General features: G+C 48.6%; 57 protein-coding genes (2 of these 57 running past the window's edge). 27 read left to right on the forward strand and 30 right to left on the reverse strand.

Translation table 11 applies throughout. The annotated features are described in order from the left end of the window. A protein-coding gene (locus tag ACF2G4_RS19010) for a GMC family oxidoreductase (protein ID WP_243079346.1) crosses the window boundary here: on the reverse strand, nt 1-1,009 show its 5' portion. 650 nt of this gene lie to the left of the window's left edge; only the first 1,009 of its 1,659 coding nucleotides appear in the window; its start codon is at nt 1,007-1,009; its stop codon lies beyond the left edge, outside the window. A 33-nt stretch (nt 1,010-1,042) separates the two neighbouring features. After that, complete coding sequence (locus ACF2G4_RS19015; protein ID WP_409076149.1) at nt 1,043-1,609, reverse strand: sugar dehydrogenase complex small subunit; 567 nt, start codon at nt 1,607-1,609, stop codon at nt 1,043-1,045. A gap of 327 nt (nt 1,610-1,936) precedes the next feature. Between ACF2G4_RS19015 and ACF2G4_RS19020 the strand changes: the two genes are divergently transcribed. Then, nucleotides 1,937-2,824 carry a siderophore-interacting protein gene (locus ACF2G4_RS19020; protein WP_409076150.1) on the forward strand — a complete coding sequence of 296 codons (888 nt, stop codon included), beginning with the start codon at nt 1,937-1,939 and terminating at the stop codon, nt 2,822-2,824. Nucleotides 2,825-3,000: 176 nt separating this feature from the next. Then, on the forward strand, nt 3,001-3,690 hold the full coding sequence (locus tag ACF2G4_RS19025; protein ID WP_409076151.1) for a hypothetical protein: 690 nt from the start codon (nt 3,001-3,003) through the stop codon (nt 3,688-3,690). Between the two features lie 58 nt (nt 3,691-3,748). On the opposite strand, the gene ACF2G4_RS19030 is transcribed toward ACF2G4_RS19025, so the two are convergent. After that, complete coding sequence (locus ACF2G4_RS19030; protein ID WP_409076152.1) at nt 3,749-4,378, reverse strand: aspartate/glutamate racemase family protein; 630 nt, start codon at nt 4,376-4,378, stop codon at nt 3,749-3,751. A gap of 355 nt (nt 4,379-4,733) precedes the next feature. Between ACF2G4_RS19030 and ACF2G4_RS19035 the strand changes: the two genes are divergently transcribed. Beyond that, nucleotides 4,734-4,937, forward strand: coding sequence for a hypothetical protein (locus ACF2G4_RS19035; protein WP_215848466.1), 204 nt, complete (start codon nt 4,734-4,736; stop codon nt 4,935-4,937). An 81-nt stretch (nt 4,938-5,018) separates the two neighbouring features. Here ACF2G4_RS19035 and ACF2G4_RS19040 read toward each other — a convergent pair whose 3' ends face one another. The 3 genes from ACF2G4_RS19040 to ACF2G4_RS19050 form a co-directional block, all read right to left on the reverse strand. Further along, nucleotides 5,019-5,315 carry a hypothetical protein gene (locus tag ACF2G4_RS19040; protein WP_243079342.1) on the reverse strand — a complete coding sequence of 99 codons (297 nt, stop codon included), beginning with the start codon at nt 5,313-5,315 and terminating at the stop codon, nt 5,019-5,021. 69 nt (nt 5,316-5,384) lie between these two features. Further along, on the reverse strand, nt 5,385-5,609 hold the full coding sequence (locus ACF2G4_RS19045; protein WP_215848468.1) for a hypothetical protein: 225 nt from the start codon (nt 5,607-5,609) through the stop codon (nt 5,385-5,387). Nucleotides 5,610-6,265: 656 nt separating this feature from the next. Continuing rightward, entirely contained in the window at nt 6,266-6,403 is a 138-nt protein-coding gene (locus ACF2G4_RS19050) for a hypothetical protein (protein ID WP_215848469.1), read from the reverse strand. Between the two features lie 367 nt (nt 6,404-6,770). On the opposite strand from ACF2G4_RS19050, the gene ACF2G4_RS19055 reads away from it, so the two are divergent. Both ACF2G4_RS19055 and ACF2G4_RS19060 read left to right on the forward strand, forming a co-directional pair. Then, nucleotides 6,771-7,004: a DUF4060 family protein gene (locus ACF2G4_RS19055; RefSeq protein WP_215848470.1), complete on the forward strand. Its 234-nt coding sequence runs from the start codon at nt 6,771-6,773 to the stop codon at nt 7,002-7,004. A gap of 86 nt (nt 7,005-7,090) precedes the next feature. Next, nucleotides 7,091-7,279, forward strand: coding sequence for a hypothetical protein (locus ACF2G4_RS19060; protein WP_243079340.1), 189 nt, complete (start codon nt 7,091-7,093; stop codon nt 7,277-7,279). 148 nt (nt 7,280-7,427) lie between these two features. Here ACF2G4_RS19060 and ACF2G4_RS19065 read toward each other — a convergent pair whose 3' ends face one another. Next, nucleotides 7,428-8,570, reverse strand: a complete 1,143-nt coding sequence (locus ACF2G4_RS19065; RefSeq protein ID WP_409076153.1) for an MFS transporter — start codon at nt 8,568-8,570, stop codon at nt 7,428-7,430. A gap of 142 nt (nt 8,571-8,712) precedes the next feature. On the opposite strand from ACF2G4_RS19065, the gene ACF2G4_RS19070 reads away from it, so the two are divergent. Next, nucleotides 8,713-9,468 (forward strand): IclR family transcriptional regulator, encoded by a 756-nt coding sequence (locus ACF2G4_RS19070; protein WP_409076154.1) that lies wholly within the window; start codon nt 8,713-8,715, stop codon nt 9,466-9,468. A gap of 143 nt (nt 9,469-9,611) precedes the next feature. On the opposite strand, the gene ACF2G4_RS19075 is transcribed toward ACF2G4_RS19070, so the two are convergent. Next, nucleotides 9,612-10,661 (reverse strand): NAD(P)-dependent alcohol dehydrogenase, encoded by a 1,050-nt coding sequence (locus ACF2G4_RS19075; RefSeq protein WP_409076155.1) that lies wholly within the window; start codon nt 10,659-10,661, stop codon nt 9,612-9,614. 114 nt (nt 10,662-10,775) lie between these two features. On the opposite strand from ACF2G4_RS19075, the gene ACF2G4_RS19080 reads away from it, so the two are divergent. Beyond that, nucleotides 10,776-11,159, forward strand: a complete 384-nt coding sequence (locus ACF2G4_RS19080; RefSeq protein ID WP_215848473.1) for a helix-turn-helix domain-containing protein — start codon at nt 10,776-10,778, stop codon at nt 11,157-11,159. On the opposite strand, the gene ACF2G4_RS19085 is transcribed toward ACF2G4_RS19080, so the two are convergent. Further along, nucleotides 11,156-11,983, reverse strand: coding sequence for a helix-turn-helix transcriptional regulator (locus ACF2G4_RS19085; RefSeq protein WP_409076156.1), 828 nt, complete (start codon nt 11,981-11,983; stop codon nt 11,156-11,158). The two genes, ACF2G4_RS19080 and ACF2G4_RS19085, sit on opposite strands and share 4 nt — an antisense overlap. Nucleotides 11,984-12,083: 100 nt before the next feature. On the opposite strand from ACF2G4_RS19085, the gene ACF2G4_RS19090 reads away from it, so the two are divergent. Next, nucleotides 12,084-12,968 carry an SDR family oxidoreductase gene (locus ACF2G4_RS19090; protein WP_409076157.1) on the forward strand — a complete coding sequence of 295 codons (885 nt, stop codon included), beginning with the start codon at nt 12,084-12,086 and terminating at the stop codon, nt 12,966-12,968. Nucleotides 12,969-13,048: 80 nt separating this feature from the next. Here the strand turns inward: ACF2G4_RS19090 and ACF2G4_RS19095 are convergent, their stop codons facing one another. Next, nucleotides 13,049-13,870, reverse strand: a complete 822-nt coding sequence (locus ACF2G4_RS19095; RefSeq protein ID WP_215848476.1) for a Cof-type HAD-IIB family hydrolase — start codon at nt 13,868-13,870, stop codon at nt 13,049-13,051. A 255-nt stretch (nt 13,871-14,125) separates the two neighbouring features. On the opposite strand from ACF2G4_RS19095, the gene ACF2G4_RS19100 reads away from it, so the two are divergent. Both ACF2G4_RS19100 and ACF2G4_RS19105 read left to right on the forward strand, forming a co-directional pair. Then, nucleotides 14,126-15,388, forward strand: a complete 1,263-nt coding sequence (locus ACF2G4_RS19100) for a DUF1479 domain-containing protein (protein WP_409076158.1) — start codon at nt 14,126-14,128, stop codon at nt 15,386-15,388. A 73-nt stretch (nt 15,389-15,461) separates the two neighbouring features. Continuing rightward, nucleotides 15,462-16,217 carry a DNA-binding transcriptional regulator YciT gene (locus ACF2G4_RS19105; RefSeq protein WP_243079333.1) on the forward strand — a complete coding sequence of 252 codons (756 nt, stop codon included), beginning with the start codon at nt 15,462-15,464 and terminating at the stop codon, nt 16,215-16,217. Between the two features lie 337 nt (nt 16,218-16,554). Here the strand turns inward: ACF2G4_RS19105 and ACF2G4_RS19110 are convergent, their stop codons facing one another. From ACF2G4_RS19110 to ACF2G4_RS19125, 4 genes are all read right to left on the reverse strand, one after another. Then, nucleotides 16,555-17,760: a sugar transporter gene (locus tag ACF2G4_RS19110; protein ID WP_215848479.1), complete on the reverse strand. Its 1,206-nt coding sequence runs from the start codon at nt 17,758-17,760 to the stop codon at nt 16,555-16,557. 288 nt (nt 17,761-18,048) lie between these two features. Next, on the reverse strand, nt 18,049-18,927 hold the full coding sequence (araC, locus tag ACF2G4_RS19115) for an arabinose operon transcriptional regulator AraC (RefSeq protein WP_409076159.1): 879 nt from the start codon (nt 18,925-18,927) through the stop codon (nt 18,049-18,051). A gap of 103 nt (nt 18,928-19,030) precedes the next feature. Then, nucleotides 19,031-20,437, reverse strand: coding sequence for an MFS transporter (locus ACF2G4_RS19120; RefSeq protein ID WP_409076160.1), 1,407 nt, complete (start codon nt 20,435-20,437; stop codon nt 19,031-19,033). After that, complete coding sequence (locus ACF2G4_RS19125; protein WP_409076161.1) at nt 20,434-22,473, reverse strand: beta-galactosidase; 2,040 nt, start codon at nt 22,471-22,473, stop codon at nt 20,434-20,436. Before ACF2G4_RS19125 ends, ACF2G4_RS19120 begins: the two co-directional genes overlap by 4 nt. Nucleotides 22,474-22,832: 359 nt before the next feature. On the opposite strand from ACF2G4_RS19125, the gene ACF2G4_RS19130 reads away from it, so the two are divergent. The 5 genes from ACF2G4_RS19130 to ACF2G4_RS19150 all read left to right on the forward strand — a co-directional run bounded on the left by ACF2G4_RS19130 (nt 22,833) and on the right by ACF2G4_RS19150 (nt 27,666). Then, on the forward strand, nt 22,833-23,165 hold the full coding sequence (locus tag ACF2G4_RS19130; protein ID WP_409076162.1) for a gamma-glutamylcyclotransferase family protein: 333 nt from the start codon (nt 22,833-22,835) through the stop codon (nt 23,163-23,165). 389 nt (nt 23,166-23,554) lie between these two features. Beyond that, nucleotides 23,555-23,860 (forward strand): DUF1471 domain-containing protein, encoded by a 306-nt coding sequence (locus ACF2G4_RS19135; protein ID WP_243079328.1) that lies wholly within the window; start codon nt 23,555-23,557, stop codon nt 23,858-23,860. A 434-nt stretch (nt 23,861-24,294) separates the two neighbouring features. Further along, nucleotides 24,295-25,014 carry a dienelactone hydrolase family protein gene (locus ACF2G4_RS19140; protein ID WP_409076163.1) on the forward strand — a complete coding sequence of 240 codons (720 nt, stop codon included), beginning with the start codon at nt 24,295-24,297 and terminating at the stop codon, nt 25,012-25,014. 242 nt (nt 25,015-25,256) lie between these two features. Continuing rightward, the gene (locus tag ACF2G4_RS19145; protein WP_409076164.1) at nt 25,257-26,528 is read left to right on the forward strand and encodes an OprD family outer membrane porin; all 1,272 of its coding nucleotides are present in this window, start codon (nt 25,257-25,259) and stop codon (nt 26,526-26,528) included. Nucleotides 26,529-26,754: 226 nt separating this feature from the next. Then, a complete protein-coding gene (locus ACF2G4_RS19150) occupies nt 26,755-27,666 on the forward strand; it encodes a LysR family transcriptional regulator (RefSeq protein ID WP_409076165.1) in 912 nt (303 codons plus the stop codon). Nucleotides 27,667-27,755: 89 nt separating this feature from the next. On the opposite strand, the gene umuC is transcribed toward ACF2G4_RS19150, so the two are convergent. Beyond that, nucleotides 27,756-29,018 (reverse strand): translesion error-prone DNA polymerase V subunit UmuC, encoded by a 1,263-nt coding sequence (umuC, locus tag ACF2G4_RS19155; protein WP_332626897.1) that lies wholly within the window; start codon nt 29,016-29,018, stop codon nt 27,756-27,758. Nucleotides 29,019-29,484: 466 nt separating this feature from the next. Next, nucleotides 29,485-30,504, reverse strand: a complete 1,020-nt coding sequence (locus ACF2G4_RS19160) for a LacI family DNA-binding transcriptional regulator (protein ID WP_215848705.1) — start codon at nt 30,502-30,504, stop codon at nt 29,485-29,487. Between the two features lie 315 nt (nt 30,505-30,819). On the opposite strand from ACF2G4_RS19160, the gene ascF reads away from it, so the two are divergent. After that, nucleotides 30,820-32,268, forward strand: a complete 1,449-nt coding sequence (ascF, locus tag ACF2G4_RS19165) for a PTS cellobiose/arbutin/salicin transporter subunit IIBC (RefSeq protein WP_409076166.1) — start codon at nt 30,820-30,822, stop codon at nt 32,266-32,268. A gap of 32 nt (nt 32,269-32,300) precedes the next feature. Then, entirely contained in the window at nt 32,301-33,731 is a 1,431-nt protein-coding gene (locus ACF2G4_RS19170) for a 6-phospho-beta-glucosidase (RefSeq protein WP_409076167.1), read from the forward strand. An 82-nt stretch (nt 33,732-33,813) separates the two neighbouring features. Here ACF2G4_RS19170 and ACF2G4_RS19175 read toward each other — a convergent pair whose 3' ends face one another. The 3 genes from ACF2G4_RS19175 to ACF2G4_RS19185 form a co-directional block, all read right to left on the reverse strand. Beyond that, the gene (locus ACF2G4_RS19175; RefSeq protein WP_243079321.1) at nt 33,814-34,392 is read right to left on the reverse strand and encodes a C40 family peptidase; all 579 of its coding nucleotides are present in this window, start codon (nt 34,390-34,392) and stop codon (nt 33,814-33,816) included. 335 nt (nt 34,393-34,727) lie between these two features. Then, nucleotides 34,728-35,987: a Gfo/Idh/MocA family protein gene (locus ACF2G4_RS19180; RefSeq protein ID WP_243079320.1), complete on the reverse strand. Its 1,260-nt coding sequence runs from the start codon at nt 35,985-35,987 to the stop codon at nt 34,728-34,730. A gap of 303 nt (nt 35,988-36,290) precedes the next feature. Further along, nucleotides 36,291-36,710: a translesion error-prone DNA polymerase V autoproteolytic subunit gene (locus ACF2G4_RS19185; protein WP_215848484.1), complete on the reverse strand. Its 420-nt coding sequence runs from the start codon at nt 36,708-36,710 to the stop codon at nt 36,291-36,293. A gap of 525 nt (nt 36,711-37,235) precedes the next feature. Between ACF2G4_RS19185 and ACF2G4_RS19190 the strand changes: the two genes are divergently transcribed. The 4 genes from ACF2G4_RS19190 to ACF2G4_RS19205 all read left to right on the forward strand — a co-directional run bounded on the left by ACF2G4_RS19190 (nt 37,236) and on the right by ACF2G4_RS19205 (nt 38,953). Then, nucleotides 37,236-37,544: a hypothetical protein gene (locus ACF2G4_RS19190; protein WP_409076168.1), complete on the forward strand. Its 309-nt coding sequence runs from the start codon at nt 37,236-37,238 to the stop codon at nt 37,542-37,544. Nucleotides 37,545-37,807: 263 nt separating this feature from the next. Further along, the gene (ycgZ, locus tag ACF2G4_RS19195) at nt 37,808-38,053 is read left to right on the forward strand and encodes a regulatory protein YcgZ (RefSeq protein ID WP_215848486.1); all 246 of its coding nucleotides are present in this window, start codon (nt 37,808-37,810) and stop codon (nt 38,051-38,053) included. 188 nt (nt 38,054-38,241) lie between these two features. Then, nucleotides 38,242-38,535: a hypothetical protein gene (locus tag ACF2G4_RS19200; RefSeq protein WP_243079318.1), complete on the forward strand. Its 294-nt coding sequence runs from the start codon at nt 38,242-38,244 to the stop codon at nt 38,533-38,535. Between the two features lie 163 nt (nt 38,536-38,698). After that, nucleotides 38,699-38,953, forward strand: a complete 255-nt coding sequence (locus tag ACF2G4_RS19205; RefSeq protein WP_215848487.1) for a biofilm/acid-resistance regulator YmgB/AriR — start codon at nt 38,699-38,701, stop codon at nt 38,951-38,953. 72 nt (nt 38,954-39,025) lie between these two features. Here ACF2G4_RS19205 and ACF2G4_RS19210 read toward each other — a convergent pair whose 3' ends face one another. The 3 genes from ACF2G4_RS19210 to ACF2G4_RS19220 all read right to left on the reverse strand — a co-directional run bounded on the left by ACF2G4_RS19210 (nt 39,026) and on the right by ACF2G4_RS19220 (nt 41,827). Next, a complete protein-coding gene (locus tag ACF2G4_RS19210; protein WP_215848488.1) occupies nt 39,026-39,163 on the reverse strand; it encodes a hypothetical protein in 138 nt (45 codons plus the stop codon). A gap of 140 nt (nt 39,164-39,303) precedes the next feature. Further along, nucleotides 39,304-39,507, reverse strand: coding sequence for a hypothetical protein (locus ACF2G4_RS19215; protein ID WP_243079317.1), 204 nt, complete (start codon nt 39,505-39,507; stop codon nt 39,304-39,306). Between the two features lie 166 nt (nt 39,508-39,673). Continuing rightward, nucleotides 39,674-41,827 (reverse strand): beta-glucosidase, encoded by a 2,154-nt coding sequence (locus tag ACF2G4_RS19220; RefSeq protein ID WP_409076169.1) that lies wholly within the window; start codon nt 41,825-41,827, stop codon nt 39,674-39,676. Nucleotides 41,828-42,132: 305 nt separating this feature from the next. Between ACF2G4_RS19220 and ACF2G4_RS19225 the strand changes: the two genes are divergently transcribed. Further along, on the forward strand, nt 42,133-43,149 hold the full coding sequence (locus ACF2G4_RS19225) for a LacI family DNA-binding transcriptional regulator (protein ID WP_409076170.1): 1,017 nt from the start codon (nt 42,133-42,135) through the stop codon (nt 43,147-43,149). Nucleotides 43,150-43,208: 59 nt separating this feature from the next. On the opposite strand, the gene ACF2G4_RS19230 is transcribed toward ACF2G4_RS19225, so the two are convergent. Beyond that, nucleotides 43,209-44,720, reverse strand: coding sequence for an MDR family MFS transporter (locus ACF2G4_RS19230; protein ID WP_409076171.1), 1,512 nt, complete (start codon nt 44,718-44,720; stop codon nt 43,209-43,211). A 77-nt stretch (nt 44,721-44,797) separates the two neighbouring features. Between ACF2G4_RS19230 and ACF2G4_RS19235 the strand changes: the two genes are divergently transcribed. Next, nucleotides 44,798-45,472, forward strand: coding sequence for a TetR/AcrR family transcriptional regulator (locus ACF2G4_RS19235; protein WP_409076172.1), 675 nt, complete (start codon nt 44,798-44,800; stop codon nt 45,470-45,472). A 22-nt stretch (nt 45,473-45,494) separates the two neighbouring features. On the opposite strand, the gene ACF2G4_RS19240 is transcribed toward ACF2G4_RS19235, so the two are convergent. The 5 genes from ACF2G4_RS19240 to ACF2G4_RS19260 form a co-directional block, all read right to left on the reverse strand. Continuing rightward, nucleotides 45,495-46,475, reverse strand: coding sequence for a LacI family DNA-binding transcriptional regulator (locus tag ACF2G4_RS19240; protein ID WP_215848495.1), 981 nt, complete (start codon nt 46,473-46,475; stop codon nt 45,495-45,497). Between the two features lie 90 nt (nt 46,476-46,565). Further along, the gene (locus tag ACF2G4_RS19245) at nt 46,566-47,711 is read right to left on the reverse strand and encodes a Gfo/Idh/MocA family protein (RefSeq protein WP_409076173.1); all 1,146 of its coding nucleotides are present in this window, start codon (nt 47,709-47,711) and stop codon (nt 46,566-46,568) included. Nucleotide 47,712: 1 nt separating this feature from the next. Further along, the gene (locus ACF2G4_RS19250) at nt 47,713-48,777 is read right to left on the reverse strand and encodes a sugar phosphate isomerase/epimerase family protein (protein WP_409076174.1); all 1,065 of its coding nucleotides are present in this window, start codon (nt 48,775-48,777) and stop codon (nt 47,713-47,715) included. Between the two features lie 23 nt (nt 48,778-48,800). Next, nucleotides 48,801-50,030 (reverse strand): MFS transporter, encoded by a 1,230-nt coding sequence (locus tag ACF2G4_RS19255; protein WP_215848498.1) that lies wholly within the window; start codon nt 50,028-50,030, stop codon nt 48,801-48,803. Nucleotides 50,031-50,306: 276 nt separating this feature from the next. Beyond that, nucleotides 50,307-51,200 carry a LysR family transcriptional regulator gene (locus tag ACF2G4_RS19260; RefSeq protein ID WP_409076175.1) on the reverse strand — a complete coding sequence of 298 codons (894 nt, stop codon included), beginning with the start codon at nt 51,198-51,200 and terminating at the stop codon, nt 50,307-50,309. A 276-nt stretch (nt 51,201-51,476) separates the two neighbouring features. On the opposite strand from ACF2G4_RS19260, the gene ACF2G4_RS19265 reads away from it, so the two are divergent. After that, complete coding sequence (locus ACF2G4_RS19265) at nt 51,477-51,731, forward strand: YdgH/BhsA/McbA-like domain containing protein (RefSeq protein WP_409076176.1); 255 nt, start codon at nt 51,477-51,479, stop codon at nt 51,729-51,731. A 478-nt stretch (nt 51,732-52,209) separates the two neighbouring features. Beyond that, entirely contained in the window at nt 52,210-52,605 is a 396-nt protein-coding gene (locus tag ACF2G4_RS19270) for a cupin domain-containing protein (RefSeq protein ID WP_215848501.1), read from the forward strand. Between the two features lie 97 nt (nt 52,606-52,702). On the opposite strand, the gene ACF2G4_RS19275 is transcribed toward ACF2G4_RS19270, so the two are convergent. Next, nucleotides 52,703-53,587 (reverse strand): LysR family transcriptional regulator, encoded by an 885-nt coding sequence (locus tag ACF2G4_RS19275; protein ID WP_409076177.1) that lies wholly within the window; start codon nt 53,585-53,587, stop codon nt 52,703-52,705. Between the two features lie 96 nt (nt 53,588-53,683). Here ACF2G4_RS19275 and ACF2G4_RS19280 point away from each other — a divergent pair, with 96 nt between their 5' ends. After that, nucleotides 53,684-54,409, forward strand: a complete 726-nt coding sequence (locus tag ACF2G4_RS19280; RefSeq protein WP_409076178.1) for an SDR family oxidoreductase — start codon at nt 53,684-53,686, stop codon at nt 54,407-54,409. A 78-nt stretch (nt 54,410-54,487) separates the two neighbouring features. Here the strand turns inward: ACF2G4_RS19280 and ACF2G4_RS19285 are convergent, their stop codons facing one another. After that, nucleotides 54,488-54,883 (reverse strand): VOC family protein, encoded by a 396-nt coding sequence (locus tag ACF2G4_RS19285; protein ID WP_215848503.1) that lies wholly within the window; start codon nt 54,881-54,883, stop codon nt 54,488-54,490. A 344-nt stretch (nt 54,884-55,227) separates the two neighbouring features. On the opposite strand from ACF2G4_RS19285, the gene ACF2G4_RS19290 reads away from it, so the two are divergent. Next, nucleotides 55,228-56,402, forward strand: partial view of a diguanylate phosphodiesterase gene (locus ACF2G4_RS19290; RefSeq protein WP_409076179.1) — the 5' portion only. The gene runs 43 nt beyond the window's last position; 1,175 of the gene's 1,218 nt are visible here — the first part of the coding sequence; its start codon is at nt 55,228-55,230; its stop codon lies off the right edge, out of view.

Here is a 56,402-nt window from a genome sequence, read left to right on the forward strand (position 1 = left end):
AGCAGTGGAAGCCGGAGTGATCCATCATGTTTCGACCAACCATGTCAGAACCATTGGCAATCCCGTTGGGATTAGCGTCATTAGCCGCCATGAGCAGTAAACGCGGCGTCTCAATGCCATTGCAGGCTAATGCAAAAGCGTTAGCCGTAACTTTATGAGAGGCGCCGGTGTTATCCAGCCAGTGAACAGCAGTGATACGGTTGTTATTATCGGTATCCATTTTGTAGACCACCGCTTCTGCCAATACCACCGCTCCTGCTCGCTCAGCACGTTCTACATGGTGAATACCGTTGTACATCGCTCCGATGGGGCAGATGGGTTGGCAATTGTTGTTGCCGCAACAGGTGGGACGCCCTTCCCAAGGGCGCGTGCTGCGGCCTTGCGGTATCGGCACCAGATTGTACCCATGAGGATTGACCACGCTGGCGAAATAATTATCACCATGAGCAAAGGGCACCATATCCATCGGATAAGGCTGACTACGTTCTACCGGCGATTGTTTGGCAGGATCATTCGGGCCAGCCACCCCAATTTCATTTTCCGCTTTGCAATACCAGGGTTCCAGTTCGTCATAACTGATAGGCCAGTCGCGGCCCACCCCATATTTTGACTGCATGACAAAGTCACTTGGGTGATGGCGCCAGCAGGATGCGGCCCAGTGCCACGTTGTTCCACCCACGGTGCGCAAATAGCCTTGTTGGAAGCTCGACGCATTTGGGCCTGTGACATTGACGTAGTTGTTACGCGGAAAATAGAGTGGCGCCGGGGCAAATTTTGACTGCGGATAAAGCCCCTGAAAATCTGATCCTGCACGATTTGCAAAGGGCATGTTGCGCCAGTTCTCTACCGCTTGAGCACGATCAATTCGCAAGCCAGCTTCCAGCACCAGCACAGAGTATCCTTGACTGACTAACTCATTAGCCATCATGCCGCCAACGATACCTGAGCCCACAATAACAATATCTGCTGAGGCGTCGCCTTGAGCAGTAAATACCGGTTGTTTATTCATTTTTTATATTTTCTAAATACGTTTCTAAGGGAGTTAAAGGCTGGCGATCAAACCGTCATTTTCAACGGGAACAGGCGCAGTCCACCACATCGGACCCTTGCTACAATAGGTTGGTACAACCAATCCATCGCGCACGGTTTGGTACATCAGGGCCTGTTTATAGGCGACCAACGTGCCGTGATAATCATCACCTACCGTTCCGGTATACCAGGCTGTAACAATCTGATAGAGAAATTCGTTTAAGCCTGCTTGCGTGGCTTTAGTCATGAACTGCCTGGCATCGATTCCCGCTATCGCTAATCGTTCTAGTTGGGAAATACGGGCGACAAATTGCGGATCGCGTTGAGTAAATACTTCAAGGAAACGTGCTGCCAATGCACTATCGATTTGCTTATGTTCAGTAATCGTTTGTGACACGGTAATGAAGGCTTTCACCGGATCACTGGCGCTGGCGATTGTGGCGGCAAAAGAGACACCCGGTATCGCAGCAATAGCGCCGGTAAGGGTTAATCCAGCAACCGCACAGAGGAATTCTCGACGAGTGGAACCGGTTCCATTTTTATTTAAAGCTGCACTTTTTGTAGCTGATTCGTGCTTCATGGGTTTTCCTGGTTAGAAGGACAAGCTTTGAAAGGTGATGCAGATCACGGATATTACCGCTTCGTTCCTGTTTTTGTTAATGAGATATAGCGAAAAGATGTCGCCATGTTAATAAATTCGCTCTAAATGATAATTTTGTTTCTTAAACAACCGTCTTATGCGGATGTGCATCGAAGCTTGTTCACTTTCTGTTGCGGATATAACACGCTGGCCTAAGCCGTCATCCTGAAATTCGATTGGACAGTGCAAGTAATGGATGATAATAATTCTCGTTTATGACGGGATCAGGCTAGCCCGCCCTTATCTGACGTTTTGGAGAATCACTGCATGGCAGCCGGGTATCGTCTATTTAACGTTCACTTAGAAAGCAAAACTCTGCTTTCACCTTCAATGCTGCGCTGCGTGTTTGCCGGTTCCGAAATCAGTGAGATGAAACTTGATGGCCCCGATCAACGCATAAAGTTGCTGTTTGCCGCTGAGAACGGTGAATGGACGCGCATGTCTGTGAGCGATACCTGGTACGAAGATTATCTGGCGCTGCCGAGACATTGCCGACCTCTGTTACGCACCTATACCCTGCGCGCCGTATCGCGCGAAAGGCAGCAGGCGGTGGTTGATTTTGTTATGCATGGTGAAACGGGTCCGGCTTCTCGCTGGGCTTATAATGCCCGGCCCGGTGATGAATTGCAGATCGTCGCACCGAATGCGTTGGCCGAAACAGACAGCGGCGGCTATGAATGGCTTCCTCATGAACAGGTTCAGCAAGCTTTACTGATCGCCGATGAAACGGCGCTGCCTGCAGCCATGGGTATTCTGGAGGCGCTTGCACAGCAAACAAGCCCCCCGACAGTTCGGGCATTTTTTGAAGTGCCTTTAAGGGCAGATTGCGTGATGCAGGGCGATTTCCCCTTCGCGGAAATTACGTGGTTACCGCGTGAGGAAACCGGCAGTACCGTTTGGGGAGAACGCTTGCTGGCAGCGATCAGGCAAGACGTGCCGGTTCCTGCGCTTGCCTGCAAACCACAGAATGGCGAGTTGCCTGAAACAGGCGAGGATGAGTTATTGTGGGAACGAGCTGAAGGTAATCAGCCTTTTTACGCCTGGGTTGCTGCTGAATCTTCAGCCGTGAAGCGCCTGCGCCGTTATCTTCTTGATGAGTGCTGTCTTGATCGCAGCACCCTCAACTTTATGGCTTACTGGTCATATCGTGCGTGATAGCCGTTATTGACAGGGCTATAAGCCACGTGATTTTAAGCCAGAGCGGGTGAACTGTCGGTTGTTCCACAAAAATTCAGGAACAAATAACCCTGCTCTCTTTAATACAATTAATTACCTGTTAATTCCTCTGGGGCCGATTAAAATAAGGGAAATTTTTTATTGAGAAATTCATAATGCCAAATATTGATGTGCACAAAGACGATGCGCAATTTATGCGTGATTTACTGGATGAGGACGTGGTGAAAATTGATTCAGCCTCCATTCATGCCGACAGAATTCAGCAATCTCTTCACATCGCTATAGCGCAGAAGAATATTGAAATTGAGACAGACTGGAAGCGTTCAACCACCTTTCTGGCTCTTTTTCTGTTTCTTTATGCCGCACTTGGCGCCTCACTTACCCTCGATTTATCTGCAAGCGAAGCGGGTCATAAAAGTATTGAATATGCTTTGCAGGCTATCCCCGTATTGATTGCTTTTTCAGGTTTCTTTATCTCTATTCTTTTCCTGTTTATTAGTCGAGCCAGCGCCCGTAAACAGGTTGACTGGGAAAAAACCATTCATACCTTAGAAAAATACTCTGTGGGAAATTTGTTCAAATTAACCCATTCTCAGGGTGCGGGAACCAGCAACTATTCCCTTCCTTCCATTTATATCTCGCTCGCGTTATTTATCTGCTTAACCTGGATGATCATTTATAACTACCTGACTTTCACCACCAGTGGCGTCTTTGGTAGCGTAATATCTCTGTTCATCAGCACAATGACCTACGTTATTTTGGATATTCAGTTACTGAAGCCTTTTAAGCACGCGGCAGAAACGACGCAGATTGACGCCAAAAAAGAAGATGAAAACCAAGGCTGATCAGATTTGAGTACCTTGCAGAATCGTCAGGCATCACGCTGGCGATTCTGCCACGCTATTAGCGCCCTAACTGGCTGGCAAATAATCCGGCAGCGCGTACCGCATCCACTGAAATCTGGCCAAGTTGCTGATTAATCGCATCAGCAAGACCAATAGTTGAGAAACCGGTGCAAGAGAATGCAATGACTTCAATGCCCTGTCGGTAAAGCTCATCCGCGCAGGCCAGCGCGATCTGTCGTCCCTGAGGTGACAGGAGATCGGTAGTATTTAATACCCCTTCAGGCCGTGCATAGATAACCGACTCGCCGAGCAGCGCTTTGAACGGACGCGGTGCTTCCGCCCCAATTCCCATTACCGCAACGGGGCGTTGTAGCATCGCCGCAATACTGGCGGAGGCGCTACCGGCGCTAATAACCGGTATCGTTACTGTTTTGCGCAGCGCCTCTAATCCCGGATCGGCAGCACAGCTCAGGAAAATGGCATCACATCCTTCCGCCTGAAACTGCTGGCCTAGCGCAATGATTTTCGGCACGGCAATCGCTTCGCTGGTGTCGTCAAAAATGCCTTTTGGCTGATCGGGTATGCAACGACTTATCGAATCCAGTCCATATTGCTGGTGAATCAGCCGCCCATGCTCTTCAACAAAATTCTGATCATGGTGGGTAAGTACCCGAATAATTCCTAACATTTTACAATCCCGTTAAAGCCAATGAGAGAAGGTTGTTAGCAGAACACTGCCGCGATACATATTTAACAAGAGGATATAACGCGTAAAAAAAATACCGTCTACCGACAGTCAAGCACGGGAAATAATAAGCGTTGTTACTCAATGATAAATTCCGATTACCATCTTGGCCTTGACCATTCCGTTGATGTTTTCCTTATTACCGCGTCGGGTTTGCGTGGTTACCACGCTTTTATTCTCTGGCGCAAACTTGAGATGCTGAGCTGCACTGATAAATGTCTGCCATTGGTCTTTGTCTGAATGCGTGTGCTGAAAACCCAGGCTACGCTCAATGGATACCGAGACAGAGGAGAAACTCATGAAATTTGATAATCAAGATGCGTTTGAACTTACGATGGCATTCATGAACCGCAAAGAGAACATTTCTAGTGCCACAGGTTATTTCAAATCATTCGTTGAAACCTACCAAAAATTTGATCGATGGTTAACGTCGCCCGATCCGATAAAAGCATTAGCGGATGAAAAAACAGCGGCAAAAGCCAAAGAAGAGACGCTGTTCTAGGTCTTGGTTCCTGTTATTTGTTTCAGGTAATGATTGAGTCGTGCAGTTACGCGAAACGCTTAATGCACGGCTAATCTCACACTAACTTTTACTGAGAGAATAGCTGAAGACTTTGCCGTTTTTCATCTGCACTGTTAGCGTTTTCCCTTCGGTAGTATCCATTGCTCTGGCTTCGCTGTAAGTCCATTTCAGAAGTTGTTGTCCATCAGGATAAGGCGTTTCTGCATTGGGTTGGCCGAACAACGCAATCAACTCTGGTTTAGTCGTCACCCCTTTTTGGATTTTCTGAAAGCCGGCGTTATCAATATTTCGCCCAACAGAGTTAGAGCAACCGCAGAGCAACAGAATGATGCCAGCAACGACTAAAGCTTTGTTCACACTCTGATTCCTGTAAGAAAGTCTGACTCGGGTCTTAACGAATAAAAAACCGCCCGTAGGCGGCTCTCTTTATTTTGTTTCTTCTAGCTCAAGCGCATCCTGAATAGCATCCGCAAGGTTTGCAATTTCATTCGCTACAGCCTGTAAATCCCAGGCTGCTTTAGAACCGTTAGCGGATGTTGCTGCACTGACAGATTTTTCCGCTACCGCTAACGCAGCCGCTACGGCGACCGTACGCTTGTGCTGCTCTTGCGTAACGCCTGCTGATGGCAGTCCAAAATAATCGTTAACCATTGCCTTTCCCTTTTTAATCCTTTGAAGCTACACCTTAACTTTTGAGCCCTGCTTCGTGAAGCTAATTATTGCGTTTGTTTAGCACATCAGACAAATCTCTCAGGCGCTTCGTCTGTATTCTGTACCAGTGCATACCTTCACCCATAAAAAAACCGCCCTTAGGCGGTGAAAATTATTAAGCTTTTTATATTCAGTTATTTAACTGAATCTGGCAGTTCTGTTTTTGTATAGTTATACAGTTTTCCGTTGCAATGCAAAGGCCCAACCCGACCGGCTTCTAGTAGCATTTGCTCAAGGACATTTTCAAAGACGGATGTACCATGATGGGCGCGCAAAATGCACATCTGTCTTAAAACTGATTCTTTCGGCATATTACCGCGCAATGCGGACGTGAGCATTAAAGATGCCCACCTTCTGACTTCAGGGTCTGTAAGCACAATTACCTCCTTCATCCGATGTGGGTAACATGTAGTTTAGCCAGGTTACATTTATCACACTAAGTAATTATCAGAAGTGTGAGCTAAGCGGAATTTTTACTACAAGCGTCGCTTTACTTCGCTCGCTAAGCGGGATCTTAATCGACGATCAAACGCTGAAAAATGGCTGAAGAAACATTGTTTAAGTGAAAGAGCCGCCCGAAGACGGCTCAGCTGAACTTAACGTTCGGGAAGGTCATCCTCAGGAAACTCAGAGTCTTCCGGCGCTTCTTCATCATCACCGGGTATATAGTCGTCGTCGCCAGGAACCTGATTACCTCCAGGAAGCGGGTCAATATCATCGGGTCTTTCTGACATATATTCCTCCTGTTACCCATGTGGGTAAAAGAAGTTTAGCTTCAGGATAAACGGTCTATTTAAGGAAATTGCTGACTTGTGATTCAAGCGTAAATCTGCAAAATTTTAAGCAGCATCCGCTTGGCTCTATAGCGATCTTACGTTCTCTGCCTCATTAATTTCAGGTACTGATCGCGCGCCTTAGGGCTTAACATTTTGCTCAATCTGGCACGCTTTTTTATGCCGTCATTGCGTTGTCATAAAACACGTGCAACGTTTTACACTATTATAATGTTGTTGTTAGCAGTCAGATGTTCAGTGTTTATAAACCCCGTCGTAGCAGGCTTTCCGTACAGCTTGCATTCTGGTAAAGCATTTGAGGAACTGAATGAAGCAAATCATCCGCGGTGATAAAGAACCTTCCCATATTCTTGCAGCAACTCGAGCGCTAGAAGCGCACTACTCCCGCTACGGAGAAGGCAATAAGTATCATCCTGTCATCTATTCCATCGCCTACCGGGCCAGATATTATCAGATAGAGGTTATAACCCGACGTGAAACGATGGTTGCTTCCGTGATCACGGGCGTGCGTAAACTTACCCATCTCTCTGGCGCTGCCTGAGATCGTGTTAAAGAGCGCTGGCTCAACTTGAGCTCTCGCCGATTTAACGCTAAAGATAGACGTATCGGTTTTAAAAGAGGGACAGCATGATGCAGAAAAAGAAATGGTTCGTTTCCTATGCGGTAAAACCCAAAGAGCAGGAAACAAAAACATTCCATACCTTCATCGAGGGCCTGGATGTTGAGGAAGAGTTGGAAAAGCACATCTTTGAAATCAAAGAGTTGATGGAACTGGAAACAGAAGAAATCACCGTAATTTCTGTTAGCTTGGTTTAATGTGATTAGCCGTTCAGTTGGACGTTTTTGTCAGCCAGCCAATTCAGGCTAACGAAACCTTCCCTGGCGAAGAAAGGCGACCTTTGCTCAGGGTCGCCTTTTTAATGTCATCCGCAGATTTATTCTATCTACCCATAGTGATTAAACATCAGGTGGATGGCATGTTTTCGCTGCTTTGTTTACGTTGGGTAAACCAGAGAAATGCGCATGAAAGCCCGGCTAGCAACGCAGCGCCAGAGAATATCCATGAAACATTGCCGGGAATGAACACCATGAATGAAGACAAAAACTGCCCAGAAAATATCGCCATGGCAAGATAAGCCAGGTTTCGTCCGCGCACCGCTTCTTCGCTGTGATCCACCGTCATATGGTTTACCAAGGGAATTGACAGGCCGAATCCGCATCCGAGCAAAACACCCCCAAGCATGAAAATAGGCAACGCCGCAGCGAATGAAAACATCAAATGTGCGGCAAGGTAACAGACAAAAGCGATGATCAGCGTACGATGGCCACCAAGTTGTTTCATAACTTCAGGCATGACCGCAGCGGCAATCACCGCAATCAGTGAAATGAAAGAGAGGAAATAGCCCGTTTCAGCTGCGCCAATACCCTGTTGATGGAAATATTCTGGAATCAAAATGATCGCAGTGAAAAAACTCACCATGGATAACAGCGCAGCCATATAAACCGGTTTAAGTACCCCTGAAACGGGGGTTTTGGCGACCTCACTTTTCTGAGGTGCAACAGGATGCGGCACGAAACGCAGCTGCATCAGCAGCAATACCCAGCCCATCAAATAGAGCAAAAAGGGCCAACGCCAGCTCAGTGTTGCAAGAATGCCGCCGATAAACAGAAAGATGACTCCGCCGAGTTCAATCGACATGCCCTGACGGGCAATCATTTTCAAGCGAGCATCGTCTTGATAGAAGCTGGAAATTAAGCCCGTACCTGCCGACATGACAATGGCAGTCGCGCCGCCAAGCAGCAAGCGATCAAGCATAATGGCATAAAAACCATGAAGGAAAACGCCACCTGCGCCCAATACACCATACAAAAATAGGCCCCACGCTAAACTGTGCCAGGCGCCGAAGCGATCGATCAGGCGGCCAGCCAAGGGGCCAAATACCACAACACCAAGAGAAGGTACCGTAACTAACCAACTGGCGGCATGACTTACGCCTAATGCGGGCGCGATTTCACTTAATCCAGGGACAATGACGCAACCCACCATAATAGTAAGGCATGCCACGCCGAGTAACGTAAACGCCCCTGCATTTCGAAGTTCAGCCACAGAATCACCCTTGCCATTTATCCGCATATTGGTTTGTTTATCCATTATACGGATAGCGTGCACAATGACGAGTGTTGCCGCTGAATAAAACATTCATGGTATATTCTCCGCCTGCTGTAGGCGAAACGGTAAGGAGAGCGGAATGAGTGAAGCAAACGAAAATCAGGGTTCACAGGTGATTATACGTGCGGCTCAGATTCTGCGTGCGCTTGAAAACCAACCGCTAGGGTTATCGATTACTGCGTTAGCAAAAGAGACGGGATTGCCACGCACGACAGTGCATCGTTTGGTGATGTCGCTGGAATCTCAACAACTTCTGATCAACGGCGTTAACGGCGTGCAGCTGGGCCCGGCTTTAGCTCGCCTCGCGGCTTCTGCCCATACCGATCTCGTGACCCTCTCTCGCCCCGCTATGGAAATGTTAAGCCGGCGTACCCATGAAACGGTTAATCTCAGTGTTTATCGCGGCATGCATGTCGTGCTGGTCAGCCAGTATGCTTCGGATCAAGAGCTACGGGTGATCTCTCCATTGGGAACAGCGTTTCCTTGCCATTCCTCTGCCCATGGCAAGGCACTTTGGGCTTCTCAACCACCAGCCAATATCGATACATTCCTTAAATCAGGTCTGGACGCACGAACAAAAAGTACAATCACTCACAAACAGGCGTTACTCACGGAACTGGAAACAGTACGCAATGCAGGGTTTGCCATCGATCGCGAAGAGCACGCACGCGGGGTATGCGCCATTGGCGTGGTATTGAATACGCATCTCAGCGAACAATATGCACTTTCTATTGCTGTCCCAGCCCTGCGCTTTGAAGAGAAATATGATTCTCTTTTATCGATGTTGATGCAGTGCAAAGCAGAAATTGAAACATTGCTTGATGTCGCAAATTGAGCCTGCTAGACGAAACAGTATGCCGAAATCAATGTTTTCACCTGTTACGAGAACGCGTAACAGGATGTTGTAACTATGAACTAAAAAGATTTGATGATGTCACTGTCTGGTAATGACCTGCCATAACAGCAGGCCTTTAATTATCACCAGTGGGTTTTTTGCATATCAATAACGAAGCGATATTTCACATCACTCTTTAACATGCGTGCAAACGCAGCTTCAGTTTCATCACCCTTAATCATTTCGACATCGGCGGTAATGTTGTGTTGCCCACAGAAATCCAACATCTCCTGCGTCTCACGAATGCTGCCGATCGAGGTGCCGGTAATGCTTAAGCGACGAAAGACCATCGGCGTCACGTTGGGTGATGGATGCGGCTGATCGGGAATCCCTACCAACACCAGATGACCATTGGTTTTTAGCGTGGCGAGATAAGGATCGAGGTCGTGAGGCGCTGCGACACAATCCAAAATGATATCCAGCGAAGTTTGGCACGCTGCCATTTGTTCAGCATCACGTGAAACCACAACGCGTTTTGCGCCCAAGCGCAGAGCATCTTCACCTTTGTTCGGCGAAGTGGTGAACAAGGTGACTTCCGCGCCCAATGCGCTAGCCAGCTTAACCGCCATATGACCCAAGCCGCCTAAACCAATCACACCCACGCGATCACCGGCTTTTACATTGAAGTGGCGCAGCGGCGACCAAACGGTAACGCCCGCGCACAACAGCGGCGCAACCGCGTTTAATGGCAAGTTATCTGGAATAGAAACGACGAAACGATGATCGGCCACCACATGCTGTGCATAACCGCCAAATGTCGTGCCGCCAGTATATTTATCGGTACCGTTATAGGTTGGTGTGAAGCCTTCAGCACAGTATTGCTCTTCCTGCTGCTGACAGAAATGGCAGTTGCCGCAAGAATCGACCATGACGCCAACGCCGACAATGTCACCCGTGTTGAAGTTAGCGACGCTCTCACCCGTTTCCACGATGCGTCCCACGATTTCATGTCCCGGAACCAACGGATAGCGGCTTACGCCCCACTCGTTACGGGCCATATGCAAGTCAGAATGACACACGCCGCAATAGAGAATTTCAATCTTAACGTCATCAGCTTGCATGTCGCGCAGTTCAACTTGACCCGCTTTTAGTGGCTGTGATGCATCATCGGCAATCAGTGCATTAATTTTCATTGTGGCCTCCTGAATCTCTGCCGTTCTGGCAGAAAAGAAAGCGACACACTATAGACATGAGGCCCCCAAGTTGATAGTAGTTACCTTTTAGTTACCGTCTATTAAGGAGAGGATATGCCTGCCTGGATCGAAGGGAAATTATGCTTTTTTGCCGATTCGCCACCGCGTAGATTGCTTGAACTGTTCGCAGTGAAATGGAGCACCATGGTGTTGCATGCGCTCTATCACTGGCCGAAAAATTGCGCGCGTACCGGCGAGCTTGAGCGAAGCCTGCAGGGCATTTCAAAAAAGATGTTGATTCAAACCTTACGTGAGCTTGAGCAGCGCGGATTAGTTTCGCGTTATGTGTATGAAGTGGTTCCACCCAAAGTGGAATACAGTTTGACGCCGTTAGGAAAAACATTCGCCGAGCCCATTGAGGTGATGTATCAATGGGGGCTTGATAATCAGGCGGCGCTGGATGAAATGGAAGCGAATGCTCGCACCGCGAAGCATTAAGCTGATTTACGGGCCATCAGGCGCGCAAGCTTGTCACGATCGACGTCACTGGCAGGATTGAATACCACCAGACTCAAGCCGGGTTTACCCTCAACGGTAAAAGTACTGTATTCAAGATCAATCAAGCCCTCCTCAGCGATGAAAAGTTGTTTAAAGCCTTCGCCGTAATGACTGACATCTTGCGATTGCCACATTTCAGAGAAGGTAGGGCTGAACGATGAGAGTTCTTCGATGAGCGCCTGAGCATGCGAACTGGCACCGGTGCGAGTGATATCGGCACGAAAGTTTGCCACTAAACGACGGGCCGCCGCTTCCCAGTTAGGCAGTGCAAGACGTTTCTTTGCCTCATCTTTAAACAACATTTTCATTACGTTACGCTGTTCCGGTGGCAATGCGGCGTAATCGACAAAGAGTGTTGCAGCAGATCGGTTCCAGGCAACGACCTGCCATTCGGCGGTTTTAACCAATGCCGGCGTCATCGTCATGCTGTCCAAAACGCGTTGAAGTTGTGGGGAAACGCAGATACCACTCTGATATTCGACGCCAGGCAATCGATTTTGCGCCAGCAAAAACAGATGTTCGCGTTCGGCGGCTGACAGATCCAGCGCCTGAGCCAGACGCTCTAAAACCTCTGTCGAGGGTGCGCCACCACGGCCTTGCTCCAGCCAGGTATACCAGGTTGCGCTTACGCAGGCCCGCATCGCAACCTCTTCTCGCCGCAAGCCTGGCGTGCGGCGACGTTGCATTGAATAACCCAGTTGTGCGGCATCCAGACGAGTTCGTCGGTCACGTAGGAAATTCCCAAATCGGTTATCTTCGCTCATCACGCATCCTGTTAGTTTCAATACCGGTATAACGTCACGTCTTTTCGCATTTTATTGACGCTCTATCATAGGTTAACACCAAACCCTGAGGAGCAGGATTATGCGAATTTTTGTGACGGGCGCGAGCGGTTTTATCGGTTCAGCCGTAGTCGACACGTTATTAAAACGGGGCCATCACGTCGTGGGTTTAGCCCGCAGTGATGCGGCCGCTGAGCAACTCAACGCGCTGGGTGCCGAAGTGACGCGTGGCTCGCTAGAAGATATCGCGAGTTTGCAGTCAGCCGCTGAACAGGCTGATGGCGTTATCCATACAGCATTCATACATGATTTCAGCCGCTTTCAGCATTCTGTTGAGGTCGATCAACGGGCGATCAATGGATTAGGCGATGCGCTGGCAGGCAGCAACAAACCCTTGATTGTGACATCCGGCACCATGTTATTGCCGCTTAACCATCTGGCGACCGAACAGAGCCCTACTGAAATGGGACGCAACCCGCGCGCGATGTCCGATATGGCCGCGCTGGCATTGGTCGGACGCGGGATCCGCAGCGCATTGGTGCGGCTACCGCCAACCGTTCATGGCGCGGGCGATCATGGTTTCATCCCGATGCTAATTGCGCTGGCGAAGCAAAACGGTGTTGTTGTCTATATCGACGAGGGCGAGAACCTTTGGCCGGCGGTTCACCGCTACGATGCGGCAAAACTGTTTTGTTTGGCGGTGGAGCACGCGGCGGCGGGCACATCACTGCATGCTGTTCAGGAACAGGGTATTTCTTTCAAACAGATAGCAAAAGTGATTGGAACCGGACTTAACCTGCCCGTAAAGTCAGTGACGCTGGAGGAAGCACCGCATTATCTTAGTTGGATGACACACTTTGTGGCGGCCAATAACCCCACCTCAAGTCGCTGGACGCAAGAAACGTTGGGTTGGCTACCTTCAGGACCGGATCTGCTCAGCGACTTACGCAACACAGATTATTTTTGATTGTTATAACGGCATGTATTGTCAGTGTTAAACAGCAAAAGGGCCGCATCTGCGGCCTTTTTGCTGTGTGGTTAACGCCGTTAATCAAATGGGAATTCACGCGCCAAAACGCGAGAAATAACGTTCAATGCACCTTCATCATTATTGTTTTCCGTTTTGTAACGGGCCACAGCGCTGACCGAGTCCACCGCATTTGCCATCGCAAAGCTAAAATAAGCCTGACGCAACATCTCGATGTCATTCGCGCTATCGCCAATAGCCAGAACTTCGCAATCGCTGATGCCCCATTTTTCTTGCAGCAAGGCGATACCGTGCGCTTTATGGCAACCCGGAATAATTAAATCGATAAAACCAAAGCCGCTGGAAACGGGATGCATGATGTTTTCAACTTCGCCGAGTTGCGTATGTAGGCGTTCCAGCAGTGCATCAACGCCTTCGTGGGCAAGATTGAGCGAGAATTTAAAAATGGTGTCATCAATGTCGTAAAGATCGTCGCGCTTTTCCAGTCGATAGTAGTGATTCGTCAACATGGCAACGACGTCATCCGATATCGATGAATGCACATAGGCTCCTTTTTTACCGCATACGACGGTGCTGATTTCAGGCTCTTTCGCCAAAATATCCAACACCTGATGCACTTTTTCTTTGGCTAACTCACCGCAAAAGATCTCTTCATTGCTGTCAGAAACCCACGCGCCATTTTCAGCAACAAAGGCGATTTCATCTTTGAGTTCGGGAAAATAGCGCTGCAATTGATAATATTGATTACCACTGGCTACAACAAAACGGATGCCCTTCTCTTTCAATAACGCATATTGGCGCGAAAACCGTTGGACGTTGTACTGCTTGTTTTCATCCAAAAACGTACCATCCATATCAACTGCAATCATTTTTACTGCCATTTCGCCCACCCCTTTGCTGACGCCGTGTTGTCCTTTCGGCTTGTTAACGTGATGCCTAAAGCTTAATCGCTGTGTGGATTAATGAGAATTCAAATAATGAGTTTGTGAAGCGGTTTAGGAGCGTTCCTTAATGAATCCTGTGTTATCGCTCACGCTTTTTGTCGTTGCATTAATGTTAATCTCTCCTCTATTATTACGAACGAAGACTACAAAACTTACGTTCGAAACTCAACCCTGTATCTGGCGGAGCGATATATGACAGTAAAATCACAGGCAACACCTTTACCTCAAGATATCAAAATGGCCATTCGACAACTGAAGCAGCAGCTCCGCCAGCAAATTGGCGATGTTGATGCGCTGTTTGCCAAGATTTGCAGCCGTATTGAAAAGTCGATTGAAGATGCAAAAGCGGATGAATTAAAAACCGGTAGTGCCTGGCCGAGCATCACGTTGCAGCAAATCGCAAACAATGCGGTTTCGAATGAAACCCGCGATCATATCAAACAACGCGGCTGTTTAGTGGTGAAACAGCAGTTTTCTCATGAGCAGGCGCTTGCCTGGGACAAGTCGATGCTCGACTATCTGGACGCCAATGATTTCGACAAACAGTATCGTGGCCCCGGCGATAACTTTTTCGGGAGCCTTGATGCTTCACGTCCAGAAATCTACCCGATTTACTGGTCTCAGGCGCAGATGCAGGCGCGACAAAGCGATGCGATGAATCAGGTTCAGTCGTTTCTTAATCGCTTATGGAGATTCGAATCCGAGGGCAAACAATGGTTTGATCCCGATGTGAGCGTTATTTATCCCGATCGCATTCGCCGACGTTTGCCTGGCACCACCTCCAAAGGATTAGGTGCGCACACCGATTCCGGTGCGCTGGAACGCTGGTTGCTTCCCGCCTATCAAAAAGTTTTTGCCTCTGTTTTCAGTGGCGATATTGATGCTTACGATCCCTGGAATGCGGCTTATCGTACCGAAGTGAATGAGTACGATGTGCCGGATACCACGAAATGCTCGGTGTTCCGTACTTTCCAGGGTTGGACAGCGTTATCCGATATGATTCCAGGTCAAGGCTTGCTGCATGTGGTTCCCGTGCCAGAAGCTATGGCATACGTGCTGCTGCGGCCACTTCTGTCTGATGTTCCTGATGATGAACTGTGCGGCGTTGCGCCGGGCAAAGTCCTGCCCATCAGTGAGAAATGGCATCCACATCTGATAAAAGGATTAAGTTCCATTCCAGCGCTTGAAGCGGGTGATTCCGTATGGTGGCATTGCGATGTCATTCACTCAGTGGCACCGGTGGAAAATCAGCAAGGTTGGGGCAATGTGATGTATATACCCGCTGCGCCGCTGTGTGAAAAGAATCTGGCTTATGCACATTTGGTGGCGAAAGCGCTGGAGCAAGGCCGCTCACCGGGAGACTTCCCGCCAGAGAATTATGAAGCTGAATGGAAAGGTCGTTTCACGCTGGCAGATTTAAACCTCAACGGCAAACGTGCGCTGGGCTTAGCCTGATGACGATCCGCGTCGCCAGGCGGCGCGGATTCTCTGTTAAACTGTGCCCCTTATTTTCTAGCGAATAGCCGACATGAACGCACGTCATCAACAGATTATTCAATTGGTTAACACGCGAGGCAGCATCGCCGTCAGTGAACTGGCGCAGATCACCGGTGTTTCTGAAGTCACGGTACGTCAGGATCTCAACATGCTGGAGCGCGACCAGTTTCTTCGTCGCGTTCACGGGTCGGCCCTTGCGCTGGACAGCGATGACGTAGGCATGCGCATGAATACGCGTTACGGCATCAAGCAGGCGATTGCCAGCCACGCCGCCAGCCTGATCAACGAAGGTGAATCGGTTTTTATCGAAGGTGGCAGCACCAATGCTTTGCTGGCACGCACATTATCCGATCGTCGCGATGTTACCGTTATTACTGTCAGCCACTACATTGCTCACTTACTCAAAGAGGCGGCTTGTGAAGTGATTGTATTGGGTGGCATGTTGCAGAAAAGCAGTGAATCGATGGTCGGCCCGCTGACGCGTTACTGCGTACAGCAGGTTCATTTCCATAAAGCCTTTGTCGGTGTTGATGGCTGGCATGCTGAAACCGGCTTCACAGGCCGTAATATGCTGCGCTGCGACGTCGTTGATGCCGTGCTGGCGAAGGGTGTTGAAACGTTCGTTCTGACCGACTCTTCCAAGTTTGGGCAAATCCATCCTTATCCACTGTCGCCGGGTTTTCAGGTTCGTCGGGTGATAACCGACAGCGCCCTTCATCCCACCCTCCTGACACAACTTCAGGAACAGAACGTGGCGGTTATTCAGGTTAATGAGAAGGTCGTCTGAAATGTGGGTGCTTTAACCTTGCCCCTGTTTTAGGTGTAATGTATGGGTGAACAGAGAGAAGATTCCGTTCGCCCTCATCAACACGTTTTTTAATACATAAACCCTGCGTGCTAAAAACAAGGCCGCCCCTTGCCATTCTGGGACAGATTAAATCGTGTATTTAGTCAATAATAACAGCGCTGAAAGGGATTTAATTTGGGAATTAAACGCGTAAAGCAGGAAAGTTTTATAACTAATAAAAGCTAAAAAGTAACTAACGTATATTACAGGCCGCGAAGGTTATTTTAATTAAATAAGCCGGTATTCTTTGCAGAATTACCGGCTCTCTTCAACACGATTACGCGACCAAATCTTGTTCTTGCTGACGCGCCCTGCCAGGCCATTTTTTGAATGCGACTATTGCAATCAACATCGCTGACAGGCCAAACAGCGCCCCAACATAACCCACTGAGGAGAGTGAAAGATCAATGCTGACGGTTTGACCAACCAGCGCGCCTAAGCCAATACCAATGTTGAAAATACCTGAGAACATTGCCATACCGATGTCGGTGGCTTCTGGGGCCAGCGTCAATACTTTCATCTGCATTCCCATACCGATGATCATGAATGCGATGCCCCAAAGCGCACAGATAGCGATCAAACCGCTCATGCTGTGGGCAACGCTTACCATTGTCATCAAACACAGGGTGAGTAGAGCTATCGCGCCAATCAGCAGGTTCGACAGATGTTTTTCACCATATTTGCTGAAAATAATGCTGCCACTGATCCCAGCCACACCGAAGATAAGCAGCAGTAAAGTGGCGAAGTTATGGCTCATTCCTGCCACTTGTTGCACAAACGGCTCGATATAGGTAAACGCGCTGAAATGCGCCGTCACAACGATGACCGCCAACGCATACAGGCTTAACAGCGCTGGATTCGTCAGTAATCCCGGCAGGCTTTTCAGTGATCCACTCTGTTCAGAGGTGACACGCGGCATAATTTTGATAATCATCGCCAACAGAATCATGGCGGCAACACCAATAACTAAAAAGGTGACGCGCCAGCCAAAACTTTGCCCAATGATACGGCCAAGTGGCAAGCCCAGCACGGATGCCAACGCCGTTGCCGTTGCCAATAAACCCAACGCCTGAGCGCGCTTCCCTGCAGGAGCAAGGCGAATAGCCAGCGAAGCTGTAATGGACCAGAACAGCGCATGTGCAAGCGCCACGCCAGCGCGGCTCACCAGCAAAACGTCAAAATTCCAGGCGAAAAATGAGAGCAGATGGCTGCCCGCAAACAAACTGAACAGGCTCAGCAGCAGCACGCGCCGATCAATTTTGCTGGTCATCAACATGAGTGGCAGCGACATAAGCGCCACTATCCAGGCATAAATTGTCAGCATGACGCCTGCCTGCGCACTCTCCATGCCAAAGCTCAATCCAATATCGGATAAAAGCCCAACAGGAATATATTCTGTGGTGTTAAAAATGAATGCTGCAACGGCAAGTGTTAAAACACGCAGCCATGCAACTTTACGGGACACCGTTTGCAAGTCAGACATAATTAATCAACCCTGGAACCTGAAATAAGAAAGCGCGCAATGGTAATGGCGCGAGCTTCCTTCATTCAAGCTTAATGTGATCAATGTCGCATTTTTCGCAAATCTGGCGCGTTGGGATTAGATATATTCAGCCATATGATTAGTATTCTCTATCCGAATCAAAATAAGTCTTATCATAAAAAATAAATGAGCCGTTTTTTATTCTTGATATCGATATAATTTTTAATTGGGATTATTAAATAATATAAGCTTCCTTTCATCTCATTTCACATCGCATTAACAGAACCCCTAAGCACGGCTACATTTGTCCTGTTTTTTCCGATACTCGCGTGGGCTAACGCCCATGTGGTGGCGGAATATGCGCGAGAAATAGAGCGGATCGTTATAGCCCACGGTCAGGGCGACCTGCGTTATCGCAAAGTTGGTTTTTTGCAGCAGCTCGCAGGCACGGGCGACACGCTGTTTTTCGCGCCAGGCCGATATCGTTTGGCCCGTCTCTTTCTTAAACAGGTGCGCTAAACGCGAAGGTGAAAGGCAGGCGAGTCGAGCCAACTGGTCGATATGGGTTTCTTGCGTCATGTGCTCATTAAGAAACTGGCAGAGTTTTTTAATACGCGGATCGATTCTGGGTTGCCGAAAGTCTGGCTGAGCGCGAAAGCACTCCAGAATCACCTTTTCGACAGCGTTCATTGCTAGCGCTTCCGCTAACGGCTCATCGCTGACGCTAAGCTGAATAGCCTCCATAAAGCGCGATCGCATTTCTTCGGCTTCTTCAGGTGCCGTTAATACAAGCCGCCCGATTCCTTCCACACATTGATTCCATTGCAGCCACTCAAGCCAGTAAGTGCGCGGAATGAAATAAATCCACAAATGATCCCAATATTCACTCTGTTCATCACGGCCGTAATGATGCGGCACGCCCGCCGGAAACAGTAAAACCTCGCCGGGCTGGCACTGAAAACTACCTTTGGAGGTATAGATTTTGCCACTGCCACGCAGGGTTAAATTGAGGATCACTCCCTTCATGCCGCCTGCGCGGTGGATAAAAAAGTCGAGTTTGCTGCCACGTGTAATGGGCGTAAAACCGGCTACCATCCAGGCGTTAAAAGTAAAACGCCGGACCAGCGGGGAAAAACCGACCATGCCTGCTTCTTCAACCTGTGCCATTTTTTATGTTCTGCCGGGCTTGATAAGGTCAGGCAGCATAGCGCAACGGAATATTTCCGCTGCGCTGCTGCTCCGATCTTGAAGCTTTTCAGAATGTTGGTCGTTATGGATGCACCTGTAGCGTGATTGAGGACGCAACAATTGGCGCCTCAAATTTGCCCTGCGCAAGGTCGGCGGCGACCTGCGGATAGATGTCATCAAGCCGATAAAAATAGAGCAACGCCATGTTTAACAGCGCGAGTACCAACGGGAATGCGATAAACAGAAACTGGATCATCTGTAATGCGCTGGCGGGTTGAACGCCGCCGCCACTGACAAATCCCGCAGCGCTTAGCATCCAGCCAACCGTCGCTGTACCGAATCCCATACCGACTGTCTGACCAAGCGTACCGGCGCTAAACAGAATACCTTCAATACGCAGCCCGGTTTTCCACTCGCCGTAATCAATAGTGTCAGCCAGAAAGGCGAACATCGTTGCCCCAATGCCACAGAACCCAATACTGCGCACCACCGTGGCGATAATCACAAACAGTGCATCTTGCCGGTTAAATAAAGGGATCAAATAAGCGATACAGCATATCGATAAGCCAAGCAGCGCCAGATTTCTTTTGCCTAGCTTCTTGATGAGAAAAGGAATGATAAGCAGCGTAAGCAGTCCCGGCAGATACTGCGCCACGCTAATCCACGACATCATCGAGATGTCTTTCAAAATATATTTTGAGTAGTAAACGCTGATGGTGCTCAACATCGTCAGGCTGGTAAAAGTGATCATCAAATAAAAAAAGATCATCATCCAATACTTGTTCGCCAGCATTGAGCGCCGCACGCGGTGAAAAGAGATGTGCTTACGATTATCATCGCGTACCGGTTTTATGCGCTCACGCGTTCCAAGGGCGGTAATCGTCAGAAAAACAGCGGTAAATGTGCCGTATAGAGCAAAAACCACCAGCCAGGCGCGGCTATCGTTGCCCAGCCAGGCGATGAGCGGCAACGTAATTACGCCAACGGTCAGCGAGCCGCAAGTAGAAAGCCCTTTGCGAAATACGCTAAGAATGCCGCGTTCTACGGTATCGCGGGTGATCAGCGCCAGTAGAGAACCGTAGGCGATGTTATTAGCCGTAAAAAGAATGTTTGCCAGCAAATAGGTTACGCAAACCCAGGTGACTTTCACCGTATAACTGGCGTCCGGCACGCACGCGAGGAGAAAAGTTGAGAGACCAAACGGGATGGCAGTCCACAACACCCATGGCCTCGCTTTGCCGTAACGTGTTTGCGTTTTATCGATGCGGATGCCGACCCAGATGCACAGCAAGCCATCCAGAACACGGGCAATAAACATCAACGATCCAATCAAAAACGCAGGCACACCGACCACATCAGTGTAGTAATACGCCAGAAAAGTCACCATCAAGGTGTAAGTCAGATTCGTGCCGTAATCGCCAAAACCAAATGATAAACGTTCACGCAGACCTACCGGCGGATGGGTTGTAATTTGTGGATTCGCTTTCATAACGCCTCCTCGCCACACAGGATGCAGAGATCCCAACTCGCAATGTCCAGCGTTTCTCCCTGTTCAACGGCGTGGTTGTTCAATAATGAAGTGGCCCGTAGCAAAGGGTTTTTCGCCTGTTGCGGTGTAGAAGAGTAATTGAGCAGGAAAATCACTGTTTGCTGCATCTTGGTTTTCGCTTTCCGTACGATCAGGGGAAAGGCGTAATCTGAGCGTAGCGGCGTCAATGCTGGCGTGGCCAGAAGCCCGCTAAAGATGTGCTCCATGCCTTCGCTCGACAGGTTACAACCAATATAGGTCGCCGAACCTTCGCCATACGTGTTACGGGTGATAGCCGCATATTTACCCCAGTAAGGATGCTCATAGCGCGCCAGCACTTCTGTTTCTGCTGAGGTGGGCTGCAATAATTCCATCCAGTCTGTTACGCAACCGACATCACCTTCTAACCGAAAAGTCTCTTGCGACAACCGCACATCATCAGGCTCAACAAACAGCTGATAGGAAACGCCACACGCTTCGCCAATAATGCCCGGCTGCAAGGCGGTGCGCACCTGCAGATTTTCATCTGCGAATCCCGATTTAAAAGAATAAATGATATGCCCGCCGCGCTCGACAAAAGTATTCAGGCGTATCAGCAGTTCATCCGATGCGGCATACAGCAACGGCACAATTAATACGTCATAACGCAGCGCGCGAGGATCATCAGCATCAAGAATATCCAGCTCGATATTCAACCGATACAGTGCGTCATACCAGCTACGGAAAAAGTCGTTGTATTGATGCGCCTTGTCACCGCCAAATTGATGCCCGCGCCACGGATGCCAGTCCACCGCCGTCAGACAACGGTTACTGACCAGCATCGCCACGCGATTGCTCTTGGTCAGGCCCGCTAATACGGGGGATAACCTTTCAAGGCTGTTGCCAATGCCGCACGCTTCATCATAAACAGGATTCGGCAGCAGATCGTGGCTGAGTAAACCTTTCCAGTAGGTTTCCCAGGCATTATGAATTGAGTGCCAATGCCAGTAGCCGACCATTGACGCACCGTTAGCGATGTGGCTAAACGCTTGTAATCTCAGTTGCCCCGGATAAGGCGTCCAGTCTTTAAACGCTTGCGCCTGGGTTTCCAATACAAAGTAGTTTTGATCTTTAGTTGTGCGGGCAATATCACCCGTAAACGCGATTTCCGCGCCAGTAAGGCGTGATTGCCCGGGATGATAGACATCTACACCGGTCACATCCAGCAGGCGTGACGTGGCAAAGTGGTCAACTTCAGCGCGCAGGCCAAATGACCAGTTGCGCCAGTCAAAATCGAAATTGTGAGTGATAAATTGCGACGCTGAACGATACTGTTTCACCAACTCGACCTGCCACGACAGGAAATCGGTCACTAACTGGCGCTGAAAAGCTTTGAACTCCGCGCCAAGGCTGGCATTGATAGTGCCTTCCACTGACGGGAAATCTTCCCAGGCATCCACGCGGTTGCTCCAGTAATCCAGCCCAAAAGCGCGGTTAAGCGAAGCCAGATCATCATTAAATTTTTTGCGTAGCGACTTAACAAAGGCCACCTGAATGTGATGGCCACTGGTTTCATAATATTTGGTTTCGTTATCAACCTGAAAACCGATGACAGCAGGATGTGCAGCCGTGGCCTCTAATAACTGACGAATAATACGTTCGGCGTAATAGCGATAAACCGGGCTAGCGATATCCATTTTTTGCCGTGGCCCATATTTATTCTGACCCTGCGGCGTTGTCGCCAACACTTCTGGATAACGTTTTGCCAGCCAGGCGGGCACCGCGTAGGTAGGTGTACCGATAATCACGCTAATGTCATTTGCATGCATGCGATCAAGAACCGTTATTACCGAAGAAAAATCAAACTCGCCTTCTTGCGGTTCATAGGTGCTCCAGGTGCTTTCAGCGATGCGTACATAATTGATGCCCGCTGCTTTCATCATGGCGATATCTTTTTCCAGACGCTCTTCTGGCAGATATTCACGATAATAAGCAGTACCAAACCAAATCTTCTCCATTCGCATTCCCGCTTTGTTTGCCGCTCAGGCTGCTAACTTAGCGGAAAGCTTCGATGCGAAGCTGTAGACGGCTGTCGCCAACATACAGAAATCTGCTATCGCCTTAAGAGTCTGATCGCGATCACATAACCGCGGTTAAGCCGATTGACCCACGCTTGAGCGCCTTTAGCGCGCGCTGTAATGAGATGACGCGCAGGTTATAACCCCCCTTTTATCTCGGTTTGCTGTGTATCGATTTATGCCGGGAACGCTTTGCACTGATTAAAATAATTTGGCATATTTTTTGACCCGGTGATGAGTCTGATAGCGTTACCGGACAACGCCAACGTGAGTTTTATTTAGGGAATGCTTGAAGGAAAATGAAGAAATTATTTGTCTACGGCACATTATGTCCGGGCCGCTCTAATGCACATATTCTGGAAAATATTGGCGGTGAATGGCAACAAGGTTATGTAACGGGGACCTTTTATGAGCGGGGCTGGGGAGCAGCAGCAGACTTCCCAGGCGTTGTGCTGGATAAGAACGGCCAACGCGTCAATGGTTACCTTTTTTTCTCTGACAAGCTTGAGCCGCATTGGCCGATGCTGGATGAATTCGAAGAGGGTTATGATCGCGTTGAAGTAAGTGTCACAACAGCAGCAGATCAACAGATTACGGCTTGGGTATATCAACTTCAGCCACAAATCAGCTGATAATCTACTGAACTGGCCCTTCCAAACCAGCGCGGCCTCACTGACATTTTCGTTGTTTCGCTGGTTCCACTCATCACCTCATCCGCGTATTTAATCCTCTCTGTAACTGTTTCTGAAACCCCCAACTTGTAAACAGATGAAAATATTCTCCTGAAACATTAATTCAAATGTGGCTGAAGTTTTCATAAGCAATTAATTAGCAGCAAAAGCTAAAACAGATAACACAAAAGGGTATTTGATAACATCCATCACAACTTGTTAACAAGATTCGTGATCATCAACGTTGTCGAAGTTGATCAGCGCTAACAGTGCAACAACGTCTAACAATCAATCGTGTTTACGCTTTCCTAATGGCCGGCTTTACCTTCCGTTTTCTGAGGAGTTCGATAATGAAAGCATTAGTTCAGGATGTTTTATCTATATTTTCCCATCCGACCGTTAAACCCGTATTTATCCGTTCAGGGTTATCTTTTCGTGAAAAAAACTCCATTCAGCCTATGGGAGTTACATCGGTAAGTTGGGCGACATCCATGGAGGAATTAAATGACGCCTTGTTACATAAAGCCCTGGATGCGGGTGCCGTGGGATATCACATCACCGAAGTCGAATCTCACAAACAAGGTAAAGATGAGCAGTATCTGCTAGCCGCGACGGCGACGCTGTATACTCTCAATGAAAAAGTCGCTTATGGCTAACCCGTGACGTTTAATTATTCATCGACATCAAAGGCATTCATTAACTGCTCAACAGCACATTGTCTTATTTTTATTGCCGAGACAATGTGTTTTTTTACACCACTTTAAACTTTCCCTCTTTTGTATAGCCTATTTTTTAATAAGTTTCAGTTACGGAATTTCAATACTCTTACATTAATAAAGGAATCTACTCTTTTCTTTCTGTTACGTGCAGAGTTTTCTTCGGCAGCTTTGATTTTGTTATCACAACCTTCAGTTAAATCACGCTGTTTACTGTAGTATCCCCGTTTTGTTTATTATTCGTACTCAACTGAACAACGCCATCTTTTAGCATTCCCTGCGCTGGTACTTTTCTTCGGTTGATAAACAGAGTCTATTTAGTCAATGTAAAACATTCGTCCCCTCATCCCATTACTTTTCACTTAAGAGAACTTATGTCTACTGTGATTACTTCCAGCTGTGTTTATCGTGTCGGCCAAGACAGTTTCGAAGGCAAACTGGTTTATACCGATAACAATTCCTCTCCGCGCCCCGGTGTGGTCATGGCACCAAACTGGATGGGTGTGACATCCACTGCCATTGAGCAGGCAGAAAAAATAGCCGCCGAGGGCTATGTGGTTTTGATTGCTGACCTCTATGGTCAGGGGAAGCGACCTGCATCAGGTGATGACGCAGGTAAATATATGATGGAAGTTAAAGATACTCCCGCTGAAGTTGAACGCATGAATGCCGCGCTGGTTGCCTTGGTGAATCAAAAAGAAGTGGCAGTTTCAGCCAGTAAAATTGCCGCTATCGGTTTTTGCTTCGGTGGCCATTGTGCACTTGAATTAGCGCGTAGCGGTGCTGATATTAAGGCTGCTGTTTCTTTCCACGGTACGCTGGATACCAGTGGCTTATATGAAGATAAAGAACTCAAAAGCGCCGTATTAGTCCTGGACGGTGCTGCCGATCCACTCGTGCCGAGAGAGCAGCTTGCCGCGTTTTCTCATGAAATGACGTCTAAGAATATTGACTGGCAATTAATCAGTTATGCAGGTGCGGTGCACTCGTTCACCGATCCAACGGCGAATGTTGAAGGCGTTTCCCAATATAATGCTGACGTTTCACGTCGCGCATTTAAATCTATGTTCGCACTGTTTACCGAAGTCCTTTAATCCTTTTAGTTTACTGCCGTGGTGTCTGGATATTCAGGCACCACGCTTTCCACCAGCGCGTGAGTTATGTCATTGCTTATTATTTATCCCACCTGACATTTATAATCAGAATCCGCACTATTCGATAAAAGCTTTTCCCTGCTCTTTTTTGAAACAGTGATAAATTGCTCGCCCTCAGGCGTCTGCTCTGCCTGAGAAAAGGGTATCTACTGAATAAAATAAAATAGACAGGGTAATTGAACGTGAACAAATCTTTGCCGTTAGCCATATTCGTGACACTCAGCGCGAATTCGGCCTTTGCCAGTACTGGGCAGCAAAATAATGGATTCATCGAAGACAGCCATCTTGATGTATTACTTCGCAACGCTTATATCAAGCGCGATTATAAAGATGAAGGCGTACGCGATCGTGCGGAATGGGGCCAAGCCGTTATTGCTACCTATTCATCCGGTTTTACGCAAGGCCCGGTAGGATTTGGTGTTGATGGTATTGCTCAATATGCTGTGCGTTTGGATGGCGGACGCGGTCGTAGTGGTGCTGGCGGCATCGACTTTTTTGCTCAGGACCAGGATGGAAAAGCAAAATCCGACCTCGCTAAATTCGGTGCTACTGCGAAGATGCGCTTCTCAAATACCGTGCTGAGCTACGGGACACAGCGCCCTGCTCTGCCCATTTTGAACAGCGATGATTCCCGCCTGCTGGCCGAAACCTATACCGGTTTTATGCTCGACTCTCAGGAGATCGAAGGCCTGGATGTCAGCGCGGGTTACTTTACCGATGAACAACAGAAAAGTGATGACAGCCATGATACCGGCCTCAGTAGCCTGGCTTTTGCTGGCGCCCACTATCAGTTTAACGATCAGTTCAGCGGTGGGTTTTACGCTTCGCACGTTCAGGATGTTCTGAACAAGCAATATCTGAATCTGAATTATCGCCAGCCTTTAGTGGCTAACCAGGCACTAATACTCGATTTCAATGGTTATAACTCACGGCTTGATCAGTCTTATGCAGACAGCCAAAATACCGGACGCAGTAATTCCATCTGGAGCCTGGCGGCAAGTTACGTGTGGGATATTCACACGTTTAAACTGGCTTATCAGCAGAGCAGTGGCAGCACGGGATACCATTATGGTGGGTATCGCAATCAGGGCGGCACTGGCGATGGCGGCAATACCATTTGGCTGGCGAACTCCTATTGGTCAGATTTCAATGGTGAAGATGAACGATCCTGGCAGGTCGCTTACTCGGTTGATCTGGCGGGATTAGGTGTTTCTGGGTTGAGCTATGATGCAGCGTATGTCCGCGGTGACAATATCAAAACCTCGGCATCCAGCAATGGACATGAGCATGAATTCTTTAACCAGATCCAATACAAAGTTCAGGATGGATTCGCTAAAGATCTAAAACTGAAATTGCGTTATTCGATTCTACGCGTTTCGTCAGATGCAGCCGATTATAATATCGGTGGTAATGAAGTTCGTGTCTTTGTTGAGTATCCTTTCTCACTGTTATAATCCGATTTGATGTAAATTTCTCATTAAAGCAGTGGCAACGCACCCAGCCACTGCTCCTTTCAATGTGAAGTGAAAAATGCTCACAGAAAAAACATTATTGTTTGTTCTGCACGTCACCAACCTTCCGATTAAATTAGAGTGAAAGGCTGTTGCATGTAGGATCGGTTTTACTACAGCTTCGGTTAGCCGTGAGGTTAGTGAGATTTAACGTGTTCAATGAGGATATATGGAAAGAATTGAGTGTGATCGCATGTTCATTGCCGTCATGGAAACAGGGAGTTTTACCGCCGCTGCCCAGCGTTTGAATACCAGCCACGGACAGGCATCAAAACTTATTTCTCGTCTTGAGCGTGAACTTGGCGTGAATTTACTCCGACGCAGCACCCGTTCTTTGACGCCCACCGAAGTGGGCCGTGCCTATTATGAACAAATTAGGCAGCTTATCGCCGACTATGATGCACTCAATGATTCCGTGCGTAATACGTCAAATTCGCCCTCAGGTACATTGCGAATTTCTGCCCCCGTCACTTTTGGAACATTGAAATTACCGCATCTTTTGATCGAATTTGCGCGTCAGTATCCTGATATTGAGCTGGATGTTCATTTTGCCGATCGCGCAGTGAATGTGGTTGATGAAGGTTTTGATCTGGCATTACGCATTGGCAATCTGGAAGACAGTAATCTGATCGCCAGAAAGCTCAGCGATATCCGCATTGTTCTGGTTGCCTCTCAGGAATATCTTTCACGCAGGGGAGTACCGATGCATTGGCAACAACTTATTGAGCATGACTGCATTGTAGATACTAACTTTCGCGATCCGTATCAGTGGCCATTCAGGGATGAAAATCAGGGCATCTCTACGCAGCCAGTACAAGGTAGAATGAAATTATCCAATGCTGAAGTGTGTCTGAATGCAGCTATTGCCGGGCTGGGAATCTCTCGTCTCCCCACTTTCGTCGTGAGCGAAGCCCTTAAAAGAGGCGAGATTCAGTCTGTGCTCACCTCTTTTGAAGCGCCGCCAATGGGGCTTTACGCCGTCTATCCCCCAGCCAAATATCTGGCGCATAAATCCCGTGTATTAATAGACTTTTTGGCTGCCGCATTCTCTGGAAAACCAACATGGGACACATCGCTGTAATATCATTAAAAGAGAAACAACCCCTCTTTTCGATGATTAATGTGTGTGTAAGAAAGCGGATACGTTTAAACAATCCCGTTTTCCGTTGACTACTTTGCCACCGGCAAATCTGAGAAACGGGTGGTGTACGCCGGAGAAAGCATTTCGCGTTTCATCGCCCATGACTTCACTGTTCCCTGTCCAGCAAACCCAATACGGCCGCGCTCTTTTTCATTGATCTGATCCATAACCTGCATCAACGCTGCGCTGTTGGCCTGCGGCTGGAATTCATCAAAAAGGTTAAGCTGGGCAACGCCCTGACTGAAAAAGTCGCTGAGAATAACCCCCGCTTTCATGTAGCGATGACCCTCTTTCCACATCGCATCAAGTGCACGAACGGCGACGCGAATAATATCGCGCGTATCATTTGAAGGAATTGGCAGGTTACCGCTCACCTGATTTGTATAGAACACTTCGCCTTCCGCATGGGGACTGGTGCGAATAAACACGCTGATCAAACGACAGTGCTGCCTTTGCTGACGTAACTTTTCTGCGGCACGTTCAGCATAGGTGCAAATCGCCTGATGCATTTCTTCATATTCAGTGATGCGATAACCAAAAGAGCGGCTGCACATGATTTGTTGCTTGCTGGGGGAATATTCGTCCAGTTCCAGACAGGGCTCGCCGCGTAATTCGCGCACGGTGCGCTCCAATACCACGTTGAAGTGTTTTCTGATGATCCAGGTACTTTGTTCGGAAAGATCTTTGGCGGTAATAATGCCCATAGCGTTGAGCTTTTTGCTGATACGTCGTCCGACGCCCCACACCTCTTCAACCGGCACCAGCGCCATCAATTTTTTCTGTCGTTCACTATTAGAGAGGTCAAGCACGCCGCGGGTTTTAGTCCATTTCTTTGCCGCGTAATTTGCCAGCTTCGCCAGGGTTTTGGTTGGTGCAATGCCGATGCCCACGCGCAAATGTGTCTCTCGCCAGATACGCTGCTGAATCTCGTAGCCAAATTCCTCCAGCACGCGACAATTACGGATGCCCGCCATACTCATAAAAGCTTCATCAATTGAATAAAACTCTACTGCGGGTGCCATCTCTTCCAGCGTGCTCATTACACGATGAGACATATCAGCATACAAGGCATAATTTGAGCTAAATACTTTTACCTTATGATGAAGTAATTCATCTCTGATTTTGAAATACGGCGCACCCATTTTTATGCCCATTTTTTTCGCTTCCGCTGAACGCGAAATAATGCAGCCATCGTTATTTGAAACCACGACAACCGGCTTTCCCCGCAGGTCGGGCCTGAATACGGTTTCACATGAGGTATAAAAATTATTAACGTCGACTAATGCAAACATAGTAACCCAGGGAATGAAAGCATCGGCAAATCAGCGTGAATGCATCACCTGACGTGATAAAAAGCGGACTGTTTTTAATTAATTGATGACTCAGCAAGCTTTTCATCGTAGCGTTACCGATAAACTGTATATCCATACAGTATTGCTGATGCAGAGAATTGATCAAGTCTAATCTGGCCTTAATGAACAACTTGCTCATTATTCATGCTTTTTTCGACTAATTTTACAAAACCATGCTAAACGGGATGACATCTCGGGTGCTTTTATGCGGAAGCGGCATCGTCCGGGCCCGCTCTGAGGCATAACGCTTGGTGACAGGCTTTTTTAATTAAAAAGGAGTTGAACCTGGCGAGATAATGAACAAATCTATTTCACTAAAACAGTGATAAAAGGGGATTTCTTTGATGGACAGACAACCGCGTAATAAAGGTGGATTACCGCCAGACGCTATTTGGTTGACAATTTTCTAAGGATGGAAATAAGGACCCGTCGTAATAGAATCACGCGCGATCAGGCTGGCCGTAAACACTTTTTGTTGTTCAAATTCTCCACCATCCAACATGGAAAGCAGGCGATTGATTGTCTCTTTGATCATTTCAGTGACGGGCATTTTCATGCTAGAGAGGGAAGGAATAGTGTAGGGCGCCAGTGGAATGTCATCAAAGCCAATCACCGACACAGCAGAAGGCACCGAAATATGGCATTCAGCCAGCCTCTTTAGAGCCCCGACGGCCATCTCATCATTGCTGGCAACAAGCGCGCTAAATGTCTGGCCTCGCTTAAGCAATATATCAACCGCATCCACGCCGCTTTGCGCCGTCCATTTTCCTTCCACAATATGCGCGTTATTTATCTCGATATTCTGTTCAGCGAGTGCAGATTTATAACCTGAAAGGCGTTCCATTCCGGTTGGGGAATCCAGTGAGCCGGTAATAAACGCGATATCGCGATGGCCTAATTTAATGAGATGTTTTACCGCCGCCGCGCTGGTTAATTTTTGATCAGAAAAAATGCAGTAACTGTCGTTGCGTCTCAATCGCCGGTTGATGACCAGGATGGGCTGTTTGTGGAGCGAAATGATCTCATCCATCTCAGCAATAGAGAGAAAACGCGGATAGATAATGATGCCGTCGCAGCGAAGATCCAGCAAAAACTGAATTGCTGCCCTTTCATCTTCAGCCGTATGTTTGCCATCGGCGAGTATCAGTTGACGGCCTTGTTCTTCCATCATGCGGGCTGAGTGAAGCATCAACTCGCTGAAGATATTGCCGCTATACAAGGTGTTAGTGACCACCAGCCCGATAGTTTGCGTGCTTTTTATCGCAAGATTACGCGCCAGTAAATTAGGACGATAGCCTGTTTCCGCAATGGCCTGCAGCACGTGCTCACGCTTTTCCTGACTGACGTAGCCGTTTCCAGACAGAACGCGGGAAACTGTCGCTTTTGAAACACCGGCTTTTTTAGCCACTTCAAGTATTGTTGCCATCATTGCGCCGTCTTAATCGCCCTCTTTTTGGCAGTCTACCTAAGCCACTCTTTGTTTTGAAATATTTTCCAATTTGTACTGCATGCTCCGGTGATCCTTCAGGTTGATCATCGTCACATAATCAAAAATTCACAAATTTTATCTCTTGTTCATATCGATAAACATCTTCATGATTTTATGAAACCGGTTTCCTACAGAGGTTTCATAAGCGATGCCCAGGCTGAAAAAAGCGCTGAATTATTCAAATGACATTGGCATCGTTGATGTAACACACCGGTCAGAACACTTACCGATTTCTCTACAGAGATAAAACCTATGCCGAAGAACTACGCTGAGGTCTCACACGCTATCGTTGATGCGCTAGGTGGCCTGAATAATATTGAGGCGGTCACGCACTGTATGACTCGCCTGAGATTTGTGGTGAAAGACCCCTCGTTGATCAACAGCCCGACACTGAAATCTATTGATGGCGTCATGGGCGTGGTTCACAACGACACGCAGTGCCAGGTTATCATTGGCAACAACGTGTCGAAGGCTTACCAGGAAGTATTAAAACTGGGGACGCCGAATGCCGCACCGTCTTCAACCGCACCCCGTAAAATAACCTTGAAAGGGATTGGCGCAGGCATTCTTGATGCACTCGTCGGAACAATGTCACCTTTGATCCCCGCCATTATCGGCGGCTCCATGGTAAAACTGCTGGCCATGATCCTGGATATGGCCGGTGTTTTTGAAAAAGGCTCCTCAACGCTGATCATTTTGAATGTTATTGGCGATGGCGCATTTTTCTTCTTGCCGGTGATGGTGGCTGCTTCTGCTGCGCTTAAATTCAAAACCAACATGTCGCTGGCCATTGCGATTGCTGGCGTGCTGGTTCATCCCAATTTTGTTGACCTGATGGCGAAAGCGGCACAAGGACAGGTTGTCGAATTTGCCGCTATTCCAGTGACAGCAGTGAAATATACTTACACCGTGATCCCCGCGCTGGTGATGACCTGGATTTTGTCTCACATTGAAAGGGGCGTTGATCACATCACGCCGGCGGTAACCAAAAACTTCCTCAAACCCATGCTGATTGTGTTGATCGCTGCCCCGATTGCGATTGTCTTCATCGGGCCGCTGGGCATCTGGATTGGTAGCGGCATTTCGGCAATCGTCTACACCGTTCACGGTTATCTGGGCTGGCTTTCTGTCGCTATTATGGGCGCAATATGGCCATTGTTGGTGATGACCGGCATGCATCGTGTTTTTACCCCAACCATCATTCAAACCATCGCAGAGACCGGTAAAGAAGGCATGGTTATGCCTTCTGAAATTGGTGCCAATTTGTCACTTGGTGGCTCATCTTTGGCGGTCGCTTTCAGGACTAAAAATCGTGAGTTGCGTCAAACTGCCTTGGCCGCAGCGGCTTCGGCGATTATTGCCGGGATTTCTGAGCCAGCGCTTTATGGCGTGGCGGTGCGCTTAAAGCGCCCTTTGATCGCCTGCTTAATCAGTGGCTTTATTTGCGGCGCGGTTGCCGGTATTGGTGGGCTCGCCAGCCATTCGATGGCCTCTCCCGGCCTGTTTACCAGCGTGCAATTTTTCGATCCCACGAATCCTATGAGCATCGTCTGGGTCGCTGCCGTGATGGTGCTTTCCGTGGTGCTCTCCTTTATTCTCACGCTCATTTTAGGGTTTGAAGACATCCCGGAAAGTGAAGCAGCGCCGACATCAGCGAGTCCCCTTTCCGCTGACACCGTTAAAACTGTTAATGCTAATTGACTGGCGATCGTTGCCAGATACTGAGGTTTTTTATGTCTGAATCGACATTTCCTGAAGGTTTTTTATGGGGTGGCGCATTAGCCGCTAATCAGTCAGAAGGCGGCTATCTTGAAGGTGGTAAAGGACTGACTACAGTAGACATGATCCCACATGGATCCAACCGCATGAAGGTCAAGCTGGGTCTGGAAAAGCGATTTACCCTGCATCAGGATGAGTTCTATCCAAGCCATGAGGCGATCGATTTTTATCATCGCTATCACGACGATATTGCCTTAATGGCTGAGATGGGATTCACCGTTTTTCGCACCTCAATTGCCTGGAGCCGCATTTACCCCAATGGGGATGAGCCAACGCCTAATCCGCAAGGTATTGCGTTTTATCGCGATCTGTTTGAAACCTGCCGTCAATATGGCATCGAACCGCTGGTGACGCTGTGCCATTTTGACGTTCCCATGCATTTGGTCACCGAATATGGTTCATGGCGTAATCGCAAAATGATCGACTTTTTTGCGCGCTATGCACGTACCTGCTTTGAAGCGTTTGATGGCCTGGTGAAATACTGGTTAACCTTTAATGAGATTAACATTCTGCTGCACAGTCCCTTTTCTGGTGCAGGCTTGGTTTTTGAAGAGGGTGAAAATCCAGAGCAGGTGAAATATCAGGCGGCGCATCATGAACTGGTGGCCAGCGCACAAGTAACCCGTATTGCGCATGAAATCAATCCTGAAAATCAGGTTGGCTGCATGCTAGCAGGCGGGAATTTCTACCCTTGGTCAAGCAAACCCGAAGACGTGTGGGCAGCATTAGAAAAAGATCGTGAAAATCTGTTCTTTATTGATGTGCAGGCTCGAGGTGCTTACCCCTCTTATTCCGCACGGGTGTTCCGCGAAAAAGATGTCAAGATTGTCATGGCGGATGAAGATGCTGAAATCCTGAAAAATACCGTCGATTTTGTTTCATTCAGCTACTACGCGTCACGCTGCGCGTCGGCAGATATGAATGAGAACAACAGCAGCGCCGCCAATGTGGTGAAGTCATTAACCAACCCGCATCTCAAGCGCAGCGACTGGGGCTGGGGAATCGATCCGTTGGGCCTGCGTATTACCATGAACATGATGTATGACCGTTATCAAAAACCGCTGTTTCTGGTGGAGAATGGTCTTGGCGCGCGTGATGAATTTAATGCCGATGGCGAGATCGTTGACGACTATCGCATCAGCTATTTACGCGAGCACATTCGCGCCATGGCAGACGCGATTGCCGACGGTATTCCGGTAATGGGTTATACCACGTGGGGTTGCATCGATTTGGTTGCAGCATCAACCGGAGAGATGAGTAAACGCTACGGATTTGTCCACGTTGATCGCGATGATCACGGAAACGGAACGTTGCTGCGCACCCGTAAAAAATCATTTTGGTGGTATAAAAAAGTGATTGCCAGTAACGGCAAAGATTTAGACTGAGTCCTTTCTCGGACAATGGCCTGAGAAACGTTAATTTTTACGCATCTCAGGTCACGTCTTCGCGCCAAAATAAACAGCACAATTAGTTTTTCGCCAAGGTGACTGCGTTCGGTTCAGCATTAAAGGTTATTTCAGCGTTATATTCTTTTGGTAAACGCCTTGCCTGATAAAAAACGCGTTTCCAGTAAGGATTGTGGAGCGAAGAGCGCATAACGCCTTTACTGGAAGAGGCGTGTAAGAATTGATGGTCAGTGTCATAGAAGCCAACATGCATTTCATGATTAATGCGGAAAAAGACTAAATCCCCCGGTTGAAGATGCTCGGCATCGACACGTTTTCCCATTTGAATAAGCTGGGTGGTCGTCACGCGATCCATGGGAAGATTGAAACGGTCTTTCAGCGTTCGCCAGACAAAACCTGAGCAATCAACCCCGGTTAACGTGGTTCCACCCCAATGATAAGGTGTGCCTTGCCAGGAATGCATTTGGTCATGCAGTGCTGCGACGACGGGAATCAGATCAGGTTGCTGATCAGAACGGCTATAGGTATCAGTTGTATCCGCAGGCAGATTTTTATGGCCAGTAGCAGAATGAGATGAGCACCCCGCCAAAGTAACAAACGACAGACAGAATAAGACTTTGACTCTTTTAGATAACGTCATGATGGCGGATACCGGGTGTTTTAGCACATTAACTGTGCGTGGATTTATACAGCACCGGTTTAATTGAAAAAATGACCTATCTACTTGAATTACACACACTTAACTTCATTGACGCAAATTTACAATTGTAAAATCTATTAACGCCTCTCTTTATTAAACACTTTACATAAAAAATTTTATAAGCATGGGAAATAGATTTAACCGCGTTATTATTTTCTTGATTAATAATGACATGTATCTATAAGCGTTAATTAGCTCGTGAACCCCTTCGCGGATGAGCGAGTAAAACCTGACATAACCCGCGTCTAAGGGGTATGCCCGGCTTTCTGTCTGTTTTAACGTTGCGTTACAGCCAGTGGCGAATGTTCAGACGGATAATCTATCCTCACTGGCAATCCTTCCCGTGCAGAACGATAAATTGCTTCCATCAGCAGGTGATCCTGCAATCCCTCTTCGCCCGGCGAATGGAAGGGCCGATTGTGCAATATGCCGTAAGCGAAGTGATCAATTTCAAGCGTGAACTGATCTTGGGGCGAAAGCCGGATTTCATTTACCTGCTCAGCATCACCGCACCGCTGCGCTACATACAAGCGCTGGCCTTGATAAGCATAAGCATTTTCCAACGACACCCAACCTTTCTCTAACCGGATGTTCATATCCTTGCATTCATGCGCGCCGTAGCTGGTGATACAGTGAGCAATAACGCCCGACGGAAAACGCAGCGTAAAAGTGACCGACTCTTCGACTTCCTGGTAGCGCGCATCCTGCTCTGGATTAATGATTTGCGCATAGACCTCAATGGGATCCTCGGCCAGCATGGTACGAACACCGTTCAGGCAATATAAACCGATATCTGGTAATGCCCCGCCACCTGCTAATGCGGCACGCATACGCCATTGCTCGCCCGGGCCTTGCACCTGAGTGGTAATAGCCTGAATAAAGCGTGGTCGGCCCAGCTCACCGGACTGCGTCAGCCGCGCCGCTTCGAGATTGAACACGTCATATTGGCAACGATAAGCGATCATCAGTTTGACACCCGCCTCATTACAGGCGGCGATCATTTCACGCGCCTCCTCAGACGTGTTTGCCATCGGCTTTTCACACAGCACATGCTTGCCCGCTTTCGCCGCAGCTACCGCATGATCGCGATGCAGGCCATTTGGCGTCACGATATAGACCGCATCAATGGCTTTGTTCTCCGCCATGCGCGCCATTTCGTCGTAGCTATAAATAGCATCTGCATCGATACCGTATTGCGCCGCAACCACTTGCGCTTTGTCACGTCGACCAGAAACCAACGCTACCGGGCGGGCATATTGGCTTTGGCGAAGAGCAGGCAAAATTTGATTCAGCGTTAAACGCCCAAGCCCAACGATAGCAATGCCAAGACGTTTTTCCGGCGGCAGCACCACTGGCGGTTCAGGCTCGGGACGATCGGCTTGCCCTTTCCAGTTCTCGAAGCTTACTTTTTCATGCTCCACGCTACCTACATCTATCTTTGCGGGTTGTCCAAAGTGGGCTGGAACCGGTAAAGGTTGTCCAGTGGGCGTCCCCGGCCCTGTCTGGGCGTATGAGGCTTTGCGCTTATGGGTCATGCTTCCTCCGTTTGCATAGCACGATGTATACCGCGTCAGAAATAAGGCTGCGGAGTAATGCGCTGAGCGAAATATTTATTTCATGGATTATAAAAGATAGGAAAATATTTCACTTATCGCCAGCGAGAGGGCTTTAGAAAGGTAGGAAAAGCGCAGAAAAACAAAGCGTAACGGCTAGTTATGCCGCGCGCTTTGTTTTTTCCCATGCGGTATATCTGATTGAACTCAAATAACAGATAAAGAGGAATAAAGCCGTTCTACGCGGTAAAACCTCTTCAATTCGATCATCTGTTATCTTTTAATTTAGTGTGTCGATTTAATCACAAACGTTACTACACCAAAAATCTCCAGCCCTTCTTCGCTGTTGATATTAATGGGTGAGTAAGCACTGTTCATGGGGATAAGTTGAATAAAGGGGCGCAGCTGGAGGCGTTTTACGGTGAATTCGCCTTCTATTGCAGCGACGACAATATTTCCGTGCTCGGCTTTCATGGCGCTGTCGACGACCAACATATCGCCGTCACTGATACCGGCTTCAATCATGGAGTCACCGCTCACGCGAATAAAATAGGTGGCGCTGGGCCGCTGAACCAGCAGCTCATTAAGATCCAGTCGCTGCTCGACATAATCCTGAGCGGGCGAGGGAAAGCCACAAGGTACACGCTCAATATAAAGCGGCAATTGCATAACGGCGCGGATCTCCGCAGGTTTAATGAACTCCATAACATTTTCCTCCTCAAATCAAATAACTGTATATATTTACAGTAATGGGTAACGGGGGATTCAGGCAAGTTAAGTCATGGGCTTTTTTGTAAAGGGACTGACAGAGAAAGGAATTTAATTTTTTGGCGCAGTCCGTGAAGATTGAAACGCGGTCATTTACGCAGCAAAAAGGATGAAATATCAGCAGGTAATCGCACAGATTTTTTAGACAGAATTCAATTTGAGTTAAGTGAATTATTAAGCGTGAAGTGCTGATGTTTTTTTTGCGATCAAGCAGATTTTTTAATCTGAAGCAGTAAAAAATGTTGAGTGATTAAAAGGCATTTTATGAATAATAATAGCGCTACCATTCCCTTCATCGTATTAACCCCATGCAAACGCATAGCATGAGACTACCGGTAACGTTGATTAATAATACCTATTAATTAAATAATCACGCCTGAAAACAGATTAACAAAAATGCATTTGTACTCTGCTAAAATGAAATGTTACGGTAAAGAATAATAAATAGCTTCGGAGGTAATTATGTTTTTTTCTGAAAAAGAAAAAGCGAATGTCATTATTGGCGAAGCTGCATTTGCTCTCATCCTTGCCCGCCAGGAAGTCAGTGTTGAATCGTTGATTCAGCAATTAAAAGTTATGGCAGGAACGGAAGCCGACGAATCGCGCTTGTTAAAAATAGAAAAGGCAAAGGTCTGGCTAACGGATTTCAGGAGTGTGAGCAATCGTAAGCCCGCGCAAATTGAATGGCTTGTAGGGCAACGTAATGTTGAAGAGTCAGCCGATCATTCGTCCAATGACATTCAACTGAATAAGAACGATAAAGATGCCTAAGTTTATCGTGAACGTGCCACCGTCTTGTGGCACCTTCGTAAAGACGCTATTCTTCCCTTATACAAAATCCTGGACAAGAATCAGCGCAACAGGTGAGTAAAAACCGCTTTTAGACCTCTCTCTAACCCTCTGTTTTATAACGCTTAGCATTTTTTGCACAAAAATCCCGCCAGTAAAAAACCAAAATCCTGTACAAGTTTTTGAAAGATGTATAACTTCCGCTCAATAAACAGGGTATATTTTTAACCACTGAGGACTTGAACATGCGCCAGAACGGTCATGCACCTGATACAACCAGCGACATTGCCCGTTACTTCAACCAAGCCAACTTGCCTTCGCAGCAAGAGACGTTAGGCGCAATCGTGGTTGAAATCCTTCGTGCCGGTAACACGCTTAGCCGTAAAGCGATTTGCGGCAAGCTGCTTCGTCGTCTTGATCAAGCTACCAGCACTGAAGAAGAGAACCATTACCAGGAACTGATCGGCATGCTATTCGGACGTGAAGGATAATCGTTCTGCAGCAATATCCGGGTTTCAAAGAGTTAACTTGCTTTATTTTAGCAAAATTCTGATCGGACTTTATCCGGAAGACTGAGGGCCGCTTTACCCGATAAGGTCAACAGATGTCAGGCGCATGGCATCTGTTGACGCAATCACGCCCTGAAAGTGGTCATAAAATCGTAATCAGAGAAGCCAGTATGTACAGAAGTGATGAAGAAAAACTGACGGATGTGGTGATCGGCGAAGCAGTGCTGACATTGCTAAAGTCAGACAGCCCTGTTTCGAGTACTGCGCTTATCGCGCAGCTTGAAGTCATGGCTGCGGCTGCAGAAGACGCAAAAATGGTGCGTGCTATCAAAGGCGCGGTAACTGAAGTGCGTAAAGGAATGGCTGCTGCCAGCAAGCGAAGCAAACTCGATTTCCCTGATCGAGAAAATATAACGCATCGATTTAACAGTGAAGGCCCACCAGAAGGTTCAAAAAAGCACTGAACCCTTGTGACGCCATCATGGTAAAGCTGGAAAAAAAATCAGGCGCGGCAGGAGATTAAGAAATGTTTGTAGCTGACTCCGGGCAAAAGACAAACATGTACTACACTCCTTTCTGTTTACACCGGAATGCGTTTATTTAAATTTTCCTCAGAGAAATATGACCATGCAACAAGACACTTCAAACTCAGCAATTATCGAGTATTTTCGTAGCGCAGGCGATCAGTTGGCTTCAGAAACTGAGCTGTTGGGTACGGTGATCAAAAACATCGTCACCGATCAGGGGTATGTGACTAACAAAGCCATCATCCTGTATCTTATTGCCGAACTGGAAAGCACCTCAGACGTGGTAAAACTGGATGTATTGCGTAAGACGCTGGAAATCGTTGTTGGCCGTACGCCAGACGACGCCGGTATCTGATAACACGCCTGCGTTAAGGTTTGGCTGATAACGCAGGCTGCACTTTTTTGAATCCCTTCAGTAACAGTTCGCCTATTTTTCTACCGTTTCGATAGCACCATGAGTATCAGGTTTTACACCTTGATGACTTGCTGTTTCGAACCCACCTTTTGCTGCCACCACTGAACAGGACAGCGCCGCAAGTACTGCCAGCGTTATCTGTAATTTCATCGCCTTTCTCCCTTTAAAGCCCGCTTTTACGTTCACAACAGCATATAAAGATTAGCCTGGCAGATAATCGCCTCAGGCGAGAAGCCAGAGGGATATTTGAATGGTTTTCAGGAAATTTCTTAAACAAAAACGTTCGAGGATCAGTGCATTTTACGAGCGAAAAAACCAATCGCTTGCTTACAGAGTTCCTGTACTTTGGAATCGCCGCTCTCTTCGCTCATGCGAAACAGGGCATCTGTGATTTCGTGGAAATGGACAGGTCGGCCCGTTTCAATCAATTTAGTCACCGCCGCGCCCACAATGGCGCGTATATCTACAGAAATATACTCTTCATCGTTGTTCACACAACCTCCAACCGATGTATGCATATACAGCCTAACAATTTGGCGCGAGAAAAACAAAATCGGCAAGCACTGATCAGATGAGCAGTGCTTACGTCGCATCGTAAATTATCGCTGTCTGCCTACTCACTATGCTATGAGGTTGATTTCCCACCCGCCTTGCTAGCCTTTACACCTGATAACCGAATGTGCGGCCCGGCAAATCGACATGCGTGCTCAAAACTGTTTCGGAGGCGTTTTTGCCCAACAAAACCTGATAACGTCCTTGCTCAATCAGCCATTGCGATTGTTCTTCATCCCAGCAAGCGATCACCCGCGGCTCAAACGTTAAGCGAACCTGACGGCTTTCTGCAGGCTGTAGCTCCACACGCCGGAAGGCCGCCAGGCGTGATACATAACGTTGATCTACTGGATGAAGATAGATTTGCAGCACGTCAGCACCCTTTCGCTGGCCGCTATTGGTTACAGTCAGCGTCACGTTGATGTCTGAGCCTTCTGCCGTGACATTGAGATCAGAATAATCAAAGGACGTATAAGAAAGGCCGTAACCAAAAGGGAACAGCGGCGTTTGCTGTGTGCGCATAAACCAGCGATAGCCAACGTCTGAACCTTCTACATCGTAATCCACAGGGATAATTCCGCCTTTAACGGGCATCCCCGGCAGCGAAGTGGTGCTTTCAGGATCAATTTGCTCAGGATGTGGCAGTTGTGCTTCTGAGGCTGGGAACGTAATCGGTAAACGTCCTGATGGATTAACCCGCCCAAACAGAACGCCGGCGATAGCTTCGCCCCCGCCCGAGCCGGGATACCAGGCTGCAACGACCGCCGCTACCGCATCTAACCACGGCATCGTCACTGGACCGCCCGTTTCCAGCACCACGATGGTTTGCTGGTTTTGCGCCGCAATCGCCTGAATCAACAGGTTCTGCTCATCGCTGAGCGAAAGGCCCTGCGCATCCAGCGCTTCCGATCGCCACTCTTCCGCAAAGACAATCACTGCGTCAGCTGTGCGCGCCTGTTCAGTGGCTTCTGCAATATTTTCACCGCTGAGATAAGTGACTTCTGCCGCGCCTGATTCTGCACGAATCCCCCAAAACGGCGAAGAGGGATGAAACACTTTCTCGGTCTCGATGCCCATAAAATCCACACCCGGTAAGCGCAAGCTGCCCACCGGCGTGACCGCAGAAGAACCGCCTCCGGACAATACGCCATGATCGGCATGGGCCCCCACCACCAACAGTTTGGCCGCGCCCCGTTTTAACGGCAGCGTTTGATGACTATTTTTTAATAGCACAATGCCCTGCTCAGCTTCGCGCTGGGCGATAAGACGATGGGCCATATAATCAATATCGCCGTGCGGTTGTGCCGGATGTTCGATGGCACCCACGGTAAACAAGCTGCGTAAGATGCGCCGCACCATGTCATCAATACGGCTTTGTGGTACCTCACCTGCCGTCACAGCATCCTTAAGCGGCTGATCAAACCAAACCTGCTGATCGAGATTGGCCCCCGATTGTACATCCAGCCCAGCAAGCGCAGCTTTAGCGGCTGAATGCGTGGCGCCCCAATCTGACATCACCCAGCCGGGATAATGCCAATCCCCTTTCAGCACGTCATTCAGCAAAAAGGTGTTCTCTGTGGCCCATTCGCCATTCACCAGGTTGTAACCTGGCATCACCGATCCGGGTTGACCGATCTCATTGGCAATCTCGAAAGCCAGCAAATCTGATTCACGCATTGCGGATTCACTCAGATTAGAGCTGACCACCACGCGCCCGGTTTCCTGAGGATTAACAGCAAAATGTTTGACGGTAGAAACCACATGCTGCGACTGAATGCCGCGCACCGAATGACCAGCCATGACACCGGTAAGCACGGGATCTTCAGAAAGATATTCGAAGTTGCGCCCGCCGCGCGGCTCGCGAATCAGATTGGCGCCACCCGCCAACTGCACATTGAAACCCTTAGCAAAAGCTTCACGCCCCACCATTTCGCCAGTGCGTTCCGCCATTTCAGGGTTAAACGTAGCGGCGAGCAACAAACCCGACGCCAGCGCGGTCGCGTTATCACCAGGTCGCACGTCGCCTAACGCCGTGATGCCAAGGCTGGCGTCACTTTGCTGCATGGCCGGAATGCCCAAGCGGGGAATGCCGGGATAGTAAGCCGCTGAACCAATCGCACCGTCGGGTAGCGTCTCATCATCTAAGGGGATCGCCATAGGTCCCGAAAGCCAGGCGAACTTCTCCTCTTCCGTCATGGCTTTCAGTACTTTGTCAGCTTTTTCGTCCGCCGACAGTCCAGCTTCTTGCCAATCGAATCTCATTGTCTCTCCTTGCTGCGATCCCCTGAGCGTTAAGAAATCACCCGTAAAAAATGGGCAGTTGCCTAAAAACATGGTTCAAAAAGGGAATTTAATCAAACAGATGCGCATTAATGGTCAACGTACGCAGCGTCAAAATTCGTTGAAAAAGGAGACAAACGCGTTAATACGCAGCGTTAAAGTCACATGCCGCTTTGGGATCGATCAAGATAAATTGTGCGACGTGAACAGTGATTGCACCTGACGAAAGCACAGGCTACATTGCGATTCTCTAACCTCAAATAAACCTCAAAAAAGCCCTGCAATTTATGCCTAAATTTACCCTGAAACAGATCGCCGCGCAGTCGGGTCTGAGTCTCGCCACCATTGATCGCGCATTGCATAATCGCGGCAAAGTGCATCCACAAACTCAACATCGCATCCAGCAAGCTATTGCTGATTTAGAACTGCTGCAAAAAGCGGGACTCGCGAAAGGCAGAACGCTTTATTTTGATGTGATCATGCATACGCCTGATCGCTTTCGCGAACTGGTGCGAGAAGCCTTTAGCAGCCAAATTGCCGGTTTTTCATCTTTCAAAATTCAGCTGCGCTTTCATTGCAGCGAAAACATGACGATTGATGAGATCAACACAGTATTGAAGAAATGCGCGGTCCACAGCCACGGCGTAATTTTAAAAGCCACCAATTCAGAACAACTCATTCCAACTATTGATGCCCTGATGAAACAGCGAGTCCCGCTGGTAACAGTGATGTCCGATATTCCGTCCAGCGCACGATTGCGCTACATCGGCATGGAAAATGTGGATGCGGGCAAGGCCGCTGCGTTCCTGATGGCAAAATGGCTGCGGGTTGAGAAGTCACACATTATGGCGATCACTGGCAGTAAGGAATTTATTGGCGAACAAGAGCGTATAGAAGGATTTGTTGCCGCCATGCAGCAATTTGCCCCACAACATCGTGTCAGCGTTGTCGCCGGCGGTTTTGGGCTTGATCATTTAACTTATCAATCAGTAACCGATTTTCTTACATCTCATCCTGAAACCGATGCAGTTTATACCGTTGGCGGCGGCAATGCGGGTATTCTGCGCGCGTTTGAAGAACAACGGATTTTAATTAACACCTTTATTGGTCACGACCTCGATCGTGAAAACCGTGCCTTAATGCAGGCGGGCAAAATAGATGCGTTGATTGAACATAATTTGCAGCTGGATGCGCAACACGCTTTCAAGGCATTACTGGAATTTCATGGCTTTATCCCCAAAACGGAAAGCGCAGCACCCTACTCTAAAATTAATATTATTACGCGCTACAACATGACGACCTGATCGCGAAGACGACATCAGGCTTAGTGGCCTGATGTCGTGCGGTAAGAAAAGGAGAATGTTTAGACGGATTTTTTCAGCGGTACTTCTTTCAAAAACCACGATAACGCAAAAGCGGATAACATCATGCAACCGCCCAACAGGAACGCAGCATGAATGCCTTGACCAAAAGATTGCAGATAGGCTTCTTTAATTTCCGAAGGCAAATGATGTATCGCAACCGGGTTCATCCCATGCGGCAGTTCGGTTCCTTCAGCGATGCGTTGCATCAATGACGACTGCAAAACCTGGGTAAAGATTGCGCCAAATAGCGCCACGCCAATCGAGCCACCAATCGATCTAAACAGCGTTATCGCCGATGTGGCCACGCCCAACATGCGGACTTCCACGGTGTTCTGCACGACCAGCACCAAAACCTGCATCACCATTCCCAATCCCATTCCCAGCAGCCCAGTGAAAAGATAGAGATGCCAAATCGGCGAGGTCAGCGTAATCGTGGTTAACAGCCCTAAACCGATGGAAGCCAACAAGGTACCCATGATGGGGAAAAGGCGATAGCGCCCGGTTTTACTGATAACACGACCGCTGAAAATTGAGGTCAGCAATAATCCGCCCATCAACGGAATCAACTGCAATCCTGCCTGCGTCGGTGTTGCCTCCTTCACCACTTGCAAATAGAGCGGCAAAAAGGTGACGCTGCCAAACAGCGACATGCCAACGATAAATCCCATTAAGCTGCACAGTGAAAAGCTGCGGTTGCGGAACAGCGAGAGAGGCAAGATCGGTTCAATGGCTAACCTTTCTTCATAAATAAAGCCAATCAAGCCCACGAGACCAAAAGCCAGGATGCACCAGAGTTGAGGATCGGACCACGCATGAACGCTGCCGCCCTCACTGGTAAACAGCGTAATGCCCACCAGCGCCATGGTCAGGTACACCGCGCCGAGAATGTCGATTTCATGTTCATTGCGTTTATTAGCCGATTTAAACACTACGCCAATAATGATCAAAGAGAGCAGGCCGAGCGGGAGATTGATATAAAAAATCCAGCGCCACGACATATGCTCAACCATAAAACCGCCGATCAGCGGCCCCAAAATGGTGGCTAACCCGAACACACCCCCAAACAGACCTTGATAACGTCCGCGCTCGGCGGGCGAAATGATGTCGGCAACGGCGGCCATAGTGACAACCATTAATCCGCCACCGCCCAAACCTTGTAATGCACGCGTCCAGATCAGCTGCGTCATGTTTTGCGCTAACCCACACAACATTGAGCCAATCAAAAACAGCACAATTGAGATTTGCAGCATCTTTTTTCGGCCAAACAGATCGCCGAACTTGCCGTAAAGCGGCACCGCAATGGTTGAAGATAACGTATAAGCCGTCACGATCCATGTCAGCTTATCGAGGCCGCCAAATTCACCCACAATGGTGGGCAATGCTGTTGAAACAATGGTTTGATCCAGCGCCGACAGCAACATCACCAGCATCAGTGCCGCAATCAGCAAGCCGACCGACTGTGTCTGAGGTTGTTGCTTAACTAATTGATGAATAAGCGTTTTTGAATCCATAACTTCACCGCTTGTAATTAATTAAATGCACGTTTAATATCGACCATAATGTTTCTCCCGTCAATGGTTCACGAATAATGTCCGCAAAAAACACAGGTTCACTCTCTACGGCAGCGCAAGCGAAAGAGCGTCGTCCCGGACGTCCGCGCGGTGGCGCCATCAATGCCGAGCAGCGCGAACATTTACTGACTATCGCGCTGACATTATTTGCAGAAAAAGGCATTGCCGAGACGTCGTTGAATGCCATTGCCCGTAAAGCAGAAGTCAGCGCCGCGATGCTGACTTACTACTTTCAGTCACGAGAATCGTTGCTGGATATCATTATTACCGAGCGATTTTTGCCGCTTCGCCATGATATTGCTGCCATATTCGATCAACATGCCGACGATCCTCGCACCGCCCTGACGTTGATCTTAGAGAAGATGATTGAAACTGCAGAGAAGCATGTCTGGTTCGCACCGTTGTGGATGCAAGAAATGGCCTCGGGAGAATCGATTTTTCGTCAGCGACTAAAGGCGAAACATGGCGATAACGAACGGCAAAAAGTGGTCGCTATCATTCAGAAATGGCAACAAGAGGGCAAACTCAATGCCGATCTTGAACCGGCGCTGTTAATGAGTTCGCTGATAAGCCTAATTTTGGTACCGTTGGTGCAACTCAGAACAACCGGCGCGCATCCCGGCTTTAGCGGCGCAGATGTTTTGCGACACGCCACCGCAATGATCTCAAACGGTTTTCTAAATAGTCGATAAACGGCTTAAATCAGGCCGTGCATCAGGTACTGGCACGCACGATCAATTGCCAATCCATCAACACTCGCTCGGCGGGCGATTCAGGATCGTCGATTTTTTGCAGTAACAGTGAAAACGCTTTACGGCCAATATCACGCGAAGGTTGTGCGATAGTGGTTAGCGGTGGCGAAACCATTTCTGCCAATTCGGTGCCGTCAAATCCGGCGACGGCAATGTCTTGCGGCACGCGTAAACCGGCCTGTTGAATGGCGGATATCGCACCCGCCGCGAGCGTATCCGACACCGCAAATACCGCATCGGGCCGCTTCTCAGCCGCCAGTAATGTTTCCATGGCGTGTTTACCGGCGCTAAAACTCAACGCGCTGGCATAGGCAATCGCCTGCCATTCAAGCTGATGCTGCTGGAGTTCAGTTTGATAACCCTGCTGACGCAGCTGAGCATATTTATAGCTGAGATCGTGATTGATCAATGCGATGCGCTGACGACGGTTCTGAGCCAGGTAGCGTACAACCTGTTGTGACGCTTCTCTGTCATTGATACCGACACAGGAGATAGCGCCCGCGTCAGCATATTCAGCGCACTGAACCCAGGGTGTAGTGCCGATCAGATGCGCTAATTCCGGCAATTTGCTAAACGCATCCATGGTGATAATGCCATCAACGATTTTGCCGGCCAGCAGTTGCAAACTGGATCGCGAACGTTCGATATCCGAGCCGGAATTACACAGCAGAATGCGATAACCCTTTTTCTCGGCCTGGGCTTCGATCCCTTTCACCACTTCAGCGCAAAATGGATTAGAAATATCAGACACCATCACCAAAATCATTGAGCTACGCGCGGTGCGCAGTTGGCGTGCCAGCAGATTAGGCTGGTAGTTGCTTTCTTTAATGGCCCGTAAAACTTTGGCGCGGTTTGCTTCCTTCACGCTATCACTGTTATTAAGCACCCGAGAGACGGTGGCAACTGACACGCCCGCCAGCTGGGCGATTTTTTGAATCGACATGAAGCAACAGATCCCGCAACAACATTGATGGCATGCAGGCTACCATAAATTACCGCTAAGCAATAAGTTAGCACCGCCATGCCTGAAGGCTTAAACCTTAACCCAGCGCTGCTGTTGATGACTTTTGACAATGGCGTCAACCACGGACATCACCTGCGCGCCATCATAAAAAGTCGCGAACGTCGCCTTGTCACGCGTGGGTGGTGCGCTCTGCGCCACGGCCAGATAAAACTGCTGCATCATATTGCGGAAGGCATCAGGCCAACCTTCAATGTGCCCGCCGGGGAAACGCGCACGTGCAGCAATATCAGCGTTCAGTAGTGAAGGATCGTCAGATAAAAGCTGATTAGCCTGATGACGATGACCGATCCACAATTGCTGAGGCGTTTCTTGGTCCCACGCCAGCGATGCCGCGCTGCCGTTTACCTCAAAACTGAGACGATTTTTTCGTCCCGCCGAAACCTGCGACACGTTAAAGCTGCCTTTGCTGCCATCTTCAAAGCGAAACAGCACAAACCCCATATCTTCGGTGGTGACGTCGTGAGTGTGATACTGCACATCGTCCTGCTTGCCGCTGAAGGTTGATGCGCTATTGACGCTGGCCTTGCGCTTCGGCCAGACAATAGCGAGATCGGCCATCACTTCGACAATTTTTTTGCCCGTGACAAACTGAACCGTGTCGCACCAGTGTGAACCGATATCTGCTACGGCACGTGACGCGCCGCCCTTTGCTGCATCAACACGCCAGTTGAAGTCCGTTTCCTCCAGCATCCAGTCTTGCAAGTAGCTGCCTTGCGCTGAAAATAGCCGGCCCAGCTCGCCGTGGCGCATCATGCTGGCAGCCTGTTGCACCAGCGAAAACTGGCGATACACAAAACTGACGCCATGCACCACGCCCGCTTGCTCTGCAAGGTCAATCAGCTCATGCGCTTCATCCACTGTCATGCACAACGGTTTTTCGGAGAAGAGATGCTTACCGGCGCGTAATACCTGGCGATTAATTGCAGCATGCAAATGATTCGGCGTGCAGTTATGCACCGCCTCTAATCCCGCATGATTGAGAAATGCGCTTACCTCGCTGTACGCATGCGGCACATTCAATTGCTCCGCGTGCTTCAGCGCAGCAGGCTGGCTGGAATCACAAATCGCCACAACCTCGACGTTTCCTAAGCGACGTAACGCTTCAATGTGCGCCGGGCCAATAAAACCGGTGCCAATAATGCCTACTTTGATCATTTCAGGCCCCTTTATCCAAACCCAGTTGCGCACGCACACTCTCGCGCTGATCGCCCTGTGCGGCAAAATCATCAAAGGCGCGCCCGGCAACGGGAATAATGTGTTTTCGGATAAACTCAGCGCCTTCACGTGCGCCAGTGTCGGCATCTTTCAGGCAGCATTCCCATTCAAGCACGGCCCAACCGTCGTAATCGTATTGCGCCAGTTTGCTAAAAATGGCGTTGAAATTAATCTGTCCGTCGCCCGGTGAACGAAAGCGCCCTGCACGATCAATCCAGCGCTGATAACCGCCATATACACCGCTGCGCCCATTGGTTACATATTCAGCGTCCTTCACGTGAAAAGCTTTAATACGTGAATGATAAATATCAATAAACTGTAAATAATCAATATGTTGAAGATGCAAATGGCTGGGATCAAACAGGATATTACAGCGCGGATGATTCTTCAGCAGCGCCAGAAAGCGTTCAAACGTCACGCCGTCATGTAAATCTTCGCCGGGATGAATTTCATAACAAACATCTACGCCGTGACGATCGTACTCGTCTAAAACTGGTTCCCAGCGGCGCGCCAGCTCTGCGAAAGCTTCACTGAGTAACTGTGGATTATGCGGCGGCCAGGGATATAAATAGGGCCACGCCAGCGATCCAGAAAAGGTCGCATGCGACTGCAAGCCCAAATTAGCTGACGCTGCTGCCGCCAGCTTTACCGTTTTAATTGCCCATTCGGTGCGCCGCGTATTGTTGCCGCGCACTTCCGCCGGGGCGAACCCGTCAAACGCAATATCGTGAGCCGGATGAACCGCAATCAACTGCCCTTCCAGATGCGTGGATAATTCGCTGATCACCAAACCGTGCTGTGCCAGCAATCCGCTGACTTCATCACAATAGGTTTGGCTCGACGCCGCTTTTTCCAGGTCAAAAATAGAGGGGTGATTGCAGGGAATTTGCAGCGCCTTATAACCCAGCGCTGCAGCCCACTGCGCCAACCCGCCCAGTGAATTGTAAGGCGCCTGCTGGCCAATAAATTGTGATAAGAAAATAGCGGGTCCTTTTAACGTTTTCACGTACACCTCCAGTTTGAAAATTCTTAATCCCGATATTTAAAAGAGAAGAAGAAAATAACGGTGATTACCGCTGCCGCAACGGCAGGGATCCACCAAAACAGTGCCCAGTTTTGCGCAGAGACTTGCCCCGCAACCAAATTGTTATAGAGCGCGCCGGAAATTTGTGAACCGAGCAACATACCAATACCGTAGGTGAACATCACCACCATGCTTTGAGCCTGACCTTTCACTTTGTCACCCGCGATGCGATCGGTATAAATGAAGCCCACCACAAAGAAGAAGTCGTAGCAGACGCCATGCAGCAGGATGCCAAGATAAATCAGCAGACGTCCTTCTTCGCCCATGCCCATGGCAAACAGCGCATAACGCACGAACCAGGCAAACATCCCAATCAGCAACATGTATTTGACGCCAAGGCGGCGGAACAGCAGCGGGATCACCAGCATAAAGAAGATTTCAGACATCTGACCAAACGACATCAGGGTGCTGACGTTTTCAACACCTGCATCCGCCAGCCATGAAGCGGTAAAGGCGTAATAGGTGCCGAGAGGAATTGAGATCAAGGTGGCGCACAGCGCAAACACAAAGAAGTGGCGGGTTTTCAACAGCGCGAAGGCATCGGCGCAAAACAGGTCGCGCACCTTAAGCGGCAAGCCTTTGGCGGGCGCGGGTGTGTGCGGCAATGTCAGGCTGTAAACCGCCAGAATCACCGAGCAAATCGCAGCCACCGAGAAGATGGATACGCTGGCTGAAATGCCCGTGACACCGATAAAAATGCCCGCCACGATCCAGCCAATGGTGCCAAAAACGCGTACAACCGGAAAACTTTTATCGCTGTTTGCCAGGCTGTGAAACGCAATGTTGTTGGTCAATGCCAGGGTGGGCATGTAGCACAGCGTATAACCAAAGAGTAAGGCGATCAGCAATGAGCCGTTTTCAGCGATCAGCGCTTGAGGCACAAACCATAAGATCACCGCACCTGCCAGATGCATAACGGCGAGCACCTTTTGCGACGGAAAGAAGCGATCAACTAACATGCCCAGCACGAACGGCGACAGAATCGACGCAATTGGCCCGGCCGAAAATGCATCCCCAATCAGCAATGACATGTTGTGCTGCGTCATCACCAACCCGAGCGTAACAGACCAGCTTCCCCAGATAAAAAATTGCATAAACATCATTAGCGACAGACGCGGAATCAGCATCCGCTGGTGCACAGCTATGTTTTCGGTGTTTTGCGTGGTGGAGATCATGATGAACCTCGGCGGTTAAAGTAATCGATTACATTCCTGACCCGTAAAAAGTAATCGATTACAAAATAAGGTTCTCACGAGCTGATCACATTTTATACACACAGAAATTCTCGCTCTGGTTGGCGGCTGTCGCTTACTGAAGAGAGCGAAAAAACCGCAGGAAAAGAGACATGCGCAGCGGGTTCAGTTCAGCGTAAACCTGGCGCAATCTCATCACGCTGTCATGCACTGCAATTGCGCCAAAAGGCATTTACATGCTGAGAAATTCACAGGCGGTTATCCCTGATAACGTACCGCTTCAATCAATTTGGCAAACGCGGCGGTATGTTGTTTCCGGCTGGGGTAATAAAGGTAATACCCTGTAAAAGGGTCGCACCAGTCATCTAACACACGCACTAAATCCCCTCGATCGACTAAATGGGTAATAGTGTCTTCCGGCACATAAGCCACACCCATTCCTGATAATGCGGCATCAATCCTGGAAGCCAGATTATTAAAAATGAGCTGACCTTCTACTTTTACGCGAATTTCTTTGCCCTGCTTATTAAATTCCCAACTGTAAATTCCACCGCGCGTTGGTAGACGCATATTAATACAGTTGTGATTTTGCAATTCATAAGGCGTTTCGGGTTCACCGAATTGCGCAAAATAAGCGGGCGATGCCACCACCGACATACGCCAGTCGGGACCAATACGTACCGCTACCATATCTTTTTCAACTTGCTCGCCTAATCTCACGCCCGCGTCGAATCGTCCGCTGACAATATCAGTCAAGGTATTATCTACAGAAAATTCAATATTCACGTCAGGATAGGTTTGTAAAAACGGTTTAAGCAACGGCCACAAGGTGGATGATAATGCATGTTCACCCGCCGTAATACGGATATTCCCGGAAGTTTTGCCTAAATTATCCGACAAACTCACCAGCTCTTTTTCGATATTGGCAAACAGCGGAGCAACGTTTTCGATTAACCGTTCTCCCGCTTCAGTCGGCGCAACGCTGCGTGTAGTGCGCGTCAATAACCGCGTATTCAATCTCTCTTCTAACGCGCGAATGGCGTGGCTAAGCGCCGATTGCGACACCCCTAACTTTGCTGCTGCGCGAGTAAAACTGCGCTCTTTCGCCACCATGACCAGGTAAATAAGGTCATTGAAATTTTCTTTTAACATGGTCGGTTCTCGTCGGTGGGGAAATGCACTGAATAAGCTGAATATATGCGCAAATCTCAATAATTTCTAAATTTTGCTTTGCCACAATGTGATGTAGACAGAGTTATAGCGGGCTTGACGCCTTGGCGCTTCACTTTTTGGCGCAGTATTGATGATCATCATTCATAACGCCTATCGTGTTTAGTGCTCTAATTTAGTGTGATTGTTGATGATGCGATTTCGTTGAAGTTGGCTTTATCGATATCTTTTCATTCATCCTGATACATCGAGGTCATTATGAACACCATTAAAACTACGCTGCTTTTGCTTGCCACGCTGCTAACAATCAACAGCGCCTTGGCGGTAAATGTGACCAACGACGTTACGGGTAAAGAGAAAATTGGCGTGGTCTCCGCGCAAGGCGCTTATTCTCTCAACCGCTTAACTGAAAAACTCTCCGATAAAGCCGCCGCTGAAGGGGCTTCTTCAATGAAGATCGTCTCCGCAGGCGGTGAAAATAAACTTTATGGCGTTGCTGAAATATACCGTTAATCCGCAAGGACGAAAGTACGTCAAAACAAGCCAGCGCTTCAAATAACAATATTGTCTGATTTATTAACTTCCCTTGTTTATGGCACGTTGTCATCGGCTTGTTGCGCCATTTCGCCCTTTTCCCTGCTTCTTTAATGGTTGTACGTAATCGCTTCGGCAGCAATCAACATGACGACGACGATGATGAATAAGCGCTGAGTTTTGCGTAATCAAAGCCAGTCATGATGATGGCTGGCTTATTTTTCGGCTTGATGTGTATGAGCCCGCGTTAAAGCGCAGGTGTTTCCATAGAGATTATTCTGCTTAACTCTTCTGAGGCTTCTGTAAAATGCTCTTAACTCTCTTTTCATTCTCAATACGCTTAGAAAATTAATGAAAATAAGTCATAGATGCATTCTCGTTTTCTCCTCTAATCTTCATAAAACGATTTTGCTAGAGTTAACGTCATCGCCACATTTCCCGCTTTAAGGAGAAACAGATGAAAATTATCGCCAACGGATCCCAACCATCACGCAAAGGCCCTGAAGACTATTTTACCGGTACCGTGCGCATTGATTCGCCTTTTCAGGCTACCGAACCCGCACGTGTCGGCGGCGCTACCGTGACTTTCGAGCCGGGTGCGCGCACTGCATGGCATACACATCCACTTGGACAAACGTTGATTGTGATCCATGGCCAAGGCTGGATTCAATGTGAAGGCGAAGAGATTCGCGTCATGAATCAGGGCGACATTGTCTGGATTCCAGAAGATGTTAAGCACTGGCACGGTGCGACGCCGGAAACAGCAATGACGCACATTGCCATCGCTGAGTCAGTAAACGGCAGCCCGGTTGACTGGATGGAAAAAGTCAGCGACGAGCAATACCGTAAATAAGCGGCTGTTGTTAGACAGCAATAAAAAAGCCTGTGTAATGCAGGCTTTTTAGTTAGCGTGTACTTACTTTCATCAAACCTTTGCCCCCTTCGCTCATTCACATCTTCACGTGATCAATGAGTGCGCGAAGTTTGGCTGCCAGATTCTTTCTGCTGGGAAAATAAAGATAAAAACCAGCAAAGGTGGGTAACCAGGCATCCAGTAACGTTACCAACTCGCCCCGATCGATATAAGACCTGAACGTCTCTTCCATACCAAACGTGATACCGCCGCCCGCGCAGGCGGTGCGAATCATGACGCCCATATCATTGGTGGTGAGTTGCGGATTAACCGCCACGTCAAATTCACGCCCGTTCTCAGCAAATTCCCAGCGATAAGGCGATAATCCCGGCCCTTTACGCCAACCAATACAGCGATGTTGAATCAATTCATTAGGGTGTTGTGGCGTGCCATAGCGCGCCAGATAATAGGGTGCCGCGACAGTAACCTGCCGTTGCCGTGAAGAAACCGGCACGGCGATCATATCCTGCGCAATGATTTCCCCCAGCCGCACGCCAGCGTCATAGCCTTGCGCCACAATGTCGAATTCGTCGTCAGTGACAGTGATATCCAGTTCAACCTGCGGATAACGTTCAATAAACGATGCCAGTAATTCTCCGCCTATTATCCGCTCAGCAATGGAAGAGATCGCCAGACGCAGCTGTCCACGCGGTTCACCCGCCAGCTCGGTAATGTCAGAAACGGCGCGATTCAGTTGCAGCATGGCGGGTGCAACGTCGGCATAGAGTCGTTCGCCCGCTTCTGTGAGGCTAATACTGCGCGTTGTACGTCGCATCAATGAGATGTTTAGCCGATCTTCCAGTCGACGTAATGCCTGACTGATTGCCGGGCGTGTTACGCCAAGCCGCTCAGCAGCAACGCGGAAATTGCGCGTTTCGGCTACCGTAACAAACACATCCAGCGCATTTTTATCTAACTGCATTGGTTAGTTCCTGTTACCAGTCCATGAAGGAATAGGTGGCTTATCTTTATAGCTGAGAGCCTTTACGATCACTAGCGATATCTAAACAGGAGATGAATGATGAACAAAGTGATCTTAATAACTGGTGCATCAAGTGGAATTGGTGCAGGCATTGCCCGCGAACTGGCTGCTGCTGGCGCAACGCTCTTATTGGGCGCGCGTCGTGTAGATCGTCTGCAAACATTGGCCGAAGAACTGCGCTTTAATGGCGCAGACGTTGCCGTTCAGTCGCTTGACGTCACGCAACGTGAATCTGTACAACGATTTGCTCAAGTCGCGCTGGAAAAATGGGGACGCATTGATGTGATGATCAATAACGCAGGCATCATGCCGTTGTCGCCGATGGCATCACTTCACGTCGACGAGTGGGACCAGATGATCGATGTGAACATTAAAGGTGTGCTGCACGGAATCGCTGCGGTATTGCCGACAATGCTGACGCACCAACGCGGGCATATCGTTAATATTGCCTCCATTGGTGCATTAGCGGTGTCGCCCACGGCGGCCGTCTATTGTGCGACAAAGTTTGCAGTGCGCGCCCTCTCCGATGGATTACGCCAGGAAAACAGCCAGCTACGTGTGACCTGCGTTCATCCAGGCGTGGTAGAAAGTGAATTGGCGAATACCATCACCGACCCGTCAGCCGCCGATGTGATGAAAAGCTACCGCGCAATAGCACTGCAGCCCGATGCGATTGGTCGTGCGGTGCGTTACGCGATTGAACAACCGGATGATGTTGATGTGAATGAGATCGTCGTTCGCCCTACTCGCGCGCCACACTAATCCACGCCCCGATGTTGCGGCATCGGGGCGTGGCTCTCTTCCTGACGCCTGCAGAAATACACCAAGATTTTACCCGCATTATTCGGCGTTACAGAACATCGCCAGTTTATTTCCGGCGGGATCGCGCAAATAGGCAACATAGAAATTGCTGCTATAGCGCTCACGAATGCCCGGATCACCCTCATCCGTTCCGCCTGCCATTAAACCCGCTGCATAGATCTCATCAACTAACTGACGCGTTTTAACACGAAACCCGGGCATCATGCCGTTGCCGGGTTCTGCTTTGCCGCCGTTGTAGGGTTTGCTGATAAACACCGCGCCGGGACCATTGTGTCGATCCGGTATATCGGGCAGCGAAAAGATGAGTTGCTCACCATCTACCTCTTTTTCATAACCCAGTGGCAGTAAAACAGCGGCGTAAAATTGCCCGGAAAGTTCAACATCATTGGCACCGATAAAAAGATAGCTAAGCATTGTGGCTCCTGTTTTTCACCGTTTAGAAAATCATTTTTACGCAATAAACCATCAAGGTTAAAAAAATTGTGTCGATAATTAAAATCCTGGTCCAACGTTCGTCGAGTTGCCATTTTGGATCGGTATAAAATTAACCCAATAATTACTAACAGGTTTTAACGCTACGCTTTCTTTAAAATTTGCTTTTATCCTGCGAGTATTGCGTAGGCAGGCTTTAAACGAAACGGAATAAAGATGACCCTGGCTTAAAAAGAGTAAACCGCCGGATGGAAAATGCGTCAGACACGTTCTAAAGTGCACCTGCTTATTCATGCCAGCTAAAAATAGAGATCTCGAGAACGACTATGCTGTCGACACTTATCTACAGAAGCCATCTGTCTGCAGGCGTATCGTTGGGTGCGTTAGCGCACACCATAGAAAAGTCCAGAATCAACAATGAGAAGATCCACGTTACCGGCATTTTGCTGTTTGACGGCGCGCATTTTTTTCAGGTTTTGGAAGGGCCTGATGCGAGTGTAAGCGCTGTTTATGAACGTATCTGCCATGACAAGCGGCACAACAATTTGGTTGAGTTGATGCGCGACTACGCACCCGCCCGGCGTTTTGGCCACCTCGGCATGGAGCTTTTTGACCTGCGCCATTATGAAAAAAAACGGGTACTGCAAGCCGTGCTGGCTAAAGGAACGTCCCGCTTTAATTTGACTTATGATGACAGAGTGCTGAAATTCATTCGCACTTTTGTTGAAGATGATAATAAAAAACCCTTTATAAATACGGCTCATCTAGAAAACTGGGATCTTATTCAGCTTCCGGTCACGCCACGCAGAGAATATGACAATTTCCAGCCGGGTCAGAACTGCCAGTTTGCCTTACAACCCATTGTTGATGTCGCTAATAAAAAAGTTATCTCTTTCGAAGCGCTTATTCGCAGTCCAGATGGCGGTTCACCGGTTGAGTATTTTTCTACACTGTCTAAAGATGCGCTTTATAAAGCTGATCTCGACTCAAAACGCTTTGCTTTTGCGCTGGCAAATAAAATGGGCATGGTTGATCAGACAATTTCAGTGAATCTCTTACCGATGTCTTTAGTGACAACAAAAAATGCGGTAGATATTTTACTCAGCGAGATCAAGGCCAGCGGACTGGTTCCTGAGCAAGTCGTAGTAGAGGTGACGGAGGATGAGGTCATCTCTCGTTTTGACGAATTTGATTTTGCTATCAAACAATTACGATCGGCTGGCATTGGCTTAGCCATTGATGACTTCGGCGCGGGTTTTGCCGGCCTTTCATTGCTGGCGAAATTTCAACCTGAAAAAGTTAAGATCGATCGCAATATTATCTGTGATGTTCATAAAAGCGGGCCGAAACAAGCGATTGTTCAGGCAATAATAACCTGCTGTACGTTACTGGAAATTACGGTTATTGCGGAAGGTATTGAGAAATTAGAAGAGTGGTTATGGCTTGAAGCAGCGGGTATTCGTTATTACCAAGGTTTTTTATTTGCTCGCCCACAGCTTAA

The sequence above is a fragment of the Pantoea phytostimulans genome, assembly GCF_046118715.1.
Taxonomy (GTDB): domain Bacteria; phylum Pseudomonadota; class Gammaproteobacteria; order Enterobacterales; family Enterobacteriaceae; genus Pantoea; species Pantoea phytostimulans.

Bases quoted from the DNA above. Each gene is read 5' to 3' on its own strand.
- ACF2G4_RS19140 (WP_409076163.1), top strand. From the start codon at position 24,295: ATGTCTACTGTGATTACTTCCAGCTGTGTTTATCGTGTCGGCCAAGAC.
- ACF2G4_RS19050 (WP_215848469.1), bottom strand. From the start codon at position 6,403: ATGTCAGAAAGACCCGATGATATTGACCCGCTTCCTGGAGGTAATCAG.
- ACF2G4_RS19125 (WP_409076161.1), bottom strand. From the start codon at position 22,473: ATGGAGAAGATTTGGTTTGGTACTGCTTATTATCGTGAATATCTGCCA.
- ycgZ (WP_215848486.1), top strand. From the start codon at position 37,808: ATGCGCCAGAACGGTCATGCACCTGATACAACCAGCGACATTGCCCGT.
- ACF2G4_RS19245 (WP_409076173.1), bottom strand. From the start codon at position 47,711: ATGATCAAAGTAGGCATTATTGGCACCGGTTTTATTGGCCCGGCGCAC.
- umuC (WP_332626897.1), bottom strand. From the start codon at position 29,018: ATGTTTGCATTAGTCGACGTTAATAATTTTTATACCTCATGTGAAACC.
- ACF2G4_RS19130 (WP_409076162.1), top strand. From the start codon at position 22,833: ATGAAGAAATTATTTGTCTACGGCACATTATGTCCGGGCCGCTCTAAT.
- ACF2G4_RS19200 (WP_243079318.1), top strand. From the start codon at position 38,242: ATGTACAGAAGTGATGAAGAAAAACTGACGGATGTGGTGATCGGCGAA.
- ACF2G4_RS19240 (WP_215848495.1), bottom strand. From the start codon at position 46,475: ATGTCGATTCAAAAAATCGCCCAGCTGGCGGGCGTGTCAGTTGCCACC.
- ACF2G4_RS19035 (WP_215848466.1), top strand. From the start codon at position 4,734: ATGAAATTTGATAATCAAGATGCGTTTGAACTTACGATGGCATTCATG.
- ACF2G4_RS19255 (WP_215848498.1), bottom strand. From the start codon at position 50,030: ATGATCTCCACCACGCAAAACACCGAAAACATAGCTGTGCACCAGCGG.
- ACF2G4_RS19180 (WP_243079320.1), bottom strand. From the start codon at position 35,987: ATGACCCATAAGCGCAAAGCCTCATACGCCCAGACAGGGCCGGGGACG.
- ACF2G4_RS19100 (WP_409076158.1), top strand. From the start codon at position 14,126: ATGACAGTAAAATCACAGGCAACACCTTTACCTCAAGATATCAAAATG.
- ACF2G4_RS19210 (WP_215848488.1), bottom strand. From the start codon at position 39,163: ATGAAATTACAGATAACGCTGGCAGTACTTGCGGCGCTGTCCTGTTCA.
- ACF2G4_RS19150 (WP_409076165.1), top strand. From the start codon at position 26,755: ATGGAAAGAATTGAGTGTGATCGCATGTTCATTGCCGTCATGGAAACA.
- ACF2G4_RS19135 (WP_243079328.1), top strand. From the start codon at position 23,555: ATGAAAGCATTAGTTCAGGATGTTTTATCTATATTTTCCCATCCGACC.
- araC (WP_409076159.1), bottom strand. From the start codon at position 18,927: ATGGCACAGGTTGAAGAAGCAGGCATGGTCGGTTTTTCCCCGCTGGTC.
- ACF2G4_RS19015 (WP_409076149.1), bottom strand. From the start codon at position 1,609: ATGAAGCACGAATCAGCTACAAAAAGTGCAGCTTTAAATAAAAATGGA.
- ACF2G4_RS19190 (WP_409076168.1), top strand. From the start codon at position 37,236: ATGTTTTTTTCTGAAAAAGAAAAAGCGAATGTCATTATTGGCGAAGCT.
- ACF2G4_RS19235 (WP_409076172.1), top strand. From the start codon at position 44,798: ATGTCCGCAAAAAACACAGGTTCACTCTCTACGGCAGCGCAAGCGAAA.
- ACF2G4_RS19060 (WP_243079340.1), top strand. From the start codon at position 7,091: ATGATGCAGAAAAAGAAATGGTTCGTTTCCTATGCGGTAAAACCCAAA.
- ACF2G4_RS19230 (WP_409076171.1), bottom strand. From the start codon at position 44,720: ATGGATTCAAAAACGCTTATTCATCAATTAGTTAAGCAACAACCTCAG.
- ACF2G4_RS19285 (WP_215848503.1), bottom strand. From the start codon at position 54,883: ATGCTTAGCTATCTTTTTATCGGTGCCAATGATGTTGAACTTTCCGGG.
- ACF2G4_RS19105 (WP_243079333.1), top strand. From the start codon at position 15,462: ATGAACGCACGTCATCAACAGATTATTCAATTGGTTAACACGCGAGGC.
- ACF2G4_RS19020 (WP_409076150.1), top strand. From the start codon at position 1,937: ATGGCAGCCGGGTATCGTCTATTTAACGTTCACTTAGAAAGCAAAACT.
- ACF2G4_RS19275 (WP_409076177.1), bottom strand. From the start codon at position 53,587: ATGCAGTTAGATAAAAATGCGCTGGATGTGTTTGTTACGGTAGCCGAA.
- ACF2G4_RS19160 (WP_215848705.1), bottom strand. From the start codon at position 30,504: ATGGCAACAATACTTGAAGTGGCTAAAAAAGCCGGTGTTTCAAAAGCG.
- ACF2G4_RS19260 (WP_409076175.1), bottom strand. From the start codon at position 51,200: ATGTTAAAAGAAAATTTCAATGACCTTATTTACCTGGTCATGGTGGCG.
- ACF2G4_RS19120 (WP_409076160.1), bottom strand. From the start codon at position 20,437: ATGAAAGCGAATCCACAAATTACAACCCATCCGCCGGTAGGTCTGCGT.
- ACF2G4_RS19095 (WP_215848476.1), bottom strand. From the start codon at position 13,870: ATGGCAGTAAAAATGATTGCAGTTGATATGGATGGTACGTTTTTGGAT.
- ACF2G4_RS19080 (WP_215848473.1), top strand. From the start codon at position 10,776: ATGCCTGCCTGGATCGAAGGGAAATTATGCTTTTTTGCCGATTCGCCA.
- ascF (WP_409076166.1), top strand. From the start codon at position 30,820: ATGCCGAAGAACTACGCTGAGGTCTCACACGCTATCGTTGATGCGCTA.
- ACF2G4_RS19090 (WP_409076157.1), top strand. From the start codon at position 12,084: ATGCGAATTTTTGTGACGGGCGCGAGCGGTTTTATCGGTTCAGCCGTA.
- ACF2G4_RS19055 (WP_215848470.1), top strand. From the start codon at position 6,771: ATGAAGCAAATCATCCGCGGTGATAAAGAACCTTCCCATATTCTTGCA.
- ACF2G4_RS19030 (WP_409076152.1), bottom strand. From the start codon at position 4,378: ATGTTAGGAATTATTCGGGTACTTACCCACCATGATCAGAATTTTGTT.
- ACF2G4_RS19085 (WP_409076156.1), bottom strand. From the start codon at position 11,983: ATGAGCGAAGATAACCGATTTGGGAATTTCCTACGTGACCGACGAACT.
- ACF2G4_RS19070 (WP_409076154.1), top strand. From the start codon at position 8,713: ATGAGTGAAGCAAACGAAAATCAGGGTTCACAGGTGATTATACGTGCG.
- ACF2G4_RS19205 (WP_215848487.1), top strand. From the start codon at position 38,699: ATGCAACAAGACACTTCAAACTCAGCAATTATCGAGTATTTTCGTAGC.
- ACF2G4_RS19045 (WP_215848468.1), bottom strand. From the start codon at position 5,609: ATGGTTAACGATTATTTTGGACTGCCATCAGCAGGCGTTACGCAAGAG.
- ACF2G4_RS19265 (WP_409076176.1), top strand. From the start codon at position 51,477: ATGAACACCATTAAAACTACGCTGCTTTTGCTTGCCACGCTGCTAACA.
- ACF2G4_RS19170 (WP_409076167.1), top strand. From the start codon at position 32,301: ATGTCTGAATCGACATTTCCTGAAGGTTTTTTATGGGGTGGCGCATTA.
- ACF2G4_RS19280 (WP_409076178.1), top strand. From the start codon at position 53,684: ATGATGAACAAAGTGATCTTAATAACTGGTGCATCAAGTGGAATTGGT.
- ACF2G4_RS19270 (WP_215848501.1), top strand. From the start codon at position 52,210: ATGAAAATTATCGCCAACGGATCCCAACCATCACGCAAAGGCCCTGAA.
- ACF2G4_RS19185 (WP_215848484.1), bottom strand. From the start codon at position 36,710: ATGGAGTTCATTAAACCTGCGGAGATCCGCGCCGTTATGCAATTGCCG.
- ACF2G4_RS19110 (WP_215848479.1), bottom strand. From the start codon at position 17,760: ATGTCTGACTTGCAAACGGTGTCCCGTAAAGTTGCATGGCTGCGTGTT.
- ACF2G4_RS19075 (WP_409076155.1), bottom strand. From the start codon at position 10,661: ATGAAAATTAATGCACTGATTGCCGATGATGCATCACAGCCACTAAAA.
- ACF2G4_RS19225 (WP_409076170.1), top strand. From the start codon at position 42,133: ATGCCTAAATTTACCCTGAAACAGATCGCCGCGCAGTCGGGTCTGAGT.
- ACF2G4_RS19025 (WP_409076151.1), top strand. From the start codon at position 3,001: ATGCCAAATATTGATGTGCACAAAGACGATGCGCAATTTATGCGTGAT.
- ACF2G4_RS19220 (WP_409076169.1), bottom strand. From the start codon at position 41,827: ATGAGATTCGATTGGCAAGAAGCTGGACTGTCGGCGGACGAAAAAGCT.
- ACF2G4_RS19175 (WP_243079321.1), bottom strand. From the start codon at position 34,392: ATGACGTTATCTAAAAGAGTCAAAGTCTTATTCTGTCTGTCGTTTGTT.